At 61.9% G+C, this 57,671-nt stretch carries 52 protein-coding genes (2 of these 52 running past the window's edge); 21 read left to right on the forward strand and 31 right to left on the reverse strand.

Going from position 1 to position 57,671, the window contains the following annotated elements:
* The 9 genes from AB8A38_RS07610 to AB8A38_RS07650 all read right to left on the reverse strand — a co-directional run.
* Positions 1–1,869, reverse strand: the 5' portion of a protein-coding gene (locus tag AB8A38_RS07610) for a potassium transporter Kup (RefSeq protein ID WP_439085572.1). It extends 54 nt beyond the left edge of the window; the window shows 1,869 of its 1,923 coding nt (coding positions 1–1,869); the start codon lies at positions 1,867–1,869; its stop codon lies off the left edge, out of view.
* Positions 1,870–1,993: 124 nt separating this feature from the next.
* Complete coding sequence (locus AB8A38_RS07615; RefSeq protein ID WP_315841661.1) at positions 1,994–3,895, reverse strand: potassium transporter Kup; 1,902 nt, start codon at positions 3,893–3,895, stop codon at positions 1,994–1,996.
* Between the two features lie 171 nt (positions 3,896–4,066).
* Positions 4,067–4,891: an OmpA/MotB family protein gene (locus AB8A38_RS07620; protein WP_315841660.1), complete on the reverse strand. Its 825-nt coding sequence runs from the start codon at positions 4,889–4,891 to the stop codon at positions 4,067–4,069.
* A 30-nt stretch (positions 4,892–4,921) separates the two neighbouring features.
* Positions 4,922–5,695: a motility protein A gene (locus tag AB8A38_RS07625; protein ID WP_068730581.1), complete on the reverse strand. Its 774-nt coding sequence runs from the start codon at positions 5,693–5,695 to the stop codon at positions 4,922–4,924.
* Positions 5,696–5,908: 213 nt separating this feature from the next.
* Positions 5,909–6,655 (reverse strand): class I SAM-dependent methyltransferase, encoded by a 747-nt coding sequence (locus tag AB8A38_RS07630; protein WP_315841659.1) that lies wholly within the window; start codon positions 6,653–6,655, stop codon positions 5,909–5,911.
* Positions 6,656–6,787: 132 nt separating this feature from the next.
* Complete coding sequence (locus AB8A38_RS07635; protein WP_315841658.1) at positions 6,788–7,507, reverse strand: RraA family protein; 720 nt, start codon at positions 7,505–7,507, stop codon at positions 6,788–6,790.
* Positions 7,508–7,665: 158 nt separating this feature from the next.
* Positions 7,666–8,541 (reverse strand): CDP-diacylglycerol--serine O-phosphatidyltransferase, encoded by an 876-nt coding sequence (pssA, locus tag AB8A38_RS07640; RefSeq protein ID WP_093758909.1) that lies wholly within the window; start codon positions 8,539–8,541, stop codon positions 7,666–7,668.
* An 80-nt stretch (positions 8,542–8,621) separates the two neighbouring features.
* Positions 8,622–9,320 (reverse strand): phosphatidylserine decarboxylase, encoded by a 699-nt coding sequence (locus AB8A38_RS07645; RefSeq protein ID WP_068730577.1) that lies wholly within the window; start codon positions 9,318–9,320, stop codon positions 8,622–8,624.
* Between the two features lie 51 nt (positions 9,321–9,371).
* A complete protein-coding gene (locus AB8A38_RS07650) occupies positions 9,372–11,327 on the reverse strand; it encodes an ABCB family ABC transporter ATP-binding protein/permease (RefSeq protein ID WP_315841657.1) in 1,956 nt (651 codons plus the stop codon).
* 209 nt (positions 11,328–11,536) lie between these two features.
* On the opposite strand from AB8A38_RS07650, the gene AB8A38_RS07655 reads away from it, so the two are divergent.
* Complete coding sequence (locus tag AB8A38_RS07655; RefSeq protein WP_092151626.1) at positions 11,537–12,142, forward strand: TIGR00730 family Rossman fold protein; 606 nt, start codon at positions 11,537–11,539, stop codon at positions 12,140–12,142.
* 6 nt (positions 12,143–12,148) lie between these two features.
* Here the strand turns inward: AB8A38_RS07655 and AB8A38_RS07660 are convergent, their stop codons facing one another.
* From AB8A38_RS07660 to cysS, 3 genes are all read right to left on the reverse strand, one after another.
* A complete protein-coding gene (locus AB8A38_RS07660; RefSeq protein WP_315841656.1) occupies positions 12,149–12,541 on the reverse strand; it encodes a VOC family protein in 393 nt (130 codons plus the stop codon).
* A 31-nt stretch (positions 12,542–12,572) separates the two neighbouring features.
* Positions 12,573–13,067, reverse strand: coding sequence for a GNAT family N-acetyltransferase (locus AB8A38_RS07665; protein WP_439085573.1), 495 nt, complete (start codon positions 13,065–13,067; stop codon positions 12,573–12,575).
* 115 nt (positions 13,068–13,182) lie between these two features.
* Positions 13,183–14,577 carry a cysteine--tRNA ligase gene (cysS, locus tag AB8A38_RS07670; RefSeq protein ID WP_439085574.1) on the reverse strand — a complete coding sequence of 465 codons (1,395 nt, stop codon included), beginning with the start codon at positions 14,575–14,577 and terminating at the stop codon, positions 13,183–13,185.
* A 302-nt stretch (positions 14,578–14,879) separates the two neighbouring features.
* Between cysS and AB8A38_RS07675 the strand changes: the two genes are divergently transcribed.
* From AB8A38_RS07675 to AB8A38_RS07685, 3 genes are all read left to right on the forward strand, one after another.
* The gene (locus tag AB8A38_RS07675) at positions 14,880–15,185 is read left to right on the forward strand and encodes a hypothetical protein (RefSeq protein WP_439085575.1); all 306 of its coding nucleotides are present in this window, start codon (positions 14,880–14,882) and stop codon (positions 15,183–15,185) included.
* Positions 15,186–15,414: 229 nt separating this feature from the next.
* The gene (locus AB8A38_RS07680) at positions 15,415–16,602 is read left to right on the forward strand and encodes a DUF2865 domain-containing protein (RefSeq protein WP_439085576.1); all 1,188 of its coding nucleotides are present in this window, start codon (positions 15,415–15,417) and stop codon (positions 16,600–16,602) included.
* Positions 16,603–16,707: 105 nt separating this feature from the next.
* A complete protein-coding gene (locus AB8A38_RS07685) occupies positions 16,708–18,765 on the forward strand; it encodes a DUF1217 domain-containing protein (RefSeq protein ID WP_439085577.1) in 2,058 nt (685 codons plus the stop codon).
* Between the two features lie 55 nt (positions 18,766–18,820).
* On the opposite strand, the gene AB8A38_RS07690 is transcribed toward AB8A38_RS07685, so the two are convergent.
* The 3 genes from AB8A38_RS07690 to AB8A38_RS07700 all read right to left on the reverse strand — a co-directional run bounded on the left by AB8A38_RS07690 (position 18,821) and on the right by AB8A38_RS07700 (position 22,454).
* Positions 18,821–20,572: an NAD+ synthase gene (locus AB8A38_RS07690; protein WP_439085578.1), complete on the reverse strand. Its 1,752-nt coding sequence runs from the start codon at positions 20,570–20,572 to the stop codon at positions 18,821–18,823.
* Between the two features lie 43 nt (positions 20,573–20,615).
* Entirely contained in the window at positions 20,616–20,969 is a 354-nt protein-coding gene (locus AB8A38_RS07695) for a diacylglycerol kinase (protein WP_439085579.1), read from the reverse strand.
* A gap of 96 nt (positions 20,970–21,065) precedes the next feature.
* Positions 21,066–22,454: a class II 3-deoxy-7-phosphoheptulonate synthase gene (locus tag AB8A38_RS07700; RefSeq protein WP_315841650.1), complete on the reverse strand. Its 1,389-nt coding sequence runs from the start codon at positions 22,452–22,454 to the stop codon at positions 21,066–21,068.
* 160 nt (positions 22,455–22,614) lie between these two features.
* Between AB8A38_RS07700 and AB8A38_RS07705 the strand changes: the two genes are divergently transcribed.
* Complete coding sequence (locus tag AB8A38_RS07705) at positions 22,615–23,535, forward strand: alpha/beta hydrolase family protein (protein ID WP_439085580.1); 921 nt, start codon at positions 22,615–22,617, stop codon at positions 23,533–23,535.
* Positions 23,536–23,653: 118 nt separating this feature from the next.
* Here the strand turns inward: AB8A38_RS07705 and gor are convergent, their stop codons facing one another.
* The 3 genes from gor to rpiA are packed head-to-tail and all read right to left on the reverse strand — an operon-like array spanning position 23,654 to position 26,358.
* A complete protein-coding gene (gor, locus tag AB8A38_RS07710; protein ID WP_315841648.1) occupies positions 23,654–25,042 on the reverse strand; it encodes a glutathione-disulfide reductase in 1,389 nt (462 codons plus the stop codon).
* A gap of 54 nt (positions 25,043–25,096) precedes the next feature.
* The gene (locus AB8A38_RS07715; RefSeq protein WP_439085581.1) at positions 25,097–25,636 is read right to left on the reverse strand and encodes a DUF2059 domain-containing protein; all 540 of its coding nucleotides are present in this window, start codon (positions 25,634–25,636) and stop codon (positions 25,097–25,099) included.
* Positions 25,637–25,659: 23 nt separating this feature from the next.
* Positions 25,660–26,358 (reverse strand): ribose-5-phosphate isomerase RpiA, encoded by a 699-nt coding sequence (gene rpiA, locus AB8A38_RS07720; RefSeq protein ID WP_439085582.1) that lies wholly within the window; start codon positions 26,356–26,358, stop codon positions 25,660–25,662.
* Positions 26,359–26,550: 192 nt separating this feature from the next.
* Between rpiA and AB8A38_RS07725 the strand changes: the two genes are divergently transcribed.
* From AB8A38_RS07725 to AB8A38_RS07750, 6 genes are all read left to right on the forward strand, one after another.
* A complete protein-coding gene (locus tag AB8A38_RS07725; protein WP_439085583.1) occupies positions 26,551–27,234 on the forward strand; it encodes an HAD family hydrolase in 684 nt (227 codons plus the stop codon).
* Between the two features lie 149 nt (positions 27,235–27,383).
* Positions 27,384–27,827 (forward strand): hypothetical protein, encoded by a 444-nt coding sequence (locus tag AB8A38_RS07730; protein WP_089267143.1) that lies wholly within the window; start codon positions 27,384–27,386, stop codon positions 27,825–27,827.
* A 112-nt stretch (positions 27,828–27,939) separates the two neighbouring features.
* Positions 27,940–28,971 (forward strand): GTP 3',8-cyclase MoaA, encoded by a 1,032-nt coding sequence (moaA, locus tag AB8A38_RS07735; RefSeq protein WP_439085584.1) that lies wholly within the window; start codon positions 27,940–27,942, stop codon positions 28,969–28,971.
* Positions 28,972–29,157: 186 nt separating this feature from the next.
* Positions 29,158–29,694: a TRAP transporter small permease subunit gene (locus tag AB8A38_RS07740; RefSeq protein WP_315841644.1), complete on the forward strand. Its 537-nt coding sequence runs from the start codon at positions 29,158–29,160 to the stop codon at positions 29,692–29,694.
* 75 nt (positions 29,695–29,769) lie between these two features.
* Positions 29,770–31,179, forward strand: coding sequence for a TRAP transporter large permease (locus tag AB8A38_RS07745; RefSeq protein WP_120290994.1), 1,410 nt, complete (start codon positions 29,770–29,772; stop codon positions 31,177–31,179).
* A gap of 42 nt (positions 31,180–31,221) precedes the next feature.
* On the forward strand, positions 31,222–31,569 hold the full coding sequence (locus AB8A38_RS07750) for a GFA family protein (RefSeq protein ID WP_315841643.1): 348 nt from the start codon (positions 31,222–31,224) through the stop codon (positions 31,567–31,569).
* 5 nt (positions 31,570–31,574) lie between these two features.
* Here the strand turns inward: AB8A38_RS07750 and AB8A38_RS07755 are convergent, their stop codons facing one another.
* From AB8A38_RS07755 to apbC, 3 genes are all read right to left on the reverse strand, one after another.
* Positions 31,575–32,324: a 2-keto-4-pentenoate hydratase gene (locus tag AB8A38_RS07755; RefSeq protein ID WP_315841642.1), complete on the reverse strand. Its 750-nt coding sequence runs from the start codon at positions 32,322–32,324 to the stop codon at positions 31,575–31,577.
* Between the two features lie 152 nt (positions 32,325–32,476).
* Entirely contained in the window at positions 32,477–33,565 is a 1,089-nt protein-coding gene (locus tag AB8A38_RS07760) for a TRAP transporter substrate-binding protein (RefSeq protein WP_089267138.1), read from the reverse strand.
* A gap of 203 nt (positions 33,566–33,768) precedes the next feature.
* On the reverse strand, positions 33,769–34,950 hold the full coding sequence (apbC, locus tag AB8A38_RS07765; RefSeq protein ID WP_315841641.1) for an iron-sulfur cluster carrier protein ApbC: 1,182 nt from the start codon (positions 34,948–34,950) through the stop codon (positions 33,769–33,771).
* 313 nt (positions 34,951–35,263) lie between these two features.
* Here apbC and AB8A38_RS07770 point away from each other — a divergent pair, with 313 nt between their 5' ends.
* The 4 genes from AB8A38_RS07770 to AB8A38_RS07785 all read left to right on the forward strand — a co-directional run bounded on the left by AB8A38_RS07770 (position 35,264) and on the right by AB8A38_RS07785 (position 38,703).
* Positions 35,264–36,133 (forward strand): NAD(P)-dependent oxidoreductase, encoded by an 870-nt coding sequence (locus AB8A38_RS07770; protein ID WP_315841640.1) that lies wholly within the window; start codon positions 35,264–35,266, stop codon positions 36,131–36,133.
* A 184-nt stretch (positions 36,134–36,317) separates the two neighbouring features.
* Positions 36,318–37,919: a sensor histidine kinase gene (locus AB8A38_RS07775; RefSeq protein ID WP_439085585.1), complete on the forward strand. Its 1,602-nt coding sequence runs from the start codon at positions 36,318–36,320 to the stop codon at positions 37,917–37,919.
* Positions 37,920–37,964: 45 nt separating this feature from the next.
* Positions 37,965–38,180: a DUF1289 domain-containing protein gene (locus AB8A38_RS07780; protein ID WP_315844388.1), complete on the forward strand. Its 216-nt coding sequence runs from the start codon at positions 37,965–37,967 to the stop codon at positions 38,178–38,180.
* 10 nt (positions 38,181–38,190) lie between these two features.
* The gene (locus AB8A38_RS07785; RefSeq protein ID WP_315841638.1) at positions 38,191–38,703 is read left to right on the forward strand and encodes a TIGR02281 family clan AA aspartic protease; all 513 of its coding nucleotides are present in this window, start codon (positions 38,191–38,193) and stop codon (positions 38,701–38,703) included.
* A gap of 5 nt (positions 38,704–38,708) precedes the next feature.
* On the opposite strand, the gene dusA is transcribed toward AB8A38_RS07785, so the two are convergent.
* Both dusA and serA read right to left on the reverse strand, forming a co-directional pair.
* Positions 38,709–39,704, reverse strand: a complete 996-nt coding sequence (dusA, locus tag AB8A38_RS07790; RefSeq protein ID WP_439085586.1) for a tRNA dihydrouridine(20/20a) synthase DusA — start codon at positions 39,702–39,704, stop codon at positions 38,709–38,711.
* Positions 39,705–39,742: 38 nt separating this feature from the next.
* On the reverse strand, positions 39,743–41,005 hold the full coding sequence (gene serA / locus AB8A38_RS07795) for a phosphoglycerate dehydrogenase (protein WP_439088475.1): 1,263 nt from the start codon (positions 41,003–41,005) through the stop codon (positions 39,743–39,745).
* Between the two features lie 370 nt (positions 41,006–41,375).
* Between serA and AB8A38_RS07800 the strand changes: the two genes are divergently transcribed.
* From AB8A38_RS07800 to AB8A38_RS07820, 5 genes are all read left to right on the forward strand, one after another.
* Complete coding sequence (locus tag AB8A38_RS07800; protein ID WP_439085587.1) at positions 41,376–42,572, forward strand: NAD(P)/FAD-dependent oxidoreductase; 1,197 nt, start codon at positions 41,376–41,378, stop codon at positions 42,570–42,572.
* 156 nt (positions 42,573–42,728) lie between these two features.
* Positions 42,729–43,586, forward strand: a complete 858-nt coding sequence (locus AB8A38_RS07805) for an FAD binding domain-containing protein (RefSeq protein WP_439085588.1) — start codon at positions 42,729–42,731, stop codon at positions 43,584–43,586.
* Positions 43,583–45,919 carry a xanthine dehydrogenase family protein molybdopterin-binding subunit gene (locus AB8A38_RS07810; RefSeq protein WP_439085589.1) on the forward strand — a complete coding sequence of 779 codons (2,337 nt, stop codon included), beginning with the start codon at positions 43,583–43,585 and terminating at the stop codon, positions 45,917–45,919. The genes AB8A38_RS07805 and AB8A38_RS07810 overlap by 4 nt, the downstream gene beginning before the upstream one ends.
* Positions 45,916–46,395, forward strand: a complete 480-nt coding sequence (locus AB8A38_RS07815) for a (2Fe-2S)-binding protein (RefSeq protein ID WP_439085590.1) — start codon at positions 45,916–45,918, stop codon at positions 46,393–46,395. Before AB8A38_RS07810 ends, AB8A38_RS07815 begins: the two co-directional genes overlap by 4 nt.
* Entirely contained in the window at positions 46,392–48,704 is a 2,313-nt protein-coding gene (locus tag AB8A38_RS07820; RefSeq protein WP_439085591.1) for a xanthine dehydrogenase family protein molybdopterin-binding subunit, read from the forward strand. Before AB8A38_RS07815 ends, AB8A38_RS07820 begins: the two co-directional genes overlap by 4 nt.
* Here the strand turns inward: AB8A38_RS07820 and AB8A38_RS07825 are convergent, their stop codons facing one another.
* The 8 genes from AB8A38_RS07825 to AB8A38_RS07860 all read right to left on the reverse strand — a co-directional run bounded on the left by AB8A38_RS07825 (position 48,705) and on the right by AB8A38_RS07860 (position 56,715).
* Positions 48,705–49,166 carry a MarR family winged helix-turn-helix transcriptional regulator gene (locus AB8A38_RS07825; RefSeq protein WP_175367395.1) on the reverse strand — a complete coding sequence of 154 codons (462 nt, stop codon included), beginning with the start codon at positions 49,164–49,166 and terminating at the stop codon, positions 48,705–48,707.
* 69 nt (positions 49,167–49,235) lie between these two features.
* Entirely contained in the window at positions 49,236–49,964 is a 729-nt protein-coding gene (locus AB8A38_RS07830; RefSeq protein ID WP_439085592.1) for an ABC transporter ATP-binding protein, read from the reverse strand.
* Positions 49,964–50,731, reverse strand: a complete 768-nt coding sequence (locus AB8A38_RS07835; protein ID WP_439085593.1) for an ABC transporter ATP-binding protein — start codon at positions 50,729–50,731, stop codon at positions 49,964–49,966. Before AB8A38_RS07835 ends, AB8A38_RS07830 begins: the two co-directional genes overlap by 1 nt.
* Positions 50,728–52,614, reverse strand: coding sequence for an ABC transporter permease (locus tag AB8A38_RS07840; RefSeq protein WP_439085594.1), 1,887 nt, complete (start codon positions 52,612–52,614; stop codon positions 50,728–50,730). Before AB8A38_RS07840 ends, AB8A38_RS07835 begins: the two co-directional genes overlap by 4 nt.
* Before the next feature lie 70 nt (positions 52,615–52,684).
* Complete coding sequence (locus AB8A38_RS07845; protein WP_439088476.1) at positions 52,685–53,905, reverse strand: ABC transporter substrate-binding protein; 1,221 nt, start codon at positions 53,903–53,905, stop codon at positions 52,685–52,687.
* Positions 53,906–54,210: 305 nt separating this feature from the next.
* A complete protein-coding gene (locus AB8A38_RS07850) occupies positions 54,211–55,020 on the reverse strand; it encodes an SDR family NAD(P)-dependent oxidoreductase (RefSeq protein WP_089267123.1) in 810 nt (269 codons plus the stop codon).
* Positions 55,021–55,062: 42 nt separating this feature from the next.
* Positions 55,063–55,851 carry an enoyl-CoA hydratase-related protein gene (locus tag AB8A38_RS07855; RefSeq protein ID WP_439085595.1) on the reverse strand — a complete coding sequence of 263 codons (789 nt, stop codon included), beginning with the start codon at positions 55,849–55,851 and terminating at the stop codon, positions 55,063–55,065.
* 3 nt (positions 55,852–55,854) lie between these two features.
* Positions 55,855–56,715 carry an alpha/beta fold hydrolase gene (locus AB8A38_RS07860; protein ID WP_315841625.1) on the reverse strand — a complete coding sequence of 287 codons (861 nt, stop codon included), beginning with the start codon at positions 56,713–56,715 and terminating at the stop codon, positions 55,855–55,857.
* Between the two features lie 186 nt (positions 56,716–56,901).
* Between AB8A38_RS07860 and AB8A38_RS07865 the strand changes: the two genes are divergently transcribed.
* Positions 56,902–57,671 carry the 5' portion of an ABC transporter substrate-binding protein gene (locus AB8A38_RS07865; RefSeq protein WP_439085596.1) on the forward strand. It continues 211 nt past the right edge of the window, so 770 of the gene's 981 nt are visible here — the first part of the coding sequence; it begins with the start codon at positions 56,902–56,904; its stop codon lies off the right edge, out of view.

Here is a 57,671-nt window from a genome sequence, read left to right on the forward strand (position 1 = left end):
ATAGTCGGTCGCGTCATTGGCGGTGCGGCTGAGCGCGATGAACAGATGGTCCTGCCAGCGCGGCATGCCGGAATGCGCCGCAGGCTTCAGCGCCCTGCGCGACAGGAAGAACGACGTCGACATGATGTCGAACTGCCAGCCGGTCTTGCGCGCAATCGCCAGGGATTTCGGCACATTCGGCGATTCCATGAAGCCGAAGCGCAGCGTCACTTTCGAGAAGGTCGCGCTGATCTCTTCCATGCGCACGCGTTCGCTCGGATCGATGCGCGGCGTCGGTGCCGTTTCGATGGTGAGAATAACGTTCTTCTCGTGAAGCACTTTGTAGTGTTTCAAACTATGCATCAGCGCCGTCGGCGCGCTCTGCGGATCACTGGTGAGAAATACCGCCGTGCCGGCCACGCGCTGCGGCGGACGTTTCTCCAGCATGGCCACGAGATCGGCCAGCGGAAACTCCAGCTTGCGCGATTTCTCGAACAGCAGGCGGCTGCCGCGCCGCCACGTATACATCATGAGAATGATCACGCCGCCCATCACCAGCGGCACCCAGCCGCCGTCGAACACCTTCAAGAGGTTCGCGGTGAGGAACGTGACGTCGATCACCAGAAACGGCACGATCAACGCCGCAGCCGCGATCGGCGACCACTTCCAGCCGCGCCAGATCACCACAAAGCCCATCATCGCAGTGACGACCATGGTGCCGGTGACCGAGATGCCATAGGCCGAGGCCAGCGAGCTCGATGACTTGAACAGCACGACCAGCACGATCACTGCGATGAACAGCAGCATATTGACGCGCGGAATGTAGATCTGGCCGGAATGCGACTCCGATGTGTGCCGGATTTCGAAACGCGGCAGCAGGCCAAGCTGGATAGCCTGCTGCGTCAGCGAATAGGCGCCGGTGATCACGGCCTGACTGGCAATCACAGTGGCAGTCGCTGCGAGGACCACCATAGGGATCAGCGCCCAGTCGGGAAACATCAGATAGAACGGATTTTCCAACGCAGTGGGATCGTGCATCACCAGCGCGGCCTGCCCGAAATAGTTGATGGCCAGCGACGGCAGCACGAGAAATAGCCAGGCCAGCTGGATCGGCTTTTTGCCGAAATGGCCGAGATCGGCATAGAGCGCTTCGGCGCCGGTCACGGCGAGAAACACTGCGCCCAACGTCACGAAGGCGATGATGCCGTGATGGAACATGAAGTAGATCGCATGCACGGGATTGAGTGCCGCCAGCACTTCAGGATGCTTCACAATCTGCGGAATGGCCGCTACCGCGATCACGACGAACCATAGGCACATGATCGGTCCGAAGAACGTCGCGACCTTCGCAGTGCCGCGCGATTGCACGGCGAAAAGCGCCACAAGGATCACGATGGTGAGCGGTACGACATAGGGATCGAAGGCGGTGGTGACGAGCTTGACGCCCTCAATGGCTGACAGGACCGACAGTGCCGGCGTAATCACGGCGTCGCCGTAGAACAGCGCCGCGGCGATAATGCCGAGCATCACCACCACCGGCCCGCTCGATCCGATCGCGCGCTGGGCCAGCGCCATCAGGGCCAGCGGGCCACCCTCGCCGTTATTGTCAGCGCGCAGCAGCAGCACGACATATTTGAGCGTGACCACGATGATCAGTGCCCACAGGATCAGCGAGAGGACGCCCAGGATTGCTTCATTGTCGATGCCGGGCGCCTTGTGGCCCCCGGCCGCGACCAGCGCCTCACGGAGCGCGTAAAGCGGGCTGGTGCCGATGTCGCCATAGACGACGCCGATACTGCCCATGACGAGCGAGCCGAAGCTGGCCGTCGAGTGCCCATGGGTAGGGTCCGCCGGGGATGCCGCGGCGGGAGATGCGCTATCGATGGTCATGGAAACGGCCTCGAAGACTTCTGAATCGCAGGTCTCTGAACAGCGGGGCAGCGAGGCCGTTCCCGGCCCCGATGATCACACCCGTTATAGCGCAAATCGGGGAACCGGACATGACAAAAGATGCTTAGATCGTCACCTGAGTACCGACCTCCACCACGCGTCCGGTGGGGATCTGGAAATAGTCGGTGGCGTCGTTCGCCGAACGGCTGAGCGCAATGAACAGATGATCCTGCCATAGCGGCATGCCGGATTGCGCCGACGGCTTCAGCGAGCGCCGCGACACGAAGAACGACGTCGCCATGATGTCGAATTGCCAGCCGAGCTTACGCGCGACGACCAGCGCCTTGGGGACGTTTGGCGATTCCATGAAGCCGAAACGCAGCTTCACCATCGAGAACTTGTCGCTGATATTCTCCATACGAACGCGTTCGCCGAGATCGACCTTCGGCGTCTGCGCGGTCTCGATGGTCAGGATCACGTTGTGTTCGTGCAGAACCTTGTTGTGCTTCAGATTATGCAGCAGCGCCGTCGGCACGAATTCGGGATCGCTGGTGAGAAACACCGCGGTGCCCTTCACGATATGCGGGGGGCGCTTTTCCAGACTCTTGATGAGATCGCGCAACGGCACTTCGATACGGCGCGTCTTGGTGATCAGGATCGCCGCGCCGCGGCGCCAGGTCCAGATCATGCCGGCCATCAGCACGCCGAACAGCAACGGCACCCAAGCGCCTTCCAGCAGCTTCAGGAGATTGGCGCTGAGGAAGGCCAGATCAACGAACACCAGCGGCGCTATGATCGCAGCGGCAGTCGCGGCCTTCCAGTTCCACAGCTTCCAGATCACCACGAAGCCCATGATACCATCAGCCACCATGGTGGTGGAGACCGCGATGCCATAGGCCGAGGCCAGACCACTCGACGATTTGAACAGCAGCACCAGCAGCAGCACACCGATCAGCAGCAGACGATTGACCCGAGGCAAATAGATCTGGCCGGCATGGGTCTCGGAGGTGAAGCGCACTTCGAAGCGCGGCAGCAGGCCAAGCTGCACCGCCTGACGCACCAATGAATAGGCACCGGTGATCACCGCTTGGCTCGCGATCACGGTAGCGGCCGTCGCCAGCGCGATCAGCGGCAACAGCATCGATTCAGGTGCCATCCGATAGAACGGATTTTCGATCGCGGCCGGGTTCGATAGGACGAGCGCGCCCTGCCCGAAATAATTGATCATCAACGCCGGCAGCACGAAGAAGAACCAGCCGTATTGAATTGGTCTGCGACCGAAATGGCCAAGATCCGCGTAGAGTGCCTCACCGCCGGTCACGGCCAGAAAGACTGCGCCCAAGGTGACGAGACCAATGGTGCCGTGGCTCAACATGAACTGTACGGCGTAATATGGATTGATCGCTTTCAGCACGGTCGGATCATCCGAGATGTGCGAAGCACCCATCAATGCCAGCGTCGTGAACCAGATGATCATCACCGGCCCGAAGGCGGATGCGACCTTGGCGGTACCGATCCGCTGAACGGAAAACAGCACCACGAGAATCGCGACCGTAACCGGCACGACATAGGGTTCGAGCGCGGGCGCCTTGAGTTTCAGACCTTCCACCGCCGACAGCACCGAAATCGCGGGAGTGATCATGGAATCGCCGATGAACATCGAGGCGCCGATCACGCCCAGTACCATCAGCGGCAAACTCCGCCGACCCAAGGCACGCTGGCCAAGCGCCATCAGCGACAGCGTCCCGCCCTCGCCATTGTTGTCGGCGCGCAGCAGGAAGAGCACATATTTGGCTGTCACGACGATGAACAGCGCCCACAGGATCAATGAGAGCACGCCGAGCACGATGACGGGCGTCACCGGGGCGCCATGCGTCGCGCCGTGTACCGCCTCGCGGAAAGCGTAAAGTGGCGACGTTCCGATGTCGCCAAATACGACGCCGATACTGCCGACCGTGAGCGACCAGAAGCCGGTATGAACCGGAACTTCGATCGGTCCCTCGCCTGTTGTTTCCGTAACGGCCATTCTGCTCGTAACGCCTCTGGACAATCCGGACCCGGCTATGGCGCGCCGGGCAATGCCAGTCAACCGGGACACTAGCCTATACTGCCGCAGATCGCTTATCGGGAGCGCAGCAAAAATCGGCATTGCCCAGCAAAAAAAGAGGCTGGAGCAGTAAAAAAGGAATTGACTGTTTTACGGCTTGAGGTTTGGCGGCAGCGGGGGGTCTTCCCGCATCAGCGTAATGGTCACCCGCCGGTTGGCAGCCATGGTCGGATCGTCGGGGAATAGCGGCTGGCTGTCCGCCTTGCCCGACACCGAGAAGATATGGGACGACGGCAGCCCTTCCCGTTCCAGAATCTGTCGAACGACATTGGCGCGATCGGCCGACAGATCGAATGCATCGTATTCGCTGCGCGCCGGTACGAAGCCCGCGGCGGTGTGACCGACGATAGCCACGCGCAGCGGTGTTGCCTTTAGTGGCCCGGCGAGTTTCTGCAGCAACAGACGTGTGCGCTCATAGGGAACCTTGGATCCGTCAGCAAACATCGAGCGGCCGTTCTGGTCGATGATCTCCAGATTGAGGCCCTGCTTGGTTTCCTCGAACATGATGTTCTTGGAGATCTCGTTGATCTCCGGCATGTCCTGCAGCGCCTGCCGCAATGACGCCGAGGCGAGCGCGAATTCGCGGTCCATCTTCAGCTTGGCGCCCGCGGGACGGCCGCCCTTCTCGCTCGGACTGGTGACGTTGGACGCATCGTCCGGCGACACATGGTCCTTGTTCTTCGTCTGGCCGCGCGTCGGCAGACCGTCGGATTCGATCACGCCCGAATATCGCGCATCGGATTGCACGCCGAAGGCTTCGCGGACCGAGCCGGCAACGATCTTGAGCTTGGCGCCATCAGGGCTGGAGAATGCCACCAGCATGACGAAGTAACTGAGCAGCAGCGCCATCAGGTCGGCGAAGGTCACGAACCAGCCATGGCCGCCGTGTGCTTCTCCGCGTTTTTTCTTCGCCATCGGACGTGCTCCGAGCCTGCCTCCAGTGTGTTACGCTGGGACCGGCTCACTTTCGTCATGGCGGTGCTTCTCGGGCAGATAGGCCAGCAGCATTTCGCGGACCAGCGCCGGGCTCTTCGAGTCGCGGATCATCAGGATGCCGTCGATGATGAGCGTGCGGTTGGTCTCTTCATCGAGCACCTTGACGTGCAGTTTGTCGGCGATGGGCAGACAGATCAGGTTGCCGACGATCGCGCCATACAGCGTCGCCAGCAGCGCGACGGCCATGAACGGTCCGAGCTTGGACGGATCGGACATGTTCGAGAACATCTGCACCATGCCCAGCAGCGTACCGATCATGCCGAAGGCCGGCGCGCAATCGCCGATGGCGCGGTAGATCTTCGAGCCTTCGTCGAGATGCATGAGGAAATTGTCGCGGTCGCGCTCAAGATTGTCGCGGATGAATTCGAGGTCGTAGCCGTCGGCAACGAAGCGGATTCCCTTGGCGAGGAATGCATCATCAGTTTCGACTTTTTCGAGTCCGACCGGTCCCTGCTTCCTTGCGATTTCCGCGATGCGAGCGAGTTCGTCAACGAGATCACGAGCGTTCAGACGGCTCAGCGTGAACGCAAATTTGGCGCCGAGCGGAATGCCATGAAGGATGGACGAGAGCGGAAAGCGGATCAGCGTCGCGGCAAACGAACCGCCGAAAATGATGATAACGGCGTGGATGTCGTAGAACATCCCGAAGCTGCCGCCCATGAGGACCAGGGTACACAGCACAATGATGCCAGCGACAAAACCGACGAGTGTTGTGATATCCATGTCAACTCCGACGCTATACACGTATCGAACGACGCCCGTCCTGGACGGCGGCACGCCTCGAGATCAGGCCGCGCGAAGGTACCTTAGCGATACTGCGATTAAGGACGCGTTACCGCTTCACGGTTCATTAACGACAGATTAATGACGCGCGAGCGTGCGTGGAACGATACTGAAAGTTCGTTCAGCAGACAGATTGAGGGCGACTGTGCGGCGTCAGACAGCGCGCCGGACGACCACGAAGGTACGTGATCCCGGTGCGTGGGTCGGGTCATCGAGAAACTCGATGGGCTTGAGCCCAGCGGCCACGCAGAAGTCGGCGATCGTGCTCTTCGGCAGCGGCTTTGCACCACGCCACGACGTATCCGCCGTCAGCGGATCCTTGCCGAGCATCATCTTCAGGCGCTGGATGACAGGCGTCGGGACGAACTTGGCGATATGCCAGAGGATAGTCGGATACTCATGCGCCGTCCGGAAGTGAATGAGTCCAAGCGCGGATGGACGCAGGATGCGGGCGACCTCGACCAGATTGGCCTTCACGACGTCATGCGACGGCATGTGCTGAAAGACCTCATATGACCATACGAAATCCGCAGTTTCGGACGCCAAGGGAAACACGACGCCATTGCCGGCGACGAAGTCGAGATTGCTGAACGCCGCTGCCGCCGCCTTGGCCTTTTCCACCATGACGTCAGACACATCGATGCCGACAGCCCTGGTGAAACGCCGGCCAAGCGCCTGCGTGAAACGTCCGACGCCGCAGCCGATATCGACCGCCGTCTTGCCGACGGGATCAAGTGCATATTTTGCGAGAACAGGATCGATCAGCAGCGTTGCGCGTTCGCGACCGAGTGCGAAGAATTTTTCGGGATCGTGATCCCACAGCTCGGTCTCGACGTAAAAGAACGGGTCACGATTTGCTCGCTCATTCCAAGCTTTCTTCATATCCTTGGTCTGAGGCAATACCGTCTCCAATACCCGTCTCCACGGCGGAACGGGCAGTTAGCCCGAAGCCCTCCGGCCGCGCAAGCAACCGGAGCTGGTTCGGGTTGATCGGCATCTAACCTTTATCGTTAGTCTTAATAGCCCCGGATTTCAGTGTATTTCCGACGAGCGCGCCATCGCCTCTTTCAGCTTCTCGAGCGTGAATGACGGACTGCGCGCAATATCGAGAATGGGTGTCTCGCGCCGCCCGCACAGCTCCGCCGCTTCCGGCAGTTTCGCGGCGACATCGAGCGGGATCACAACCGCGCCGTGTTGATCGGCATGGATCAGATCGTCCGAACGAACACTCATGCCGGCCACGCGTATTTCATTGCCGAACTCGCTTACATGCACATGCGCATGCGACGGACCGATCGTGCCGGCGAGCGCTTGGAAGTCCGGGGCCCATTGCGGGATATCGCGGATCGAGCCATCGGTGACCACACCGAGGCAACCGAGCGCCTTGTGTACGGCGCTGTTCACCTCACCCCAGAACGCGCCATAGCCCGCGTCGGGCCCGTCGATATCCTGGATCACGCTGATGCGCGGACCGATGCCCGTACCGACATACTCGTAGTAAGCGAGCCGCCGCGCCTTCTGCTCCGCGGCAGGCAGACCAGACGCCATGGTCGCGCGAATGCTCGCGGTGCGCGCATAGCCGACGATGGGCGGCAGATTCGGAAACGGACAAACCAGCGGACGCGTGGTGTAGCCGATCAACCGGCGCTCGGGGGCGACGATCTCCATCGCATTGCAGATGGTCGGCGTGTCGTAGCGGCCCAGTGCTTCCAGAACGGATGCGGGCAGCGGACCGGTCGCGGAATTCGTCACGGCGTTTCTCCTGTGTGTGATTATCGCATCCCGTCTTCGCGGGACGTCGTCGTCGCTGAGTGACTTCGGATATAGCCGACTTCACTGCATGCCCAAAACGAAATGCAGCCGCTTTCGTCGTGGAAAGCGGCTGCATGAATTGTTCGCGAGATGGACAATCAGTTCAGGCGTGCGGGCCGATCATCCGGTGCGATCTCAGGTGCCCCCGGCGTATAGGGCGTCGACGCATGGGGCGCCGCCGGATCGACAGGGACCACCGACTGCGCGGCGAGCGCACGTTCCTGATCGCGATACGATTTCCAGCCCAGCGGAAGGCTCAGCAGATACATGATCGAGAGCGCCGACAGGATGTGCCAGGGGTAGCCGATCAGCAGCGCGATGAAGAGCACGACGCCGACGAACACCGGCAGCACCAGCTCACGCGGCACCCGCATGTTCACGGCCTTGCCGGAGAACACCGGCAGCCGCGACACCATCAGGAAGCCGACCAGCAGCGTGTAGAGGGTCGTCAGGATGGCGGGCGGCATCGGCATGCCCAGGAAGCCCAGATAGATCGGCAGCATCACGGTGAGCGCGCCCAGCGGCGCCGGCATGCCCGTGAAAAAGTTCGCGGCAAAGGCCGGCTTGTCCGGATCGTCCATGGTGGCGTTGAAACGCGCCAGCCGCAGACTGCCGGCGATGGCGAACACCATCGCGGCGATCCAGCCGGCATTGCTGAGATCATGGAGCTGCCAGAAATACAGGATCAGGCCAGGCGCAACGCCGAAATTGACGAAGTCAGCCAGGCTGTCGAGCTCGGCGCCGAATTTGGACTGGCCTTTGATCATGCGGGCGACACGGCCATCGACACCATCGAGCACGGCCGCGAAGACGATGGCCGCAACCGCGAGTTCCATCCGGCCCTCGGTGGACAGGCGGATCGCCGTCAGGCCGGCGCAGATCGCCAGCAGCGTGATCATGTTCGGCACCAGCATCCGGATCGGAATGGTCCGGAACCGGCGGCGGCGCGTCTCGGGAGACTGGTCAGGAGGCATTTGCATGGCGTGATCCTAGCAAATTCCACCCTGCTCCGCCATTGTGGCGTCCTGCCGCCCAAACCGGCAGGAAATCGGGGTTAATCGACGCGGTAGGTCCGGCCGCCGTCACCGATCCGGAAATCGGCCAGCACGGTCTCGCCGGCAATCGCGGTCTGCCCCACGGCCACCAGCGCCTTGCTGCCTTCCGGCAGGTAGATATCCAGCCGGGAGCCGAAGCGAATGAGGCCAAAGCGCTCGCCGGCGCTCAGGGTCTGGCCCTCGCGCACGAAGGACACGATCCGGCGCGCCACAAGCCCGGCGATCTGCACCACGCCGATCCGGCCGCCGGGGGTCGAAATCACCAGCGAATTGCGCTCATTGTCCTCGCTGGCCTTGTCCAGCTCAGCATTGATGAACTTGCCCGGCCGATAGGCAATGCGCTCGATCCGGCCAGCCACCGGGCTGCGGTTTACGTGGACGTTGAAGACGCTCATAAACACCGAGATACGCAGCAGCGGCTGGTCGCCAAGGCCGAGTTCGGCCGGCGGCAGCACCGGCTGCACCATCGACACTTTCCCGTCGGCGGGCGACACCACGACACCCTCGCGGGTCGGGGTTACGCGGACCGGATCGCGGAAGAACAGCGCACACCAGACCGTCAGGACCGTGCCGATCCATCCGAGCGGCGTCCAGATCCAGAACAGCACCAGGCTCGCCAGCGCAAAGGCGCCAATGAACGGATAGCCTTCCTTGTGGATCGGCGGGATCTGGCCACGGATGGAATTTGCGATGGACATGGGTGCTTAAAACCTGGGTTCGGGCAGAATCTGGCCCTGCTTTAGCAGAGATTATTCCGCCGCGTCAGGCGTCATCAGGCGATCGTCGTCGACCGGCGGCGGAGTGCGATTGGGGGCGATGGCATCGTCGCCTATCTGGGCGAGCCGTTCGCGGGCCTCCTGGGCCTCGCGCTGCCGGTTCCACATGCTGGCATAGAGACCGCCGGCGGCCAGCAACTGGCCATGGGTGCCGCGCTCGGCGATCCGGCCCTGGTCGAGCACGATGATCTCGTCGGCGCCGACAATGGTGGACAGTCGATGCGCAATCACCAGCGAGGTACGGCCCTGCGAGACCTTCTCCAGCGCGTCCTGGATCTCCTGCTCGGTATGGCTATCGAGCGCCGACGTCGCTTCGTCGAGCAGCAAGATCGGCGGGCCCTTCAGCACGGTCCGCGCAATGGCCACGCGCTGCTTCTCGCCGCCGGAGAGTTTCAGTCCGCGCTCGCCCACTTCGGTCTCGTAGCCCTTCGGCGACATCCGGATGAACGGGTCGATCTGCGCCATCCGGGCAGCTTCCTCGACCTCTTCGTCCGTCGCGTCCCAGCGGCCGTAGCGGATGTTGTAGCGAATGGTGTCGTTGAACAGCACGGTGTCCTGCGGGACCATGCCGATCGACTGGCGCAACGAGGCCTGCGTGACATTGCGAATGTTCTGGCCGTCGATGGAGATCGTGCCACCGGACACGTCATAGAGCCGGAACAGCAGCCGCGAGATCGTCGACTTGCCGGCGCCCGACGGGCCGACGATGGCGACGGTCTTGCCGGCCGGCACCTCGAAGGAGAGCCCCTTCAAGATTGGCCGCTCCGGATCGTAGGCGAAACGTACATCGTCGAAGCGCACAGCGCCGGATGTCACCAGCAGCGGCTTGGCTCCTGGAATATCCTTCACTTCCGGATTGCGGTTCAGGACACCGAACATCTTCTCGATGTCGATGATCGCCTGCTTGATCTCGCGATAGACCATGCCCATGAAATTCAGCGGCTGGTACAGCTGGATCATCATGGCGTTGATCATGACAAAATCGCCCACCGTGTGGGTGCCGTTGCGCACGCCGACCGCACACATCAGCATGGTCGATGTCAGACCGAGCGTGAAGATGATCGCCTGCCCGGTATTGAGGACAGCCAGCGAGGTATAGGTCTTGACGCTGGCGCGCTCGAAGCGCTCGACGGTCTTGTCATAGCGTTCGGCCTCACGCGTTTCGGCGCTGAAATATTTGACCGTCTCGTAGTTCAGCAGCGAGTCGATCGCCTTGGTATTCGCCTCGGTATCGGACTCGTTCATATTGCGGCGGATGGCGATGCGCCACTCGGTCGCCAGATACGTATAATACATGTAGACGACCACGGTGATCGCTACGACCAGCACATAGCGCCAGTCGAACTGCCAGAGCAGCACACCCATCACCAGCAACAGCTCGACGATGGTCGGCACCAGTTGCAGGATCACCATGCGCACGATGACTTCGATGCCTGCGCGGCCGCGTTCGAGCACGCGCGTCAAACCACCGGTCTTGCGCTCCAGATGAAAGCGCAGCGACAGTTCGTGCATATGGACGAAAGTGAGATAGGCCAGCTTGCGCACCGCATGCATCGCCACTTTGGCAAAGATGCCGTCGCGCCATTGCGTGAAGATCGCCATCAGCACGCGGATCGCGCCGTAGCTGACGGTCATGGCGACCGGCGATGCGATCAGCCACAGCGTCCAGTTCGAGGACTGGACCGGAGCCGTATCGGCGCCGGTCAGCGCATCGATCGCCCATTTGAAGGTGAACGGCACTGTCAGGGTGGCCGCCTTGGCGACCAGCAGCAGCAGCATGGACCAGACGACGCGCATCTTCAGGTCGTCGCGGTCGCCCGGCCAGATATAGGGCCACAAATGGGCGAGCGTTCCGAACAGCGTGCCGCGCTCGATATAGGCCGGGTTGGGAGCTGTCTCGTCGTTCAGCGCGGGATCGGAATCAGACATGCACGGCGCCTGGAGCGAACGGAGCTGCGGCCCGGGGCCGGCTCAAAATGGAGGTCGATTTCATTAGAATGCATATAGGCGCTTTGCCGGAACGTCGCACCCTCGCGGAGCATTCTTTTCCCTGCGGAGAGGTGTCCCGGGCAGGAATTTCCCGTATCGCGTTCATTCCGTGTCTTGACGCTGTTATCCCGCAGTGCCACATGGATTCCATGAGCACAATTAAAACGATTTGCGTCTATTGCGGCTCCGGCCCCGGTACCAATCCCAGTTTCGTCGAATCAGCCGTTACGCTCGGCAAGATCATGGCCGAGCAAGGTATCGGCCTAGTCTATGGCGGCGGCTCCATCGGCCTGATGGGCGCGGTAGCCAAGTCCGTGCTGGACAATGGCGGACGGGTCACCGGCATCATCCCGGAATTCCTGACCAAGCGCGAAAACGCGCTGACCGCCGCCCAGGAACTGATCGTCACCCACGACATGCATGAGCGCAAACGGCTGATGTTTGAGCGGTCGGACGCCTTCGTCGCCCTGCCCGGCGGCATCGGCACGTTGGAAGAGCTGGTCGAACAGCTCACCTGGCAACAGCTCGGCCGCCACAGCAAGCCGATCCTGATGGCCAATATCGATAACTTCTGGGAGCCGCTGCTCGAGCTGCTCAAACACATGCGCTCGACCGCCTTCATCCGGCCGACACTGCCGCTGGACGTGCTGACGGCCGACCGTGCCGAAGACATCCTGCCCCGGCTCCGCACCGCTGCGGCACTGGCCTCCGACGAAGCCAAGAAGCTGGCTCCGGACGTCGCGACGCGGCTCTGAGGCCTTCTACGACGTGGTGGCGTCGTCCTTCGGGAACGTCACCACCTCGATGCGATTGCCATCGGCATCGGCGATGAAAGTCGCATAGTAGCGCACGCGATCATGCGGCCGCAGCGAGGGCGCACTTTCCGAGACACCGCCGGCGGCCATGGCTGCCGCATAAAACGCATCAACCTCATCCGTCGTCTTCGCGCGCAGACAAAGATGCACACCGCTATCAAGCGGTAGCGGTGCCATGCCTGCACGCAGATTGAGCCAGATTTCGGGATAGGTCTTGCCGAACCCAACCATTGCCGGCCGTGTTACCAGCCGGGTCATGCCAAGCGGCGCGAAACTACGCTCGTAGAAGGGCACGGCACGTTCGAGATTGCTGACCGCGATGGAGATGTGATCGATCATCGGTCTTCCTCCCCTGCCTTCTTCATTCGATTTAGGACACCCCGGCTTCGCCCAGCGTCTTCTGCATCGTGGTGTTGGCAAGCCACTCATCATTCAGCGGCACGCTGTTGCGCTGTGTCGGGATATATCCGCGTTTCTTGAAGAAGGGCTCGGCGGTGTCGCTGGCATCCACGGTCAGCAGCTTGGCGCCGCGTGCACCTGCCAGCTTCTCGATCGCATCGATCAGCAGCGATGCCACACCCTGCAGGGCGGCATTGGGATGCACGTAAAGCAGATCGATGTGGTTGGCGCCTTTCAGCGATGCAAAGCCGACCGGCACGCCGTCCAGCGTCGCGATCAGCGTGAGTTGCGACGCCAGCCGCTTGCCGAACGCCACTTCATCGTCGACCGTTGCAGCCCAGGCTTCCTGCTGCGCTTCGCTGTAGTCTTCGCCCGTCAATTCCTCGATGCTGGCCACATAGATCGCAGCCGCAATCGCGGTGTCATCCGGCAGGAACGGCCGCAGTGCCGGTTTCGCCTCGCCCATCGCGCTCACCAGAAGTCCACCAGCTTCAAGGCCAGCGCGATAGCGCCGACGATCAATGCCCATTTCAGCGCGATGTAATATTTCCAGTGCTTTGGAAACGGTGTGTCGGGTCGGCTCATCGCGCGATCTCCCAAGTGGTGCCTTCCTTCGAGTCCTTGATGACGACGCCCATGGCGGCAAGTTCGTCGCGGATACGATCGGACTCCTTGAAATCCTTGCGAGCCCGCGCGGCTGTACGATCCGCAATCAAATCATCGACCTTTGCCGCATCGATTCCGCTGGCCTGTTGTTTGCGTCCATTCCATGCAGCAGCCGTTTCCGACAGGAAACCGAGCGCACGCAACGACGCTGCAAACTGGCTGCGATCGCCGTCATTGCCTGCTGCCGCACTGTTGCGAAGACCGTGTAACGCCGCAACGGCCAGCGACGTATTCAGATCGTCGAACATCGGCTCCATCACCTTGTCGGAGACCTCTCCGCCTTCGGCATCCGCCGCGACCCAGTACCAGTCATCGAGCGTCTTGGCGCTTTCTTCCAGACCTTTCACGGTCCAGTCGATCGGCGACCGATAGTGTGTCTTCAACATGTTCAGGCGCAGTACTTCGCCCGGCCAGTCGTTCAGCAGTTCGCGGATGGTGAAGAAGTTGCCGAGGCTCTTCGACATCTTCTCGCCTTCGACCTGCAGGAAGCCGTTATGCATCCAGTAATTCGCCATCGCATGCGTACCGTGCGCGCAGCGCGACTGGGCGATTTCGTTTTCATGATGCGGGAAGATTAGATCGAGGCCGCCGCCATGAATGTCGAAGATCGTGCCAAGATAGGCCTCCGCCATTGCCGAGCACTCGATGTGCCAGCCCGGACGGCCCCTGCCCCACGGGCCGTCCCAGCCGGGCTCCTCTGCCGATGATTGCTTCCACAACACGAAATCGGTCGGATGCTTCTTGTGCGCATCGACGGCGACGCGCGCGCCGGCCTGCTGGTCTTCCAGTTTGCGGCCGGAGAGTGCGCCGTAATCGGCCATCGACTGGGTGTCGAACAACACTTCGCCCGCAGCCTCATAGGCGTGGCCGCGCGCGATCAACTCTCTGATCAGCGTGACCATATCGGTCTTGCCGTCGGGTCGCGGCAGCACGAAATCCGTGGCCCGCGGCTGCACTGTCGGCGACAAGCAGCCCAGCGCTTCGACGTCGGCCTGAAACTGATTGGCCGTGGTTTCGGTGACCCGGCGAATCGCCTCGTTCAGGGGCAGCCCGGGGAAATCGCGCAACGCGCGGTCGTTGATCTTGTCGTCGACGTCGGTGATGTTGCGGACATAGGTAACTTTGTCGACTCCGTAGACGTGTCGCAGCAGCCGGAACAGCACGTCGAACACGATGACCGGGCGCGCATTGCCGATATGGGCGAAGTCGTAGACCGTCGGCCCGCAGACATACATCCGGACATTGTCGGCATCGATCGGCGTGAAGACGCGCTTCTCGCGGGTCAGAGTGTCGTAAAGGCGCAGTTCCATGGATGTCCGTCCCTTGCGGCCGGGCGTCTCCTCATCCCTCTTGAGATTGATCTCGTGTGAGAAAAGACGGCCTCAGCCAGCGAATCGCTAGCTCTTAATCTCGCGGCAAATGCCACAAATGGCGAGAGAACCGTTCATCGGGGCACCATGGGGCAACCCCAGGTGGCTCGTCAAGGGTGTGGAACTATGCCGTAAAGGGCTGATTTCGGCCTCAATCCATCGCTACGCCGCCCATGGTTAATGATTATTAATCTTTGGGGCGTATCGAATGAGGGCGAATTTCCTCATTCATTCGGTGAGTTATGAAATCCATTTCAGTCGTTCTGACGGCGGCATTTGTTCTGGCCGCTCCCTCGGCCTTTGCCGATTCCCGCGTCTTCATCATCGCCAACCAGTCTGACGGTTACGGTATCGACCAGTGCCTCGCCCGCGGCGAGAAATGCGGCGCGCATGCCGCCCTGTCCTATTGCAAATCGCGCGCCTTCGACCAGGCCGTCGCCTATCGCCGCGTCGATCCCGATGAAGTGACCGGCTCGGTCCCGACGTCAGGCAGCGCCTGCCATCACGGCAAATGCGACGAATTCGTTGCGATTACCTGCCAGCGCTGACATCCCCGGCTTGCGACTTTCTTGCGTCACGCTTGCGGCCACAGTGAGGCCCCGGAAACGACGTGACCCTGCCGCGAGAAGCAGCTATGGAAAGCCGCGTTCGCCGCCGCATTTTCATCGCGCGCGTCTGGCAACGTCGGCGAGAGGTTGGCGGCGGTATCGAAGCGCGATGCCGCACCACCCCGCTTGTTTCTGTCTCGCTCGCTTCTGACTCGCGCATTGGCCGGATATGTCTGACACTGTGACTGCTTCCCTTTCTCGCTGGGCTTTCGTTGGTGCCGCACTGGTTGGTGCGCTGTCGCTGGGCACTCCTGCATCGGCGCAGAACGGACCGCCCCCGGCCTATCCCGCGCAGCAGGTCTATCCGCCGAGCCAGGCGCAGCAGCAGGGCTCTGGCAATCCGATGTGCGGGCGCCTCGAGGCGCAGCTTGCGACCATCGATCGCGGTAACGGCCTCGATCCCGCGCGCGCCGAACAGCTTCGCCGCTATGAGGACGCCGCGTCCAAGCAGCAAAGCGAGCTCGACCGCGTTTCGGCGCAGGCCAAGCGGATGGGCTGCGACAGTTCCGGCTTCTTCTCGCTGTTCAATGGACAGTCGCAGCAATGCGGCCCGGTCAACAATCAGATCCAGCAGATGCGCGGCAATCTGGATCAGATCACCAGCAATCTCGAGCGCCTGCGCGTCGGCACGCCTGGCAGTTCGGACCGTGATACCCAGCGCCGCTCGGTGCTGCTGGCCCTCGCGCAGAACAATTGCGGCCCGCAATACGCCGCTGCTGCGCAGCGCGCGGCCCCGCAGAACTCAGGCCCCGGCGGTTTCCTGAGCAACCTGTTCGGCAACAACGAGCCAAGCCCCGGCGCGCCGCCGCTGGACGGCAATATGTCGCCCGTTCCGTCCGGCACCTACCGCACCGTCTGCGTGCGCACCTGCGACGGCTTCTATTTCCCGATCTCGTTCGCGACGATCCCGGCGCGTTTCGGCGATGATGAGCGAACCTGCAAGAATCTCTGCCCGGCCTCCGATGCCAACCTGTTCACCTATCGCAATCCCGGCGAGGACATGAACTCGGCTGTCTCGGTGTCGGGACAGCCCTATTCGTCGTCGCCGAACGCGTTCAAGTATCGCACCGAATTCAATCCGTCGTGCTCCTGCAAGGCGCAAGGTCAGACCTGGTCCGAGGCGTTGAAGAATGTCGACGACAAATCGGCAGCGGAGAACGGCGACATCATCGTCACCGAGGAACGCGCCAAGCGGATGTCGCAGCCACAGGCCAAGGGCACACCCGCCGCATTGAAGAAGGGCGCGGCGACCGATGCGCCTGCAACGGCAGCTCCTGCGCAACCAGCGGCGCCGTCCACGCCAGGCCAGATCCGCACGGTCGGCCCGCAATTCCTGCCGAACAACGCGCCGCGCTAAGCCTCGCCTCCTCGCCCGGCCAGGCGACGACGGCACACGGCCATTGCGTCCAGCTTCGGACAACCTCCGAACGGTAGGCTCACGCCAAACCGCGAGGGTGTTCGGATGGTCTCGACTTATCTCAACTATAATATCGTCTCCCGCAATCTCACCCAATCGCTGACGCGGGTCTCGCAACAGGCCACCGTCTCGCGGGATACGGCCTATTACAAAGAGAACATCGGCAAGGTGAAAACCGTCGATGATCTCCTGAACGACTATCGGCTCTATACCTATGCAACGACGGCCTATGGCCTGGAGGACATGGCCTATGCCAAGGCCTTCCTGCGCAAGGTGCTGGAAAGCGATCTCTCCGACGCCAACAGTTTCGCCAACAAGCTGAGCGACAAACGCTACCGGGATTTCGCAGCGGCCTTCGCCTTCGGGACCACCAGCAGCAGCACCAACACCGCCCAGTCCGGGAACCAGGCCGACGACATGATCGGTCTGTACACGGCCGTAGCGCAGCGCGGGGTCGATGCCATCGACGCGAACAAGAACTACTACAATCTCACGATCGGAAAAATCACCAACGTCAATGGCCTGCTCGCCGACGACAAGCTGCGGGATTATGTTTTCTCGGCCTTCGGCATCGACAAGAATCGCTGGTCCCACGACACGATCAGCAAGGTGCTGAGCAGCGATCCGTCCGATCCGAACAGCTATGTCAATTCCGTTTGGGTGTCGCAGAAAGCCGACATCAATGCGAATATCACCAAGGCCCAGGCAGCGATGCTCGATGCCGCCAGCAAGATCGACACATACATGGCGGCATTGAAACAGCCGGGCGCCGATATGGCCGATCTGCGCCAGAAGATCGAGCTGGAGCGCGCGCGCGGATCGATGAATGAGGTCAGCATCCTCAGCTATAAGGATGCACTCGAGACGATCGACAGCTATGTGGCGCTTGCCGGCGCTTTCGAGTTCTCGCCCGACGGCACATTGCCCACCGGAACGTCTGCCCAGACAGCCACGCAGCTGAGCAACACCCATGCCAAATATGTCAACAGCCAGGGCGCGACCTATCTCGCAGCGGACGAAAAGTACGCGGCATCGCTGATCAAGCAGTATCGCACCGGTCTCGCCAAGGTGACCACGGTCGATGCCTTTCTCAAGACGCCAAACGTCTATAATTTTGCTCTGAAATCATTTGGTCTCGATCCCGAAGAGGTTTCGCCGACGATCATCAAAAACGTGCTCAAAAGCGATCCGGACGATCCGAAGAGCTACGTGAACAAGCTGCACGACGACCGATACGTTCAGCTCGCTCGGGCATTCAATTTCGACAGCAGCGGAAATATCACGACGCCTGTGGTGGCGCAGGACGCGGCGGAAGTCACCCAGGTGATGAAGGACTACATCATCGCCAAGACACGCTTCACGAAGGACAAGGAACAGGCCGAGCTGCGCAAGGCGGCCGACAAGGACGCGGTCTATTATCAGAAGAACATCGCCAATATCGAGAGCGTGAAGGATCTGCTTGCCGACAGGAAGCTCATCGACATCGCGCTCGTCGCCAAGGGCCTCGACCCCGCCAAGGTGACCACCGCCGATCTGAGCAAGATGTTCGATTCCGACCTGAACGACCCCAAGAGCTTCGTCAACACGCAGAAGGATCCGCGTTTCGCGGAGCTGGTGGCCTCGTTCAATTTCGACGACGACGGCGAGATCGCGCGGCTACCGAAATTCGGGCCGCAGACCCGCGACCAGTTCATGGAAACCCAGCACAAATATCTGCAACAGACGCTGGAGACGCAGCAGGGCGAAAGCAATCCCGGCGTGCGGCTCGCGCTCTACTTCGAGCGCAAGGCGCCGAGCATCACCTCGGCCTATGACCTGCTTGCGGACAAGGCGCTGGCGGAAGTGTTCCGCACCATCTTCAGCCTGCCGAACGAGGTGGGCGCGATGGATATCGATCAGCAGGCCAAGGTGGTGGAGAAACACCTCAATCTGAAGGACCTCGCCGATCCCGCCAAGCTGGCCAAACTGCTGAACCGTTTCTCGGCGCTGTATGACATCAAGAACAGCACCAGCGCCGCATCCTCACCCGTCGTCACCTTGTTTCAGGGCGGTGGCGTCCTGAGCGATTCAACCTTTGCGGCGGTGGCCAAAACGGCGCGGTGACGGGATCACGCGCCGATACACGACGGGTTTGTAGGGCGTCATTCGCCCTACAAATTCATTCAAACGCTTCGCTGGTGCCCTTGCCGGGCCGCGTCACCAAGTCCTCATCGGGCTTCGGCAATGGATTGGCCAGATCGCGAAACTTGTTTGTGATCGGATAGCGGCGGTCCCTGCCAAAGTTCTTCCGCGTCACTTTCACGCCCGGTGCCGCCTGCCGGCGCTTGTATTCGGCGATGTTGAGCAGCCGGTCGATGCGCGTCACAACGTCTTTCTCGTAACCGGCCGCGACGATCACCGACAACGGCTCCTCGCGTTCGACCAGGCGTTCGAGAATGCCATCGAGGATATCGTAGGGCGGCAACGAGTCTTGGTCGGTCTGGTTTTCGCGCAGTTCGGCCGTGGGCGGACGGATAATGATGTTGTTGGGGATCACTTCGCCATCGGGACCGAGCGCGCCTTCGGGCTTCCATGAATTGCGCAAGGTCGAAATACGGAACACCTGGGTCTTGTAGAGATCCTTGATCGGATTGAATCCGCCATTCATGTCGCCATAGAGCGTGGCATAGCCGACCGACATTTCCGACTTGTTGCCTGTCGTGACGACCATCGCGCCGGTCTTGTTGGAGACGGCCATCAACAGCGTACCACGGGCGCGCGCCTGCAGGTTCTCTTCGGTGATGTCGCGTGCGAGACCCTTGAAGGTATCGGCAAGGATCTTCTCGAAGCCGTTGACCGCATCGGCGATGGGCAGGATCTCGTAACGGAAACCCAGCGCCTTCGCGAGCTTGTCGGCATCGTCGAGCGACACCTGCGCGGTGTAGCGGAATGGCAGCATGATGCCGCGCACGCGGTCGGCGCCGAGCGCATCCACGGCGATCGCGGCGCAAAGCGCTGAGTCGATACCGCCGGAGATGCCCATCAGCACGCCGGGGAAGCCGTTCTTGTTGACGTAATCGCGCAAGCCAAGCACACAGGCGGCGTAGTCGCCCTCGTCGCCTTCCGGTACCGGTGCGATCGGTCCGTCGCAGCGCCAGTGGCCGTCGATCTTCTCGAATGTCAGCGTCGTGATGCTCTCGGTGAAGGACGGCAATTGCGCGCCCAGCGAGCGGTCGGCATTGAGCACAAAGCTCGCGCCGTCGAACACCAGTTCGTCCTGACCGCCGACCTGATTAAGGTAGACCATCGGTAGATGGCTCTCGGTGACGCGGGCGACCTGCACCGACAAGCGCAGATCCGTCTTGCCGCGGGCATATGGCGAACCGTTCGGCACGATCAGGATTTCGGCGCCGGTCTCGGTCAGCGTCTCGACCACGTCTTCGTAATCGGCGGACTCTTCCATCCAGGTGTCTTCGCAGATCGGCACGCCGACGCGCAGGCCGCGGATGGTGACGGGTCCCGAGACCGAGCCGCGCGCGAAGACGCGCTTTTCGTCGAACACACCGTAATTCGGCAGATTGACCTTGAAGCGGATCGCGGCGATGCGGCCTTCGTCAAGCAACGCGCAGGCATTGTAGAGCTTGCCGCCGTCGACCCAGGGCGAACCGATCAGCACGGCCGGACCACCGTCCGCGGTCTCGCGTGCCAGATCCTCAATGGCCGCCCGGCAGGCCGCCTGAAAGGCCGGTTTCAGCACCAGGTCTTCCGGTGGGTAGCCGGCGATAAACAATTCAGGAAACACGATCAGCGTCGCGCCGTCGGCTTGGGCCTGCGCCCGCGCAGCGCGCGCCTTGGCGGCATTGCCGGTGATATCACCGACGATGGGATTGAGCTGGGCGAGCGTGACGGTGAAGCGCGTCAATTCTGTCATGGAAACATCCAAGCCTACCGGCTCACCCTTCGCAACTGCGGGATTAGAAGATGCCTATGCGCTCACCGAGCGCATACAGCCAGGTCATGCCGGCAATCACCAGTGCGACGCCGACGGCCGCCGATCCCATGTCCTTCACACGCCCGATCTGCGGATCGTGTTCGATGGTGAGCCGGTCGGCCAGTTTCTCGATGGCGGTGTTGAGGAGTTCGACGGTGAGCAGCAGCAAAACCACCGCCACCAGCTCGAGCCGGCGCGCTGCGGTGGTGCCGATGAGGAATGACAGCGGCACCGCGAGGAGCAGCGCAAACAACTCCTCGCGAATGGCCTGCTCCGATCGCGTCGCGAAGGTCAGGCCATTCCAGGTGTTGATGGTGGCCCGCCAGAGGCGCGACATCTAGAGATTGATCCATCTTCGCTGGATCAATCTCTCGCTTTCTTGTTTGAGCATGATCTGATCCGAAAACCGGCTCCCACTTTTCGGGATCATGCCTCAGAGACCCGATGCCACCGGCAGCGGCTCCGCCCTGTCGACGCGGGACGTCTTCAGCAGTTCGGCGATCAGAAACGCCATGTCGATGGACTGCTCGGCATTCAGGCGCGGATCGCAGACCGTGTGATAGCGGTCGTTGAGGTCCTCGTCCGAAATGGCGCGCGCGCCACCGGTGCATTCCGTCACGTTCTGGCCGGTCATTTCCAGATGCACGCCGCCGGCATGGGTGCCTTCGGCGGCATGAATCTGGAAGAACGACTTTACCTCGGACAGGATGCGGTCGAACGGCCGGGTCTTGTAGCCGGAATTCGACGTGATCGTGTTGCCGTGCATCGGATCGCACGACCATACCACCGAGCGCCCTTCCTTCTGCACCGCGCGGATGAAGCCCGGCAGATGCTCCCCCACCTTCTCGTGACCGAAGCGGTTGATCAGCGTGAGGCGGCCGGGCTCATTGTCCGGATTGAGGACGTCGATCAGCTTCAGCAGTTCATCAGGCTTCAGCGACGGGCCGCACTTCAGGCCGATCGGATTCTTGATGCCGCGGAAGTATTCGACATGGGCATGATCGAGCTGCCGCGTACGGTCGCCGATCCAGATCATATGGCCCGAGGTCGCGTACCAGTCGCCCGTCGTGGAATCGACGCGCGTGAAGGCCTGCTCGTAACCGAGCAGCAGCGCTTCGTGGCTGGTGTAGAAATCCGTCGAACGCAGTTCCGGATGGCTTTCCAGATTGAGGCCGCAGGCGCGCATGAAGTTCAGCGCGTCCGAGATGCGGTCGGCCAGTTCCTTGTAACGGCGCGACTGCTGCGAATCCTTCAGGAAGCCGAGCATCCACTGATGCACGCTGCCGAGATTGGCGAAGCCGCCGGTCGCGAAAGCGCGCAGCAGATTCAGCGTCGCCGCCGACTGGCGATAGGCCATCAGCTGGCGCTGCGGATCGGGCACGCGGGATTCTGGCGTGAAGGCGATGTCATTGATGATGTCGCCGCGATAGCTCGGCAGTTCGACGCCGTTGAGCTTCTCCATCGGCGAGGACCGCGGCTTGGCGAACTGACCGGCGATACGGCCGATCTTCACCACGGGCAGCGCGCCGGCATAGGTCAGCACCACCGACATCTGCAGGAAGGCGCGGAAGAAATCGCGGATATTGTTGGCACCATGCTCGGCAAAGCTCTCGGCGCAATCGCCGCCCTGCAGCAGGAAAGCTTCGCCGGCAGCCACGCGGGCGAGCGACTTCTTCAGATTGCGCGCTTCACCTGCAAAAACCAGCGGCGGAAACGTGGCAAGCTGCGCCTCGACATCGCCAAGGGCCTTGAGATCCGGGTATTCCGGCATTTGCAGCACGGGCTTGCCGCGCCAGCTGTCGGGCGTCCACCGCTCGGACATGAAAATTACTCCTGAAAACCGCGCTTTATGGCTGCGGAGGCCGCGTTATACACAGCACAGATGGGGATCGCCAGTTCGAAATCCACATTGCGCCCCAAGCCCTTGCAGCCAAAGCCGAATTCGCATTTGCTAGGCTCGGGTAAGGAACATATGGGACACCATGGGAGAAACTGCGGTGTCGGAGGCTGCACTGGACGACGCTTTTGCCGATGACATTACCTTCCAGGCGACCGACGGCTATTCGTTGGGCGCGACGCTGTACCTGCCCCGCGGCGCCCGCACTCACGCGGTTCTGATCAATTCCGCAACCGCCGTTCCCCGCAAAATCTACAGAGGCTTCGCCAGCTACCTCGCGAGCCGTGGCTGTGCCGTGCTGACCTATGACTACCGCGGCACCGGGGATTCGCGGCCCAAGGCCGATCCCCTGTCCGGCCGGTCGAACGCTCTGGTGGGTTTCAAGGCGTCCATGACCGACTGGGCTGCGCTCGATGTCACCGCCGCGGTGACCTGGATGCGCGAGCGCTACAAGGCAATGCCACTTGCCTTTGTCGGCCATTCCTTCGGCGGTCAGGCGCTCGGCCTGATCCCCAACAATTCCGAGGTGTCACGCGCCCTGCTCATCGCGGCACAGGCCGGCACCTGGCGACTGATGACGCCGCCTGAGGGCTACCGCATCTACGCGCTGATGAAATTCGTCGGCGCACCGCTGGCGCGCGTCATCGGCTATGCACCCGGCAGGATCGGCCTCGGCTACGACCTGCCACGCGACGTGTTTCTGGAATGGGCGGGCTGGGTCACCAGCGATCGCTACTTCTTCGACGACCGCAAGCTCAGGGCGCTGGTGAATTTCCCGCGCTATCGCGGCGAGATGCGGGCCCTGAGCTTCTCGGACGATCCATGGGCCACACGCGCCGCCGTGGAAATGCTCTGTGCCGGCTTCACGTCGATCAAGCCGGAGATCGACAGTATCCGCCCCATCGAAGCCGGCTCGAAAAAGGTCGGCCATTTCGGATTCTTCCGGCCGGAACACCGCGACACACTGTGGCGCGGCGCTGCCGAATGGATCCAGATGGAGAAATAGCGGAGATCGTAGGATGAGTAGAGCGCAGCGAAACCCATCAATCTCTTCGGTGAAAGCGATGGGTTTCGCGAAGACGCTCTACCCATCCTACGATCGCAACGACGACGCCCTGGTCAAACTATTCCGCGGCAGCTTCACGCACGTAGCGCGCGGTCGGCGTGCGCATCGTCACCAGCTCCTCGGCCGCACTCGGATGCACGGCCACCGTGGCGTCGAAGTCAGCCTTGGTCGCCTTCAGCTTCACGCAGATGCCCAGCACCTGGATGAGTTCGGCCGCTTCCGGTCCGACGATATGGGCGCCGACCACGATATCCGTCGCGCCGTCGACCACCAGCTTCATCAGCACCCGGCTTTCGCTGCCGGAGATGGTCGACTTGATCGACCGGAAATTGGTCTTGTAGATATCGACGTGGCTGAAGGTGGCGCGCGCCTCTTCTTCGCTCATGCCGACGGTGCCGACCTCCGGCTGGGTGAACACGGCGGTCGGGATATTGCTGTGATCGACCTTCACGGTCTTCTTGCCGAATACCGTATCGGCAAAGGCGTGGCCTTCGCGAATCGCCACCGGCGTCAGGTTGATGCGGTTGGTGACGTCACCGACCGCGTAGATATGCGGCACATTGGTCTGCGAGAACTCGTTGACGATGATGCCGCCATGGGCGGGCTTGAGTGCAACGCCAGCCTTCTCGAGACCGAGATTGGCGGTGTTCGGATTGCGGCCGATCGCGAACAACACCTGATCGGATGCGATGCTTGCGCCACTGGACAGATGCGTCGTGAATTCGTGCCGGTGTTTCTCGACCTTGGTCACCGTGCAGCCGGTCAGGATGGTGATGCCATCCTTTTCCATCTCGCTGCGGACATGGGCGCGCACGTCTTCATCGAAGCCGCGCAGGATGTTGTCGCCGCGATAGATCACCGTCACGTCGGAGCCCAATCCTGCAAAGATGCAGGCGAATTCGAGCGCGATATAGCCGCCGCCTTGGATCACGATGCGCCTCGGCAGTTCGGGCAGATGAAACACCTCGTTGGAGGAGATCACATGCTCAATGCCGGGAATCACAGGCCCATGATTGGGCGCGCCACCGGTCGCAATCAGGATATGCTTGGCGTTTACCGTCTCGCCGGTGCCGAGGCGCAGCGTGTGCGGATCCTCGAATACTGCTCGGGTCTTGACGGTCGTCGCGCCGGTCTTCTCCACATTGGACTGATAGATGCCCTCGAGCCGGGCGATCTCCTTGTCCTTGTTTGCGATGAAGGTCGACCAGTCGAACGTCGCCGTCGGGATCGTCCATCCGAAGCCCGCGGCATCGTCGATCTCGCGCTGGACGTGCGAGGCATAGACCATCAGCTTCTTCGGCACGCAGCCGCGTATCACGCAGGTGCCGCCGAAGCGATATTCCTCGGCCACCATGACCTTCGCGCCGTAGCCGGCAGCGATACGGGCGGCGCGCACGCCGCCTGAACCGCCACCAATGACAAACAGATCGACGTCGATGTCAGCCATGATCGCTCCGAACTGCGGACTGAGGCCCGGGATGACGGGCCTCAGCTTACGCCCTTAGATTTCCTTGCCGCGCTTGCGCATTTCAGCGCGGAACAGGCCGTTGACCTGCTCCGAAAACTGCTGCGCCCACTGCTGCATATAGGTCATGCTGGCGGAAATCGACTGGGGCTCCTGCACCAGAAGTTTCTGGCCGAGCGGCGATTTGTAGAAGGTCGCAAGGTCCTTCAACTCCGCCTCGGTGAAGTCGCTGGCATAGATCTTCGCCATCTGCTCGGTGATCTCCTTGTCGCGCCCGGCCATCGTCTGCGCGATGGTGATGGCGACCTCATTGAGATCCTTCTGATAGTTCAGATTGCTCTGCAGCAGCGAATCCTTGACGCGCTGAACCATGTTCGGCACGGCATTGGCATACATCGCGCTGGCGTTCTTCATCGCCAGAATTTCCTTGGCGTAAGCGATCGCAGCTGGCGATGCCGGCTTGATCGGCCGGGCCTGTCCTTCAGGAGACGCCTGCTGCGCGGAGACCGGCAGCGCGATCACTGCAACGCCGAGCGCGAGACCGGCGGACAGCAGCATGTGCGAGAGCTTCTTCATTCCAATTCTCCTTGATTGCGCCGTTACGGACGCTCGAAAACGCGAATTCCCTGCGATCCTGCCAGCATGGCGGTGCTTGCCAGACTGATAAACAAACCGTGCTCGACCACTCCCGGAATGGCGCCGAGCAGCCCAGCCAGTCGGGGCGCATCGGTGATGGCCCCGAGCCGGGCGTCGATGATCCAGTGGCCGCCATCGGTGACGAAAGCATGGCCGTCCTTGCCGCTGCGAATGGCCATTTCGCCGTGCAACCCGCACTTCGCGAACACATCGGTAATCGCACGGCGCGTGGCCGACAGGCCGAACGGGATCACTTCCACGGGCAGCGGGAAGCGGCCAAGGGTCGGCACCCATTTGGAATCGTCCGCGATGACAATCATGCGGTCGGACGCCGCCGCCACGATCTTCTCGCGCAGCAATGCGCCGCCGCCGCCCTTGATGAGATTCAGCGCCGGATCGACTTCGTCGGCACCGTCGACCGTGAGATCGAGCCGATCGACCTCGTCGAGTGTGGTCAACGGCACGCCGCAACGTTCGGCATCGGCCCGCGTGGCCTCGGACGTCGGAACGCCAATGACCTTGAGACCACTCGCCACGCGTTCACCGAGCAATTCGACGAAATGCTTCGCGGTCGATCCCGTGCCGAGTCCGAGCTTCATGCCGTCGCGTACATGCTCAAGTGCCTTTGCGGCAGCCTGTCGTTTCAGCTCGTCCATATTCATCGGCGCAGCGGTCCTTGCGGTTCACAATCGGTCCCGCGGACGGGATGCGCCGCATATCTAGCGACGTTTGGGGGCAAGGAACAGGGCGAAGGACGCGCTTTCCCGGGGAATGCAGGCCTGCATTCCAAGGAGGATGCTGGGCTACGTCCGCCCCCCTTGCGGGATCGGCCGCGGACCGGTAGCGATCCGCTCATGACCCAAGCACCCCTCGTCGTTTTCGACCTCGACGGCACCCTCGTGGATACCGCCCCCGATCTCATCAGCGCGCTGAATCATGTGCTCCATCAGGAGGGGTTGGCCCCCGTCCCGCTGGAATCCGCGCGGAAAATGATCGGCCAGGGCGCCCGGCGCCTGATCGAACGCGGGCTCGAGCTGGAAGGGCGGGAAATGACCCCGGACGAGGTCACACGCCTGACCGAGGATTTCATCGCTTATTACGCGGAGCATATCGCTGACGAGTCGCGCCCCTTCGAGGGGCTGATTGCTGCGCTCGACGAGATGGCGGGGCGTGGCTACCGCTTCGCGGTTTGCACCAACAAGCTGGAATGGCTGTCGAAGCTGCTGCTCGACAAGCTGGAGCTGACGGACCGATTCGCGGCGATCTGCGGAGCCGACACCTTCGGCGTCGCGAAGCCCGATCCCGTCATCCTGCAGCAGACGGTAGCGCGTGCCGGTGGCGTGATGTCGTCCGTTGTCATGGTCGGAGATGCCGGCCCCGATGTCGGTGTGGCGCGGCGGGCCAATGTCCCGGTGATCGGCGTTACATTCGGCTATACCGATGTCCCGATTATCGAGCTCAAGCCCGACATCGTGATCGACCATTTCCGCGATCTACCGACGACTGTCGACCGCCTGTTGCCCCGCCGCCTCGCCTAGCCTGTTCATATAATTGAGTTTCTCAGGTTGTTCGGCGATTTCGTTAACCATCAATTAACTATAAGCGGCCTGCGTGTTGCGTCATATGTACGACGCTCCTATGGTTGCCCGGGGATGGCGGCTAGCCGCAAAACGTGACGGATATACCCATGCGTAGAGTAATAGTTTTGGCAGCGGCAGGCCTGAGCCTGGCCGGTTGCACGTCGTTCTCCATGGACGCATTCAAGTCGGCACCGGAACCGGTTACCGTGCAGTTCGACTCGGTTCCGCCCGGCGCAGAGGTGGTCACGTCGATTGGCCCGAGCTGCAAGACCCCGTGCTCGCTGCCTCTGGCAACGGAAACCGGGTTCAGCGCAACCTTTACCCTCGCAAAATTCCAGCCGATGACAGTTCCGGTGACCGTCACCCGCGTTCCCGGGGATTTCACCTCGCCGGCACGGACCACGGTCGATCCGAGCCCGGTCGTCGCCGAACTGCAGCCCGCAACGCCGCCACGCCGCGCCCGCAAGGCTGCCAAGCGTGCAGCAGCGCCTGCCGCGGCCCCGGCCGCCGCCGCATCTGCGGCGGGCTCGCCGTTCCCCGCCCCTCGCTGATCCACCAAACATATACGTTGGCGTGATTGTGCCAGCTGCAACCCGTGACTAGATTGAACGTGCGGCGTTTTTCGCCGCGCGAGCAATTCATGTTTTGCAGTCAGGCATCTGAATGACCGTCTCCGAGTTGAGCCCCGCCCTGGCCTCCTCTGCCATGACCGACCCCTTCGGTCGGCAGATCAGCTATTTGCGTGTCTCGGTGACGGATCGCTGCGATCTGCGCTGCTTCTACTGCATGTCGGAAGATATGACCTTCCTGCCCAAGGCCGACCTGCTGACGCTGGAAGAACTCGACCGGCTCTGTTCCGCATTCATCGCCAAGGGCGTCACCAAGCTGCGGCTCACTGGCGGCGAACCGCTCGTCCGACGCAACGTCATGGGCCTCGTGCGTTCGCTGTCGCGCCACCTCAAGACCGGCGCACTGAAAGAGCTGACGCTGACCACCAACGGCTCGCTGCTGTCCAAATATGCCGCCGAGCTGGCCGATTGCGGCGTAAAGCGCATCAATGTCTCCCTGGACACGCTCGATCCCGCGAAATTCCGCACCATCACGCGCTGGGGCGATCTCTCCAAGGTGCTGACCGGCATCGACGCCGCGCAGGCAGCGGGCCTTGCCGTGAAGATCAATACCGTCGCCTTAAAGAACATGAATGAGGACGAGATCCCCTCATTGGTCGAATGGGCGCACGGCCGCGACATGGCACTGACCCTGATCGAAGTGATGCCCATGGGCGATATCGGCGAAGGTCGCATCGACCAGTATGTACCGCTGTCGCTGCTGCGCACGCGGCTCGCGGGTCAGTTCACGATGACGGATCTCCCGGACGACACCGGCGGTCCCGCCCGCTATGTCCGCGTTGCCGAAACTGGCGGCAAGATCGGCTTCATCACACCGATGACCCATAATTTCTGCGAATCCTGCAACCGCGTCCGCATCACCTGCACCGGCACGATTCACACCTGCCTGGGCCACGAGGATGCATCCGACCTGCGCAAGCCGCTGCGGGCTTCCGCCGACAACGACCTCCTGAACGCCACGATCGACCGCGCCATCGGCCTGAAGCCGAAGGGGCACGATTTCATCATCGATCGCCGCCACAACCGGCCGAGCGTCAGCCGGCATATGAGCGTGACCGGGGGGTAACCCCACCGGCGGTGCTCCGTCCTCCCCCTCGACCAATGGCCTGCGACAAACCGTCAATTTCCGATTGACGATTGCATGACGCGCTGAAATGGTGCCGCCGAATTCTTTCGCCCAGCGGAAAAAGCTACGCTTTCTCAGTGAGAAAGACGTGATGAGCGGACAGCGGGGCGACTTTCGGGGGAAACTGTGGACGTACTCAAATTCACACGTGCGATCGATGCACTGAGCGATGTGTTCGGCTTCATCGCCAAGTGGCTCGTGCTGCTCGCCTGCCTCGTCAGCGCCGGCAACGCCACGATCCGTTATCTCTTCAACTATTCGTCGAACGGCTGGCTCGAAATCCAGTGGTACATGTTCGCCGGCATCGTGTTTTTCGGCGCGGCGCAGACACTGCGCCTCAATGAGCATGTGCGCGTCGATCTGCTCTATTCGGCGGTCTCCGATCGCGCGCGGCTGTGGATCGACATCATCGGCCTCTGCATCTTCCTGCTGCCAGCGATGACATACCTCACTTACATGACGTTCCCGTTTTTCCTGAATTCCTGGAATTCGCAGGAGGTCTCCAGTAATGCGGGCGGCCTGATCCTGTGGCCAGTGAAGCTTGTGCTGCCGCTCGGCTTCGGTCTGCTGCTACTGCAGGGTCTGGCCGAACTCGCCAAGCGCATCGCCGCGCTCGCCGGCGTCGTCCAGATCGACACCCATTACGAAGCGCCGCTGCAATAGCGGCGTTCGCTTTTTCAGCCTCTCGCATTTCGACCAATCCGTTCGATAGAACCAGTTCGATAGTCAGGACCACCGATGTTTTCCTACGGCGTGTTCCCCCCGCTGATGTTCGGCACCATGATCTGCTTCATGGTGTTCGGCTTCCCGGTCGCCTTCTCGCTGGCCGCGGTCGGCCTGTTCTTCGGCATTCTCGGCATCTTCACCGGTCACTTCGATCCGTCCTTCCTGCAGGCGCTGCCGTTTCGCTTCTACGGCACGATCTCCAACGACCTGCTGCTGTCGATCCCGTTCTTCACCTTCATGGGCGCGATCCTCGAGCGCTGCGGCCTTGCTGAAGACCTGCTCGAAGGCACCGGCCAGTTGTTCGGCAAGATCCCCGGCGGTCTCGCTTATGCGGTGATTCTCGTCGGCGCCGTGCTCGGCGCCATCACCGGCACCGTTGCTGCTTCGGTCATCGCCATGGGCGTGATCTCGCTGCCGATCATGATGCGCTACGGCTACGACATGAAGCTCGCCACCGGCGTCATCGCCGCATCGGGCACCATCACGCAGCTCATCCCCCCGTCGCTGGTGCTGATCGTGCTCGCCGACCAGCTCGGCCGTTCGGTCGGCGACATGTATCTCGGCGCCATCGGCCCCTCGATCATCCAGGTCGTGATCTTCATTCTCTACATCGTCGTATTGTCGATCCTGAAGCCGAGCGCGATGCCGCCGATCCCGGAACATGCGCGCGAGCCCATGAACTGGAAGCTCATCAGCCGTGTGCTGTGGGGCATGATCCCCTCAATCGTGCTGATCTTCCTGGTGCTCGGCACCATCGGCCTCGGCCTCGCGACGCCAACCGAAGCCGGCGCCATGGGTGCGGTTGGCGCCATGGTGCTCGCCGCGCTGCATCGCCGCCTGACCTGGCCGCTGATCGACCAGGCGATGACATCGACCATGCGCCTGACCTCGATGGTGGTGTTCATCCTGATCGGCTCGACCTGCTTCAGCCTCGTCTTCCAGGGCATGGATGGCGCACGCTGGATTGAACATCTGCTCACCGGCCTGCCCGGCGGTGCGATCGGCTTCCTGATCTTCGTGAACATCTTCGTGTTCTTCCTGGCGTTCTTCCTCGACTTCTTCGAGATCGCCTTCATCATCATCCCGTTGCTGGCGCCGGTCGCGGCCAAGCTCGGCATCGATCTCGTATGGTTCGGCGTGCTGCTCTGCGTGAACATGCAGACGTCATTCATGCATCCGCCGTTCGGCTTCGCGCTGTTCTATCTGCGCGGCATTGCACCGCCCGAAGTGAAGAGCCGCGATATCTATCTCGGCGCGCTGCCATGGGTTGGGATGCAGATCATCCTGGTGATCATCGTGATCTACTGGCCCGGTCTCGTGACCTACTGGATCGACAACACGGCTGTGGATACGTCCAACGTGAAGATCGAGATTCCGCAAATCGAAATGCCTGCGATGCCCGACTTCGGGCCGGCAAAGTAGCGGATGACGTCGCTATCGCGCATGACGATCAGGGGATAGCCGATGCTGCATGAAGGAAGCTGCCATTGCGGCAACATTGCCTTTGAAGTCGAGGGCGACTTCAATTCGGCCATCGACTGCAACTGTTCGATGTGTCGGCGACGCGGCGGCCTGCTCGCTTTCGTTCCACGCGACAAACTGGTGCTGAAGACCGCGAAAGAAAGCCTGTCGACCTATACGTTCAATCACCACGCCATTCAGCATCACTTCTGCAGCACCTGCGGCATTGCCCCGTTCGGCGAAGGAAAAGCACCCAACGGAATGATGATGGCATCGGTCAATGTGCGCTGCCTGCCTGCGGTCGATCTGAGCGCTCTGGAAATCCAGCAGTTCGACGGCAAGGATCGCTAACGCGATCAGCCGACAAACATTATCTCGGCCTCGCCGAGCTTTTCAAATCGCACCACACAGCGATCGCCAGGCTTCAGGAACGGCAGCCCGGTCCAGCTGCCTGTGGTCACGATCTGACCGACCTTCACGCCGCCACCTGCGCGCATCATGTTCGCCAGCGCGACAGCGCCCGCGATGGGATCGTCGGTGGGATGGCCACCCTTGCGTTCGATCCGGATTTCACCATTCACGATGAACGTCATCTGCAGGTTCGGCAAATCGAGATGTGACCAGTCGGCCATCTCAGGCCCGAGCACCAGCCCGCCATTGATGCCGCAATCGGCAAGCTGCTCGAGCTTTGGCCGGCTCAGCGGCTCGCGAAAACGACTGGAGACCACCTCGATCACCGGAAGCACCGCGACGGCCTCTGCGATCTCGTCGCGGGTGTAAGCCTCGCTGCGCGCCGGCAGATTGCGGGTAAAGCGGAAGGCGACCTCGCCCTCGACGCCGAGATGCGGGACTTCAGCCACCGACATACGCGCCGGGCTCGAACGGATCATTCGGGCTTCGATCAGACCGCGCGTCGGTTCACCCTCGGGCGGCGCACCGGCCTTGAAGGCACCGATGGGCTGTCCAACGAGAAAGGACACGCGATCCTGAATCTCGTGCGCCTCTCCAACCGAAGATGGCGTGACCGGGAGTCCCTCGATCTGCGTCCCACTGCGGCGCGCCTCGGCAAGGATTTCTGCAGCGGCGGCGATCTCTGATTCGGTCATGGCGGCATCTCTCAAGGACACAGGCTTCGCGGTGTGTGCGAGACTTAGCGGATTTCTACGCCCGGCAATACCGCGCGGCACGCGCGCGTGCTCCAACAAAAAGCCCGACCTTCTCGCGAAGGCCGGGCTTCATGTTTGATCAAGGCTTAAGATCAGCCGCGGGTACGCGAGCGGATCATGAAGCTGTCGAAGGTGTATTCGGCAACCTGCCACCACAGATATTCGTCCGAACGATAGGCCTGCATCGCGTCGATCGACTTCTTGAAGTCGGCGTTCTTCGCGGAAATTTCAGCCCAGAGTTCGTTGGTGGCCTTGAGGCAGGCGTCCAGAACTTCATTGGTGAACGGACGCAGCTGCGTGCCACCGGCGACGAGCTGCTTCAACGCCGCCGGGTTCTGCATGTCGTAACGAGCGGCCATCCAGCTGTTGGCATTGGCGCAGGCATTGGTGAGGATCGCCTGATAGCTCTTCGGCAGCGCGTTGTACTTCTCGAGGTTAGTGAAGGCATGGACCGTTGGGCCGCCTTCCCAGAAACCTGGATAGTAGTAGTACTTCGCGACCTTCTGGAAGCCGAGCTTCTGATCGTCATATGGACCGACCCACTCGGCAGCATCGATGGTGCCTTTTTCCAGCGACGGATAGATGTCGCCGCCGGCGAGCTGCTGCGGCACGACGCCGACCTTCTGCAACACCTGACCGGCAATGCCGCCGATGCGCATCTTGAGGCCGGAGAGATCGGCAACAGTCTTGATCTCCTTGCGGAACCAACCGCCCATCTGCGTGCCGGTATTGCCGCAGGGATGACCGATGACGCCAAATTTCTTGAAGAACTCGTTGCCGAGCTGTTCGCCGCCGCCCTGATACCACCAGGAATTCTGCTGGCGCGCGTTCAGGCCGAACGGCACCGACGCGTAGATGGCGAAGGTCGGGTCCTTGCCGACATAGTAGTAAGACACAGTGTGGCACATTTCGACGGTGCCGTTCGAGGTCGCATCGAGCGCCTGCAGACCGGGGACCAGTTCACCGGCCGCGAAGACCTGGATCTGGAATTTGTTGTCGGTCATTTCGGCGACCTGCTTCGCCATCATCTCGGCGCCGCCATAGATGGTGTCGAGCGACTTCGGGAAGCTCGATGCGAGGCGCCATTTGACCTCGGGCGCGGACTGCGCGATCGCCGGCGAGGCAACGGCGGCCACCGCGGCGCCGGCCGTCGAAACCTTCAAAAACTCACGACGCTTCATTCAAGCTCTCCTTTTGCGGGCGTTTTCCCTAGAATTCCTTTGAGCATATTCAGCGGCAAATCGTTACGCGATTCAACCGAAGACGCTCTGGTGCAGAGGCTGTCTAACACGGTTATTCAGCCGCGGAAAACACGACGAACGTCGTTGCCAGCCCAATTGAACGAAAGTTCTATGCGACATCTCGGCCGCGGCCACCGGCCGGCTTACGCAGCCGCAATAACGCCCTGCAACCGGTCGCGGATCTGCGTGCCGATGGCCCGATAGATCGCGGCGTGGGGGCCGTTGGGCTCGCTCACGACCACCGGCGTGCCGGCATCCGACATGGCGCGGATGGACATGTGCAGCGGCACTTCGCCGAGGAACGGCACCTTGAGCCGCTCGGCCTCATGACGGGCGCCGCCATGGCCGAAAATGTCCGATCGGGTGCCGCATTCCGGGCACTGGAAATAACTCATGTTCTCGATGATGCCGAGCACGGGCACGTTGACTTTGGTGAACATCGCAAGGCCGCGCCGCGCGTCGATCAGCGCCAGATCCTGCGGCGTCGAGACGATCACAGCGCCCTTCAGGGGGACGTTCTGCGCCAGCGTGAGCTGTGCATCTCCAGTGCCAGGGGGCATGTCGACGATAAGGACGTCGAGCGTGCCCCAGGCGACATCGCGCAGCATCTGGGTGATCGCCGACATCACCATCGGCCCGCGCCAGATCATCGCGGTTTCCTCCTCGACGAGGAAGCCGATCGACATGATCGACAGACCGAAGCGTTCGATCGGGATCATCTTCCTGTTGTCGTCCAGGGTCGGCTTTTCATTGATGCCGGTCAGCCGCGGCACCGAAGGACCATAGATATCGGCGTCGAGCAAACCGACCTTCAGGCCGAGATCGCGCAGCCCCAGCGCCAGATTGAGTGCCGTCGTGGACTTGCCGACACCGCCCTTCCCCGAGGCCACCGCGATGATCGCGGCGACGCCAGGAATCTCAGCCTGTTTTGACATTGGCGAGTTGGCCGGGTTGGCGTGCGGGCGATGCGCCGAGACCGGCTGTACGCCGCCGGACTGCGGACCGTGCGAATGCCCGCCGGGGCCATGAGAATGCCCTGCATGGTCGTGGCGCTGCGGCGCAGGCGGTGCGCTGCCCGGCTTGCGCTCGGCGGTCAGCGCGACCATTGCGCCGGAGACACCAGGGATCGCTCGCACTGCGGCTTCCGCCTGCGCGCGCACGCTTTCCCAGGCCCGCGCTTCAGCGGCGTCCACATTGATCGAAAACAGCACCTTGCCGTCCGTCACGACGATCTCGGACAAAACATCCGCATGGATCAGCGGCACGCCGCGCGGCGATGTCACCTTGGCCAGACCATCCAGAACCTGCTGCTTCGAAACGCTCAATGCGTGTCTCCCGATCGACGGACAAACTAGACCGCACAGATAGAGAACTTCCGCCCTAAGTCCATGCCGTTTCTAGGCTATGTTGAGAATTCCGAGATTGCTCTGGCACAAGACCGGCATGAGATTTTCTTTCGCAGCGCACCATAAGCGACTGCAGCCATGAGTGGTAACGGGGGCTTTGCCGCGTCCTGTGCAGCGACTATGCTGGCGCTCCTCATCACCCGCGATCTCGCCGCCACGAACCAGGGCGGCGCCTCACTTCCCAACAGTCGACGTTCGGCAGCAAAGCCGACAGCATCCAAAGGGTACGGACATGGCTAAAGTTGCATTTATCGGTCTCGGCGTCATGGGTTTCCCTATGGCCGGTCACCTTGCCGCCAAGGGCGGCCACGAGGTCACCGTCTACAACCGCAACGCAGCCAAGGCCAAGGCATGGGTGGAGAAGTTCGGCGGCAAGTCCGCACCAACCCCGAAAGCGGCTGCCGAAGGCCAGGACTTCGTGATGTGCTGCGTCGGCAATGACGACGACCTGCGCTCGGTCACCACAAGCGCCGATGGCGCATTCTCCGGCATGGCCAAGGGCGCGATCTTCGTCGACCACACCACCGCCTCCGCCGAAGTGGCGCGCGAACTCGATGCGGCTGCGACCAAGGCCGGCTTCCACTTCATCGACGCGCCGGTGTCCGGCGGCCAGGCCGGCGCCGAAAACGGCGCCCTCACTGTGATGTGCGGCGGCGACGCCAAGGTCTATGCCAAGGTCGAGCCGATCATCACGGCCTACGCCAAGATGCAGAAGCTGCTCGGTCCCGCAGGCTCCGGCCAGCTCACCAAGATGGTCAACCAGATCTGCATCGCCGGCCTCGTCGAGGCACTGTCCGAAGGCATTCACTTCGCCAAGAAGGCCGGTCTCGACGTCAATGCGGTGGTCGAGGTGATCTCCAAGGGCGCCGCGCAGTCGTGGCAGATGGAGAACCGTCACAAGACCATGAATGACGGAAAATTCGACTTCGGCTTCGCCGTCGAATGGATGCGCAAGGACCTCTCGATTTGTCTCGCGGAGGCCCGCCGCAACGGTGCCAGCCTGCCGGTCACGGCAACTGTCGATCAGTTCTACGGCGAGGTCGAAGCACTCGGCGGCAAGCGATGGGACACTTCAAGTCTCTTGGCAAGATTGCCCCGGTAACCATCTAGGTTTCCTGAACAAATCACGGTGGAGCGGCGCCCTACAGGCGCCCTCCGTCGATACCATTTTTATTGAATATTAACCGGATTACTTCGTTCTTTAAGGCACCTCTTAATGATTGTGCGGCACAGATAGGGTCTGTGAAAAACCGCACGCGTTTGCGTGCAGGATTTGTGTACGAGTGATGAGTGAGCCCGCCGCCAGGCCCGAGGTCGTCCAGCTTCCGGCTGAAACGCCCGTCGCTGTTCCGCCGCGCAATCGCCGGGCGGCACAACAGCGGGTGCGCGAAGCGCGCGACCGGCTGACCTCGACTTCAGGAACACGCCCCGCATTCGATCGCGAACTGCTCCGCCAATACGCCCAGACCCGCCTCTCCGCCTCGCTTGTCATCACGCTGCTGGTCGTCGGCACAGGCATCCTGTTCGGGTTCTGGATGCAGCCGCTGCCGGCCGCCGCATGGTCATGCGGCATGCTGTGCATTCACGCGGTGATCCTGCGCGCCTGCAATCGCTATCTGGCGGAAACACCGACACCCAGCAGCACGCATAAATGGCGGCTGCGCTTTATCTTTCTGGACCTGCTCTACGGCCTGTCGTGGACAGTGATCCTGGTGCATCCGACCGGCGTCGACGTCGTCTCCAATTCACTGATGATGTTCCTGATGCTGCTGGTGGTCGCGGTCTCCAGCATGCTCGCCGCGAGCCTCCCGATTGCCGCCTTTGCCGCCACCGCGCCGGTGACCCTCGGCGTGGCGCTGAGCTTCATCCTGCGCGGCACCTTCGACAACTACGTGCTGGCCGTTCTGGCTATCGCCGCCGAAGGCTATTTCGCCCTGCTCGCACAACGTCTGCACTCGACGACGCTTGCGACGCTGGAAGCCCGCGCCGAGAAAGACGCGCTGATCGGCGAACTCGAACAAGCCAAGGCAATCTCCGACGAAGCACGCCACCGCGCTGAAGCCGCCAATGTCGCCAAATCGCGCTTTCTTGCGCAGATGAGCCATGAATTGCGCACGCCACTGAACGCCATTCTCGGCTTCTCCGAAGTGATGAAGAGCGAAATCTTCGGCGGCCATGCCGTGCCAGTCTACAAGGACTATTCCGCCGACATCCATAATTCCGGCGTGCACCTTCTGAATCTCATCAACGAGATCCTCGATCTGTCACGCATCGAAGCCGGCCGCTACGAACTCAACGAAGAAGCCGTCTCGCTCGTGCATGTCGTCGCGGACTGCCATCATCTCCTGAAGCTGCGCGCATTGAGCCGCGGCATCACCATCCACGAAGTGTTCGAACACGGCATGCCGCGGGTCTGGGGCGACGAGCGCGCCTGCCGGCAGATCGTGCTGAACCTGCTGTCCAATTCGATCAAGTTCACGCCGCAGGGCGGCGAGATCTGGCTCAAGGTCGGCTGGACCGCCTCCGGCGGGCAGTATTTGAGCTGCAAGGACACTGGCTCGGGCATCGCCGAAGAAGAGATTCCGATCGTGCTGGCGTCGTTCGGTCAGGGATCGAACTCGATCAAATCTGCCGAACAGGGCGCGGGTCTCGGTCTGCCGATCGCCAAGAGCTTGGTCGACATGCATGGCGGCACCTTCACGCTGAAATCGAAGCTGCGGGTCGGCACCGAAGTGATCATCACCTTCCCACCGGAGCGCGTGATGTCGGCACTTGCGCCGATGACGCCCGATGCACCGCCGTTACAGCCGGAATACGAGACGAACATCGCCGATGAAAAGCGTCGGGTCCGCAACAAACCCATCATGAATGCAGGAACCGGGCTGTGATTTCGACGCTTGCGCAAGCAAGCCGATCCGCTTCAATATTACGGAATGAGCAAAGAAACACCGTGCATCGCAGTCTGCTTCATCGATCCCAAGACCAAGCTCTGCCTCGGCTGCGGACGCACGCTGCCGGAGATCGCGCGCTGGGGAAAAATGGACAGCGCGGAGCGTCTGGATACGATGGCGCTGCTGCCGGCCCGCATGGCCGAGGCCGGGCTGGAGCCTTCGTCGACATACGCAAGGAAGACATCCGCGGCCACCTGAGAGGCTCGCCATGAGCCGGGTCTTTCTTCTCGTCGCCGTCATCGTCGCGACCGCGGGCGCCGCCCTCGCTTATGGCGATCCCAAACAAATTTCCAAGGCCGGCAATCTCGTCACAGAAATTTTGCGCAAGCAGAGCCCGCCGCCACTGCGGCTGGTCGACGTCCCGCGCGGCAACACTGGCGAGTTCGGACTTCAGGTCAAGATCAACGGCGTCAAGACGGCGATGGTGATCGATACCGGCGCAACCTCGGTGGTGCTGACTTATGAGACCGCAAAGGCCGCGGGCCTGCCGCTCGAATTGCTCGACTACAATGTCGACGTCGAGACTGCCGGCGGTCGCACCAAGGCGGCACGATTGACGCTGGATCGTCTGGCCGTCGGCAAACTGGTGGAGCGTTCGGTGCCGGCACTGGTGGTGCCGCGTGGGCAGATGAAGACCAATCTGCTCGGCATGAGTTTTCTCGATCGCCTGGAAAGCTGGGAAGTCCGCGCCGACAGGCTGATGCTGCGCGGCTATCCGTAACCGGATTAGGCCGCTTCTGACACCGCCGGTTCATCCTCGACCAGCGCTATCGCATCGCGCAGTACATTGATGCCAGCGCCATGCTTGACGCCGTTCTCCGCAAGATGGCGCCGGAACGCGCGCGCACCGCGCACCGCGTGAAACGCGCCGACAAAATGCCTAGTGATCGAGTGCAGCCGCGTGCCTTGCGCGAGCTGATCCTCGATATAGGGCATCATCGCCTCGAACGCGTCTTTCATCGTCGCATGCGGCGCCGGCTCGCCGAACAATTCGGGATCCACCGACAGCAAGCGCCAAGGCTCCTGATAGGCGGCACGGCCGAGCATCGCGCCATCCACATGCACGAGATGAGCAACGGCTTCAGTGACACCGACGATGCCGCCATTGATCACGATCGGCACGCCGGGCATCGCCGCCTTCAGCCGATAGACACGGTCGTAATTCAGCGGCGGAATGTTGCGGTTCTCTTTCGGCGACAGGCCATTGAGCCACGCCTTGCGCGCATGCACGATCAGGCCGTCGGCGCCGGCGGCGACCACCGCTCGTGCCAGCGTATCGAGCGCCACTTCGGGATCCTGATCGTCGATGCCGATGCGGCACTTCACGGTGACCGGCACGTCCGCGGCCTGCTTCATCGCGGCCACACCGCGCGCCACCAGATCGGGCTCCGCCATCAGACACGCCCCGAAGCGCCCGTCCTTCACGCGATCCGAAGGACAGCCGACATTGATGTTGATTTCGTCATAGCCGAAATCCGCACCGATCTTTGCAGCCTCTGCGAGGTGCGCCGGCTCCGAACCACCAAGCTGCAGCGCCACCGGATGTTCGCTGGCGTCAAAGCCAAGCAACCGCCTACGATCGCCATGGATCACGGCGCCCGTCGTCAGCATCTCCGTATAGAGCCGCGCCCGCTTTGACAGTATCCGGTGAAATACCCTGCAATGGGTATCCGACCAGTCCATCATGGGCGCGACGGAGAAACGGATGTCCTCGTACTTCAAGCGTTTAATCCATGTCGTTCGTGCAGCAGAACTACCGCTCAGTCCTTGTATTCATACAACAAGCGGGCGCGGATCGTACCTTCCAGCGCCCGAATATCCGCCAGCACCCGCTCGCTATCCGCCGCCGATGCATCGGCATCGAGCACGACATAGCCGATGTCGTTGTTGGTCTCGTAATATTGCGCGGCGATGTTGACCGCATGACGCGCCAGTACCTCGTTCAGCCGCCCCAGCATGCCCGGAACGTTGCGCTGGACCTGGATGAATCGTGTACCTGACGGGCGCGCCGGCAGTTGTACCTGCGGGAAGTTCACCGTGCCCATAGTCGACCCGCTGTCGCTGTAGTCGATCAGTTTGCGTGCGACTTCCGCGCCTATGCGCTCCTGAGCCTCTTCGGTGGAGCCGCCGACATGCGGCGTCAGGATGACGTTCTCCAGACCCTGCAGCGGGGTAACGAAGCGCTCCTGATTGGAGCTTGGCTCGATAGGGAATACGTCGACGGCTGCACCACGCAGTTTGCCCTGGCGAAGTGCATCGGCCAGCGCATCGAGATCGACCACGGTTCCGCGGCTGTTGTTGATGAAATAGGCGCCGTCCTTCATGGCGGCGAACTCGTCGCGACCGATCATCCCCTGCGTGGCCGGTGTCTCCGGCACATGCATGCTGACCACATCGCTCTGCGCCAGCAGTTCCTGCAGGCTTCCGACAGGTTCGGTGTTGCCGTGACGCAATCGATCGGTGTGATCGTAGAAGATCACGCGCATGCCCAGCGCTTCCGCCAGGTTCGAGAGCTGCGAGCCGATGCTGCCGTAACCGACGATGCCGAGCGTCTTGCCGCGCACCTCATAGCTGTTATTGGCCGATTTCTCCCAACCGCCTTCATGCGCCAGATTGGAGCGCGAGATGATCCGGCGGAACAGCATGACGATCTCGCCGATTACAAGCTCGGCGACCGAGCGTGTATTCGAGAACGGCGCATTGAACACGGGAATGCCGCTGCGGCGCGCCGCGTCGATGTCCACCTGATTGGTGCCCACGCTGAAGCAGCCGATCGCGATCAGCCGGTCCGCGGCATCGAGCACGTCCTGGGTGATCTGCGTGCGCGACCGGATACCGAGAATGTGTACGCCCTTGAGCGCTTCCTTCAGCTCATTGCCACCGAGCGCCTTGGAGAGCCGCGTCACGCTCGAATAGCCCGCCGCCTCGATCAGCTCGACCGCGCTGTCGTTCACGCCTTCGAGCAGAAGGATTTTGATCTTGTCTTTCGGGAGGGAAAGCTGCGGCAAAGGCAGGCTATTCATGGTCACGGTCGCGGCGTCCTTTGAGCAATGAATGAGATAGAAACCACGCTGGAGCGGTAAAGCCCCGGTTGGTCCGGCTCACATCGTCTGGTTTGGTTTGGCGCCTGTTTAACGTCACCGCGCCGATCTTGCTACGGGTATCTAACCCGTTGAAATCACTTATCTCTGATCCAAAGTCGGAAGACCCCGCCTGGCTACCTGCCCCGGGTCGGCAAGAATCTGGCCCCAGCCAGCACGCACAACGAAGTCCCGCAAGGAACGGAACAGGGCCCGGGAAATTGTCAGTGCGCGGCGCGGACAGCGCCTTCCTTCCCCAGCCTCATGGTGCCCCATTTCCGATCTCGATCCCGATACCACCGAGCACGCTGATTTGCGCGGCGGACATTCGCCGTGGTTTGCCGGCCCGCAGCATGCCCCCCGTCCGTCCGTCACCGAAGACATCACATGCGATGCGCTGATCGTCGGCGGCGGCATCACCGGCGCCCTGATGGCCGAGCAACTGACGCGGCAAGGACTGGATGTGGTCATTGTCGACCGCGAATTGCCGGGGCGCGGCAGTACAGTAGCGAGCACGTCGATGCTGCTGTGGGAGATCGATCGTTCGCTTCAGGAGCTGACACATCTCTATGGCTATGAGCGCGCCGCGCGTGCTTATCGCGCCAGCTATGACGCCGTCTATGGATTGAAGGCGCTGGTCCGGACGCTCGACCTGCGATGCGACATGCGCGCGAAGGAATCGCTCTATCTTGCCGCAGGCGAGAGTGCCAAAGGGCTGATCGAAGAACACGCGCTTCGCGCGCGCGCTGGCCTGCCCGGCACACTTCTCGATCACAAGGCCCTCCTGTCCGAATACGACATTGCCCGGGCGGGTGCCATCGTCTCGCCGGACTCGGCGGATTCCGATCCGTTACGACTAGCGCTGGCGCTGCTGAATGTTGCGACGTCGCGCGGTGCGCGATTGTTCGAAGCGGAGACGGCCACGTTCGACTCCGCAGGCCACGCCGTCGGCGTTCAATTGACGGACGGCCGTACCGTCGAGGCGCGCCACGTCGTGCTGGCGACGGGCTATGTGATGCCCGACATCGTGCAAACCACCGTGCAAAAGCCGTCATCGAGTTGGGCTATCGCGACAAAACCGCAGCCGGATAGACTCTGGCGTGATGGCGTGCTGATCTGGGAAGACAGCAAGGATTATCTCTACGCCCGAACCACCGCATCCGGCCGCATCATCATCGGCGGCGAAGACAGCGACGAGATCATCGATCCCGATGCACGCGACGCCCTCATCCCGGCCAAGGCGCGCGCGCTGACGGACAAGCTTGCTGCCCTTTGGCCACGCGCCGAGCTTGCCATCGACTATCGCTGGGCCGGCACCTTCGACACCACGCGCGACGGCCTGCCGCTGATCGGCCCGGTGCCGGGTCATCCGCATCTCTATGCCGCCTATGGCTATGGCGGGAACGGCATCACCTTCAGCTATCTCGCAGCGCAACTGATCGGCGGGATGATCGCGGGCAAACGCTCGCCATTGCTGGATGACTTCGCGCTGCAGCGCGATATCGCCTGAAACTTAGCGCGCTCGACTCGGCAAATTCAGCTATCCCCGTGTGATCAAAACGCAGGCGGCGAACGCTCCGTTTTGCGTCAGCGACCCTGATTGACTTCCAAAAGGCGATTGTTAGCATACAAGTGAATTTTGGCCCTCCTGCTCGGGGTTTTCCGCATGAAGCCGGCGCCGTTCACCAGGCATGTTCCACGCACCGTGGATGAGGTTGTGAGTGCATTGGCCGAGTTTGCGCCGCTCGACGGCCGCATTCTGGCGGGCGGCCAGAGCCTGGTGCCGATCATGGCGTTCCGCATGGCGCGGCCAGCACACTTGATCGATATCAACGAGGTCGAAGGGCTCGACCGCCTTGCGGTCGACGGCGACTATCTCTCGATTGGCGCGCGGGTGCGCCACGGCGCATTCCATAAGCCTGTCATCGACGGTCCGCTCGGTAAGCTCCTCGCTTTCGTCGTCAGCCACATCGCGCATTATCCGATCCGGATGCGCGGGACTTTTTGTGGCAGCCTCGCCCATGCCGACCCTGCCTCGGAATGGTGCCTGGTCGCGGCAACGCTGGACGCCAATCTGGTGGTGAAGAGCGTGCGTGGCGAACGCATCGTTGATGTCACGGATTTCCTCGAAGGCATCATGTCGACATCGCTCGCCGAGGACGAATTTCTCGCCGAAGCCCGTCTGCCGCTGCTGCCCGACGACACCAAATTCGGCTTCTACGAATTCAGCCGCCGAGCGGGCGATTTTGCGATGTCTGCCGCGCTCGTGACCTATCGTCTCGTCGATGGCGTGATCGCCGATGCCCATGTCGGCATCGGTGGTGCCGAGGATCGTGCGCGACGGATCACTGAGGCCGAAGACGTGTTGAACGGTCAGGTTCCCTCGCCGGACCTGTTCGTCGCCGTCGGCGAAGCCGCAGCCAATGCGATCGAGCCGCTGGAGGATATCCAGACCACTGCGGAATATCGCTGCGATCTGGTCCGCGCCGTGACGCGGCGCGCACTGGAGCGGTCGGCACAATGACGGTCCACACCAAGGGCTCCGGTACGACCTGGGTCGGGCGTTCGATCCGCCGGCTTGAGGACCCCGCCCTCGTCACCGGCCGCGGCCGCTTCACCGCGGATATGCCGGCCACGCACTGGGTACGCTTCGTCCGCAGCAGCGTGGCTGCCGGAACGATCGAGAACATCACGGCGCCGGAGGGCGCAGGCATCGTCACGGCCAAGGATCTCACAAAGCTGAAGCCGATCCGGCCGATGCTGAGCAAGTTCAACTATGTCGCCGTGGGTCAGCCGATCCTTGCCGATGGCGTGGTGCGGTTCACAGGTGAGTCCATCGCGGCCGTCTACGCGCCGAGCAAGGATCAGGCGGAGGACACTGCCGATCAGGTCGAGGTCGAGATATCCGAAGGCGCGCCGCTGATCGACGCGATGGATGCGCTCGCCGAAGACGCCCCGCTGGTTCACGCCGACACCAAGCACAACGTCATCGTCGAAGGTCGCATCGCGACACCCGGCTTCGAGGATGTTTGGAAGACCGCACACAAGATGCTGCATGTTGAAGCGCGCTCGCACCGTCAGAATGCGACACCTATGGAGGCCCGCGCAGGTCATGCCTCCTATGACGGTTCGACCGGCCGCGTGACGCTGACCTGCACCACGCAAATGCCGCATCTGACGCGCACGGCGGTTTGCGACATCCTCGGCATTCCGGAATCCGATCTGCGCGTCGTCGCGCCCGACGTCGGCGGCGGCTTCGGCCAGAAGATGTCGCTGGCGCCGGAATATGTGCTGCTGGTCTGGCTGGCGCGCAAATTGCGCAGCTCCGTAGCCTGGACCGAGGATCGCCGCGAGAACCTGATCGCAAGCTTCCACAGCCGCGACCAGCACGTCCAGCTCGAAGGCGCATTCGACAAGAGCGGAAAATTGCTCGCTTTGCGCGGCGACATTGTCGCCAATATCGGCGCTTACTCCTGCTTTCCGACAACCTGCGGCGTAGAACCACTGATGGCGCTGGCCGAACTCCCCGGCCCCTATGACGTGCGCGCCTATGACTGTCGCTCGCGCGGCGTGCTGACCAATACCTGTCCGATGGCGCCCTATCGCGGCGTCTCGCGGCCGGTCATCACCTTCGTGCTCGAACGCTTGATGGACAAGGCGGCCACAGCCTTCGGCATTGAACCGACTGAATTGCGTCGCCGAAACCTCATCGACAAATTTCCCTATACATCGGCGACCGGTCTCGTCTTCGACGACGGCAGCTACAAGGAAACCATGGAGATGGCCATCAATGCCATCGACCTCGACGCATTCCGCAAGCGCCAGAAGATCACGCGCGATGCCGGCCGCTATCTCGGTATCGGCTTTGCCACCTTCTCCGAGCGTACTGGCTATGGCAGCCCCGCTTTCGCGGCGCGCGGCATGGAGATCACGCCGGGCTTCGAGACCGTGTATCTGACCATCGATCCTTCTGGCTTCGTCGAAGCACGGATCGGCTCGTCGCCGCATGGCCAGGGGCTGCGCACGTCACTGGCGCAGATCATCGCCGACGAGATCGGCATCGATCCGGAATTCATCAAGGTAGTTCACGGCGACACCGATCGCTCGCCCTATGGCTGGGGCACGTTTGCCAGCCGTTCGCTGGTGCTGTCGGGCGGCGCCAGCCTGCTGGCCGCGCAAAAGATCCGCGCCAAGCTCTTGAAGATGGCGAGCCATCTGCTGGAAGCCGCGCCCGAAGACATCACGCTGCAGTCCGGCTCGGCGCATGTGATCGGCACCGATCGCTCTGTCACCATCGCGTCGATGGCCCGTGCGGCCTATCACCAGACCCACATCTTCAAGGGCGAGATCGAACCGGGTCTCACCGAAACCGGTACCTACGATCCATCCGGAACCTTCTCCAATGCCTGCCATGTCGCCATTGTCGAGGTCGATATCGAGACCGGCCGCGTCGAGATAGAGAAGTTTCTGGTCGCGGAGGATGCCGGGCTGATCATCAATCCGATGATCGCCGATGGGCAGGTTCATGGCGGGGTCGCTCAGGGCATCGGCAACGCGCTGCTGGAAGAAATCATCTATGACGAGACCGGCAACATCCTGACCAGCACACTGGCGGATTTCCTGCCACCGACAACCCACGAAATTCCCGAGATCGAGCTGCATCACATCGAGACGCTGACCGGAAATTCCATCACCAAGGCCAAGGGCCTCGGCGAAGGCGGTGCCATCGGTGCGCCGGCAGCGGTGATCTCGGCGATCAACGATGCGCTTTCGTCGTTCGGAATCTCCATCGATGAAATGCCGGCAACGCCGCAGCGCATTCGTGCGGCCCTGCGCAGCAGCGGGAAACTCTCATGAGCGATAAGACCGACATCACCCTCACCATCAACGGCCAGTCCCACGCCATTCGCGTGGAGTCGCGCCGGACCCTTGCCGACGCGATCCGCGAGGATTGCGGCCAGACCGGCACGCATATCGGTTGCGAGCACGGCGTCTGCGGTGCCTGCACAGTGCTGGTGAATGGCGAGCCGGTGCGCTCGTGCCTGATGTTCGCACAACAGGCAGACGGCAAGCAGATCCGCACTGTCGAAGGTCTCGCCGATGGCGACGAGATGCACCCGATGCAGCGCGCCTTCATGGAGAACCACGGCCTGCAATGCGGCTTCTGCACGCCCGGCTTCCTGATGCTCGCCGTCGGCGTGCTGGAGCGCGAGCCGGATATTTCCGACCACGATCTGGTCGACGTGCTGTCGTCAAACCTGTGCCGCTGTACGGGGTATCAGAACATCATCAAGGCGGTGCGCGCCGCCGCGGTGGAGATGCGTCAGCCGTGAACGCTGCCGCCAAACCGGGACTGATTGGCCAATCCGTCACCCGCAAGGAAGACGGCCCGCTACTCCGCGGCCAAGGCAAGTTTGCAGCCGACATCAACTTTCCGAACCAGCTCTATATGCGCGTGGTGCGCTCGACCTACGCCCACGGCAATATCGTCTCGGTCGATCTCGCGCCGGCTCTGGCGATTCCGGGCGTGGTCGCCGCCTGGAGTTTTGCCGATGTCTCCGAGATCCCTCCAATCGACTTTCGCCTGACCCGGCTGGAGCAGCTCGCCGCTTATCGCCAGACCATTCTGGCCAAGGACAAGGTGCGCTATGTCGGCGATCCCGTCGCCGTCGTGTTCGCCGAAGACCCCTATCTTGCCGAAGATGCCGCCGAGCATGTCGACGTCGAGATAGAGGAACTGCCGGTGATCCTGCGGGCCGATGGCGAGGTCGGCGAGTTCCGCGACGGACTACCGACCGAGACCGCGCTGATCGAGAAAGGTTATGGCGACGTCGATGGAGCGTTCGCCAATGCGCATGCCGTAGTCAGCCTTTCGCTCTCCATCGGCCGTCATTCCGGCGTTCCCCTGGAGACACGCGGCGCCATCGGCCGCTATATCGCCCAGACCGACATGCTGGAAATGTACGGTGCTGCGAAAGTCCCGCACTGGAATCGCGACCAGCTTGCGAAGATGTTCGGCCGCACCGCTGCCAACACCAATCTGTTCGAAGGCCATGTTGGTGGCGGCTTCGGCGTTCGCGGCGAGATGTATCCCGAGGACGTATTGGTATGTCTGGCGGCGCTGCGCCTCGGCCGTCCCGTGAAATGGATCGAGGACCGCCGCGAGCATCTGATCGCGGCCAATCACTCCCGGCAGCAGACCCATCACATTCGGGCTGCCATCGACAAAGACGGAAACATCCTGGCCATCGACAACGAGTTCTTCCACGATCAGGGCGGCTATATGCGCACGCATGCCGCGACCGTGCCTGACCTCGCCGCCGCGATGCTGCCCGGTCCCTATCGCATTCCCGCCTATCGCGTGCTCGGCCATATCCGCCTGACGAATAAGACGCCCGGCGGGACCTATCGCGCGCCCGGCCGCTATGAGAGCACTTTTGTGCGCGAACGCTTGCTGGATGCGGTTGCGGCCAAGGTGGGCATCGACGGCGTCGAGGTCCGACGCCGCAACCTCATCGCGCTAAGCGCGATGCCGGTGACGCGTGCGCTGGAAACGCTTGGCACCGACATCGTGCTGGATTCCGGCGATTATCCGAAACTGCTGGACAAGGCGCTGGATGGCATTGGCTGGGACGCGTTGCAGACGCAGATTGCGCAGCGCCGGAAAGCCGGCGAACTGGTCGGCTCCGGTGTCGCCATGTTCGTCGAGAAAAGCGGTCTTGGCCCGTTCGACGATGTGCGGATCAATGTCGGGACCGACGGGCTCGTGGAAGTCGTCACCGGCGCCGCGTCGGTCGGCCAGGGCGTCGAGACTGTCATTGCGCAGATCTGTGCGGAGAAGCTTGGTGCCAGCTACGATAGTGTCAGCGTGATCCACGGACAGACCAACCGTATCGCCAGAGGCCTCGGCGCCTTCGCCTCGCGCGTCTCCGTGATGACGGGCGAAGCGACGCGGCAGGCCGCGCTGAAACTGCGCGATAAGGCTCTGGCTGCGGCAGCCGAATTGATGCAATTGTCCGCCGATCAACTCGACATTGTCGACGGTCACATCATCCGTCTCGATGGCAGCACCGGCCCGTCCATGACACTTGCCGAGATCGCAAAAGCGCTCGAACCGGGAAGCAATCTGCTCGGCGACGACGAACCTGGCCTGTTCGCCGAAGCATCGTTCGAATCCAAGCATATGACCTACCCATACGGCGTCCATGTCGCCGTCGTCTCACTGGCGCGCGATACCGGCGGCGTCAGCGTCGAGCGCTATCTCGTCGCCTATGACATCGGCAAAGCGATCAACCCGATGCTGGTCGATGGCCAAATCGTTGGCGGCGTGGCCCAAGGCATTGGTGGTGCGCTTTATGAAGAGTTCACCTACGACGACCGCGGCGAGCCGCTGGCGGTGACATTTGCCGACTATTTGATGCCGACGGCCCGCGAAGTACCTGATGTCGAAGTGATCATTTCCGAGGATGCGCCGAGCCCGCTCAACCCGATGGGGCTCAAGGGCGCCGGCGAAGGCGGCACCAATGCCGTGGGCGCGGCGATTGCAGCGGCGATCGACGACGCGCTCGGCCAGCCCGGGGCTATCACGCAGCTGCCGGTCTCGCCGCAGAGGATCAAAGCCCTGCTCAATAGCAAGATGTGATCAGGTGATCTTCTTCAGCAACCGCGTCAGTGTGCGTTGCTCTTCGGCGGTCAAGGGGCGCAGCGTTTTGGCGCTGACGTCCGCTGCAACGCGGATTGCGGCATCGACCACACGAGCGCCCTTCTCGGTCAGCGACACTGCACGGCGACGGCGATCCGTAGGGTCGCTACCGGTGGTGATGAATCCGCGCAGGCCCAGCCGGTCCACAACCCCCTTGATGGTCGCGGCATCGAGATAGACCAGCCGCCCGAGATGGTTCTGTGAACTCGGGCCGACCTCATGCAGCTTCGCCAGCACCGCGAATTGCGTCTGGGTCAGATCCTCGATCATGTTGGACATGAAGATGGAGGTGTGGCGCTGCATCGCCACGCGCATCAGGAAGCCGACCTGGGAGTCGAGGACATAGTCCGGCGATGGCTCCGCGGTCGGAAGGGCCTTCAGCTTGGTCGGTTTCTGCGCCATGTCGTCCCCGATGATCTCTTGCTAGTTATGAACGATCTTCGGTTGCCGCGACAGTTGAAGTTTTGGTCGTTACACCGTCAAATAAGCGCGTTGAATGTCAATATTCTCCGCCAGCTCGGCCATGGTGCCATCCCATTGGATCTGGCCCTTTTCGAGGACATAGGCCCTGTCCGAGACCAGTTCGGCAAAATGCACATTCTGCTCCGACAGCAGAATCGACACCCCGGCCTTTTTCAATTCGAGAATGGTGTTGGCCATCAGTTCGACGATCAGGGGGGCAACGCCCTCGGACGGCTCGTCCAGCAGGATCAGCAGCGGATTGCCCATCAGCGTCCGCGCCACGGTGAGCATCTGCTGCTCGCCGCCGCTCATCCGCCCACCCGGCCGGTTCGGCATTTCGCCAAGATTGGGAAACAGTGCCAGCAACTTCTCCTCGGTCCAGACCGGCGCCGCCACGCCGTCGCTGAACTTGCGCGGCGGCTGGCGACCGATGTCGAGATTTTCCAGCACCGTCAGATCGGAGAAGATGCGGCGGTCTTCCGGCGTGAAGCCGAGGCCGAGCCGCGCGATCTCGTAAGGCTGCCGGCCGGAGATATCGTGGCCATCGAACCGGATCTTGCCGGTAGACTGCGCCATCAGGCCCATGATGGCCTTCATGGTCGTGGTCTTGCCGGCGCCGTTGCGGCCCATCAGTGCGACGACTTCGCCGCGCCCGACCTGCAGGCTGAGGTCATAAAGGATCTGCGCGGCTCCGTAGGACGCACCGAGATTTTCGACCGAGAGCATCGGGGCACTCATCAGCGGGCCTCCGATTTCTGGAAGGTCTTGCCGGTGCCGAAATACACTTCCCTCACCTGCGGATTGTCGCGGATCGACTTCGCATCGCCGTCGGCGATCAGCCGGCCCCGCGCCAACACGATGATGCGATCGGCGAAGGCGAACACCACGTCCATCGAATGTTCGGTGAACAGCACGGAGATGCCCTTCTCGATCACCAGGCGTTTCACCAGCGCGATCAGATCATTGCGCTCCTTGGGAGCCATGCCGGCTGTCGGCTCGTCCATCAGCAGCAGGCGGGGATCGTTGGCGAGCGCAATCGCCAGTTCGACGCGCTTGACGTCGCCATAAGCCAGCTCGCGGCTCGGCCGATCAGCGACATCCTGCATGCCGACCTGGGCGAGTAGTTCCAGCGCGCGTTCGCGATGCAGCGAGGATGCCGGCTTCCACAGCCGGTAGACCTGATTGGCGTGGGAGATCAGTGCCATCTGCACATTCTCGATAACGGTCATCGAGTTGAAGGTGGCGGCGACCTGAAAGGTACGACCGATACCAAGGCGCCAGATATCGCGTGGCTTCTTGCCGTTGAGCTTCGCACCTTCGAACCAGATCTCGCCGGAATCCGGCGGCAGCTGGCCGTTGATCATGTTGAAACACGTCGACTTGCCCGCACCGTTTGGACCGATCAGCGCAAGAAATTCACCGCGCTTGATGTCGAACGAGACCTCGTTGACGGCACGGACGCCGCCGAAGGATTTCGAGAGCGAACGAATGGCGAGGTCGCTCATGATGCGGCCTTCCGACGTGAGATCAGCTTGACGAAGCCGCCGACGATGCCACTCGGGAAGGCCAGTACTAGTAGCAGGATGATGCCGCCAAGCAATGCACGCCAGTACTCTGTCGAACGCATCATGAAATCCTGTAGCACCGCATAGACCGACGCACCGACAATCGGGCCGGTCAGCGTTTGGATGCCACCGAGAAGAACCATGACGAGACCATCAATGGAGCGGCTGACGCCGATGGTCTCCGGCGAGATCGAGCCCTTGGCGAAGGCGAACAATCCACCAGCGATGCCGCAGATGCCGCCAGCAATGGCGAAGGCCAGCCAGTGCACGCGCTTGACGTCGAGACCGATCGCTTCAGCGCGCAAGGGGGAGTCACGCCCTGCCCGCATCGCGTAACCGAATGGCGCGAACAGGAATTTGCGGAGCAACAACACGCCGAGCGCGGCCAGCGCGAGTGTCAGGAAATAGAATGCCCCACGGCTGTCGAATGGCGCCGACGGCCACACCCCGAGCACGCCGTTGGAGCCGCCGGTGAGTGTTTCCCACTGGAACACGGCCGCCCATACGATCTGGGCGAAGGCGAGCGTGAGCATCGCCAGATAGACACCGGACAGTCGCACAGCGAACCAGCCGAACAGCAGCGCGCCGACCAGCGCCAGCACCGGCGCAGCCGCCAGTGCCAGCCCCATCGGCGCAGCAAACCATTTCACAAGTAGCGCTGCGCCGTAAGCACCGAGGCCGAAATAGGCCGCGTGGCCGAAGGAATGCATGCCGCCCGGCCCCATGATGAAATGAAGGCTGGTTGCGAACAGCACGGCGATCAACACGTCGATGCCGAGCACCAGCGTATAGGGCGAGCTCTTGGCGATCAGCGGCAGGCACACGAGGACGACGAGAAGAATGAGGCCGGCAATCTTCGTGGCCATTGTCGCCGGACGCAGCGGCTCTTCGGGCTCCGCGACACTGCGCACAGCCACCTGCTCCCGACCGAGCAAGCCATACGGCCGTGCGATCAGCACTGCAGCCATCACGAGAAATTCAGCCACCAGCGTCAGTTTGGAGAAATTGACCGTGAAGCCGCCAAAATTCACGACGCCGAGGCCGATGCACAGCGCCTTGACCTCGGCGATGATGACCGCCGCGAGATAGGCACCTGAAATGGACCCCATGCCGCCGACCACGACGACGACGAAGGCGTCGCCGATCACGATCAGGTCGGTCGCCAGCGTCGCCGGCTCGCGCGCGATCTGCAGTGCGCCGCCAAGACCTGCGAGCAAAGCGCCGAGCGCGAACACGCCCGTGAATAGCATGGCCTGGTTGACGCCGAGAGCGCCGACCATTTCGCGGTCCTGCGTGGCCGCACGCATCAACCGGCCGAAGCGGGTCTTGGCCAGAGCCAGATGCAACATCCACAGCACGAAGGGGCCAACGAAGATCAGGAAGATATCATAGGTGGGCAACCGGCGGCCGAGCACCTCAATGGAGCCGGTCAGGCCTGGCGCGCGCGGGCCAAGCAAATCCTCAGGGCCCCAGATCCACAGCGTCGCGTCGTTGATAACGAGCACCAGCGCGAAAGTGGCGAGCAATTGAAACAGCTCAGGCGCGCGATAGATCCGCCGCAGCAGAAGGATCTCGATCGCAGCGCCGATCAGGGCCACCAGCAATGCGGTCAGAACAATGCCGCCCCAGAAGCCGACGGCACCGCCGACCTTGGTGGCGATGCTGTAAGCGATATAGGTCCCGATCATATAGAGGGACCCGTGAGCGATATTGACGATCCGGGTGACGCCGAAAATCAGCGACAACCCGGCAGCCACGAAGAACAGGCCGGAGGCGGCCGACAGGCCGTTTAGTGCCTGAAACAGAAACGCGTTGAAACTCATCGGAGGAATCCCCCTCCCCGCGTTGAACGTGCGAGGAGAGTATCAACGGCGATCATCGTCGTACTTCCTGTTACTCGGTCGCGGGACGGAGCTTCTTCACTTCGGCGTCGCTGGGCAGCACCGATGCACCATCGACATATTTAAAGTCGTCCATGGTACCCTTGCCGCCTTCAAGCGCGATCTTGCCCACGTAAGCGCCCATCGTCGCCTGATGATCGCTGGCGCGATACATAAACGGACCGAACGGGCTGTCGAGCTTCAGCCCTTCGAAGGCCGTAATCAGCTTGTCGGTGTCCGTTGATCCCGCCTTGGCGATACCGGCAGCCAGCGAAGTCATCGTGACATAGCCGACGATCGAACCGAGACGCGGATAGTCGTTGTACTTCTTCTGATAGGCCGTTAGGAACGCCAGGTATTCCGGGGTCTTGATCTTGTCCCAGGGATAGCCGGTGACGATCCAGCCGACCGGCGCTTCTTCCTTCACCGGATCGAGATATTCCGGTTCGCCCGACAGCAGGCTCACGACGGTGCGATCCTTGAATACGCCACGTGTGGTACCTTCACGGACCAGCTTGGAGAAGTCCGCGCCGAACAGCACGTTGAAGATCGCGTCCGGCTTGGCATCGTCGATGGCCTGCACCACGGCGCCGGCATCGACCTTGCCGAGCGGCGGTGCCTGCTCGGTGACGAATTCGATGTCAGGCTGCTTGGCCTTCATCATTTCCTTGAAGGTCGCGACCGCGGCCTGGCCATACTCGAAATTCGGATAGACCAGCGCCCATCGCTTCTTCTTGGCGGCCAGCGCATCCGGCAGCAGCATGGCAACCTGCATATAGGTCGTGGCACGCAGGCGGAACGTATACTTGTTGCCGTTCTGCCAGGTGATCTTGTCGGTCAGCGGCTCTGCGGCGAGGAAGAACACTTTCTTTTTGCCGGCGAATTCTGTCACCGCAAGACCGATATGCGACAGGAACGTGCCGGCGATAATGTTGACACCTTCGCGCGTCACCAGCTCATCGGCCACGCGCACGGCATCGCCCGGCGTCGAGCCATCATCGCGCGAGATCACTTCAAGCTTCTTACCGAGCACGCCGCCCTTGGCATTGATCTGTTCGATCGCCAGCTCCCAGCCCTTCTTGTAGGGATCGAGGAACGCGGTCTGTGTCTTGTAGCTGTTGAGCTCACCGATCTTGATCGTGTCCTGCGCGAGAACCGCGTGGCCGAACGACAATGTCAGTGCGCCGGCCATTGTGCCGGCAATCGCGAGTGAGTGAAGGGAACGAGCCGTCATCATGATCGAACTCCGTTGTGATCGACGTTTGCGATAGAAGTGATTCTCGCCGAAGCCTTCGCAAGAAACGGATCAACCGTTCGCCCTTGCGTCGCTTGCAGCCCCATGTTTGCAACGCGAATTAGTTTGTACGCAAATAGTCCGGCGCACCCTCTTCGTTGTCAAGACCGGTCTTGGTGCAACATGCCTAGCACATCGCCGAAGTTTTGATCATCTGATGTCGGCCGATGCGCGCGCATCTGCGACCGAATTTCGCAGAGCTGCGCGGCAGCGATATTCCGCCGCCGCGCGCCTGATTTTGACGACTATCGATCGCGGAAACGATCCATCAGCGCCTTGTCCTGACCGCCATCGATTTCGATCATGGTGCCGTTCGCCATCTGCACGAGTGGCGACGCGAGCATGACGACGAGATTTGCAACTTCCTCGACTTCGGCGATGCGGCCGAGCGGGATCGAGGCCGGCGCAAGCTTGTCGGCTTCCTCGTAGGAGATCTTCATGTCGCGCGACATCGCGTTGACAAGGCCGGCCCAGCGCTCGGTACGAACCGGGCCCGGATTGACGGCGCAGAACGAGATATTGTGACGGCCATACTGACCTGCGAGCGACAGGGTCATGTTCTGACCGGCAGCGTTCGCCGCACCTGGCGCGATTTCCCAATATGACGGCTTGACGCCGTCATTGCCGATCAGGTTGACGACACGACCGCCGCCCTGCTTGACCATGATCGGCAGCGCGTAGCGCAGGCAGCGCACATAGCCCATGAATTTGAGCTGCAGCGCCTGCTCCCAGTCGGCTTCGGTGAGCGTCTCGATCACGCCGCCCGGTGCCGAACCGGCATTGTTGATCATCAGATCGATGCTGCCGAGTTCCTTGGCGGCCTTCTCGACGAAAGCCTTGGCGTCGGCGTCCTTGGTGAGGTCGGCGGTGATTGCGACAACCGTCACGCCGTAGGCGTTGCGGATTTCTTCAGCAGTCTTTTCCAGTGGCTCCATGCGGCGGGCGCAGATGGCAACATTGACGCCCTCCTTGGCCAGCGTCATCGCAATCGCCTTGCCGATACCTTCGCTGCCGCCGGTGACGAGAGCGCATTTGCCTTTGAGTTGGAGATCCATGTGCGTGTCCTTCTTGGGTTGGCAGAAATGGAAATGATAAATTCAGCTTCCCGTAAAACGCGGGGGTCGTTTCTCGGCAAAGGCCTTGCGGCCTTCGGCGTAGTCGGCGCTAGCATCGGCCGCAGCATAGAACAGCTCGGCTTCCGCCAGGAGTTCGGCGTTGCTGGTGCTCAGTGCACGGATCGCAGCCTTGGCGGCTTTGATGGTCAGCGGCGCGTTGCCGGCGATCTTCTTTGCAAGCTCGCCAGCCAGCGATTCAATGTCAGCCTTCGGTGCGATAACATGCACCGCGCCCAGCGCATGAGCGCGCATGGCGGGCAGACGATCCGCCGTGAACAAGACTTGCCGCGTCGCACCGGCGCCGAACACGCGGATGAAGCGGGCGATACCGCGCGGATCGTAGCCCAGACCTAGCTTGGCGGCGGGCACTGCGAAGAAGGCATCATCAGCAGCAACGCGCATGTCACAACTCGCGGCGACCGACGAGCCGGCGCCCATACAGCCGCCATAGATTAACCCGATGGTCGGTTGCGGGATCGCCTCGATCGCCAGGCAGGTATTCTCGACCAGATCGTCATAGGCCCGGGCATTGCCCTCGCCTGATCGAGCCGTAGCAAAGTCGGAAATGTCTGCGCCCGCGGAAAACATCAGGTCGCCTTCCCCGCGGATAACCACGACGCGGATGTCCTTGCGCGTGGCGACGTCGCCGGCAAAGGCGGCGATCTTGTTCCACATCGCCGTGGAGATCGCGTTACGTCGGGCCGGATTGGCCAGACGCAGCGTCGCGATGCCGTCCGCAATATCAATGACGATATCGCCGGGCGTGCTCATCGTTCAGACCGCCGGCTTGTGCGACATCCAGCGGCCGGACTCGGCCGCCGGGAAAAGCTCAGCCAGCGCTGCATTGAATGCCGCCGGCTCTTCGCTGGTGATGGTATGGCCGGCACGCGGCAATACCAGAAGACCTGCCGTCGGCACCGTGCGCTTGAGGAAGATGCTGGGATCGAGGCACCAATCGTCCTCGTCGCCAACGATGATCAGCAGTGGCGGCGTGAATTTCTCGAGTTGCGGCTTCATCTCCCACAGCATCGGGCGCTTGGCCTGCAGCTCGCGCATGGTCAACGCGTGCCCGACCGGGGAGTGATCGGCCAACATACGTGCGAATTCGGCAAAGCCGCGCGGGTCCTTGTTCTTATGGGTTTGACGCGTCGCACCATCAGCGTAACGCGCTGCAGCGGTCGGAAAATCGACCGTCTCGAACATCTTGGCGGTTTCGCGCGAGGCTGCACGGCCCTGCTCCACGAAAGCGGGATCGGGGCTGGAGCCGTAACCGCAGCTCGCGGCCGTCACCGACAAACAGCGGTCCGGATAGTGGATGCCGACATGCAGCGCCGTCGATGCGCCCATGGAATGACCGACGATATGCGCCTTGTCGATCTTCAGTGCATCCATCAGTGCGATGACGTCATCGCGCGCAATATCCTGGCCGTAACGTGCTGGATCGGTCGGCACATCCGATGGCGGATAACCGCGCTGGCTGTAGGTGACGCAACGATAGGAGCGCGAGAAGTAACGAAGCTGCGGCTCCCAGGTGCGGTAATCTCCCGCATACTCATGGACGAAAACCACAGGACTCCCGGTACCGACTTCCTCATAATAGAGTTGCGTCCCGTCGGGCGTCGTCACGTGCGGCATCGTCGCCTCCTGCAGTCAGAGCAGATTTCATTTGCACACAAACGAAATGCTAGTAGCGTTATTTCACGACTGCAAGAGGATTTAGTGGATTCAATTTTGGCATATCATTTGCTTACAAACAAATATCGCAACGCCGCATAAACCCATCGAAAAGCCACGCGCCACAACGTTTCTTGAGGAGATGTCATGACCGGACTTTCGCGACGCGCCTTCACAATGGGCACGGCTGCTACGCTGATGAGCACCGCGCTCGCAACAAATTCGCAGGCGCAGGCGCCGACAAAAATCCGCGTGGGTAGTCTGACACTTCCCGTCTTCGCGCCGATCATCATCAACATCATGAAGGCGCAGAAGTTCGATACCAAGAACGGTTTCGAGGCCGAAGTTCAGGTCTACCCTTCTTTCTCCTCTTATTATGCGGGCCTCGCCACCGGCGAAATCGACACGCTGATCGGCGGCCCCACCTACTTCCAGAAGCTGCGCCTCGAAGGCGTGCCGCTGCAAATCGTCGCAACAGGTGCCACGCTCGCCGATCTCGTCATCATCACCAAGGACCCGGCCATCCAGTCGCTCGCCGACCTGAAAGGCAAGCAACTCGCCGCCGACATGGGCAGCGGGCAATTCCAGATCCTGTCGATCTACGCGAAGTCCAAAAAGATGGACCTGGCCAAGGACATGACATTGGTCAACGCCAACTTCGCGGTAGCGCGCGCCCAGCTTGCCGCCGGCCGCGTCGATGCCGCGATGATCATCGAGCCGATCGCCACTATGATGATGAAGGACGATCCGTCGCTGAAGATCATCTTCAACGCCAACGACGGCTGGAAAGAGATCGCGGGCACCACCGGCTGGGAGCTGGTCTATGCCATGCGCGAGGACACCATCAAGAAAGCCCCGGATGCGCCGAAGAAGTTCGTCGCGGCGCTGGCGGACGTCACCAAATATCTGCGCAGCGA

Source organism: Tardiphaga sp. 839_C3_N1_4, from assembly GCF_051811045.1.
In the GTDB taxonomy this organism is placed as follows: Bacteria; Pseudomonadota; Alphaproteobacteria; order Rhizobiales; family Xanthobacteraceae; genus Tardiphaga.

Bases quoted from the DNA above. Each gene is read 5' to 3' on its own strand.
- AB8A38_RS07615 (WP_315841661.1), bottom strand. From the start codon at position 3,895: ATGGCCGTTACGGAAACAACAGGCGAGGGACCGATCGAAGTTCCGGTT.
- AB8A38_RS07620 (WP_315841660.1), bottom strand. From the start codon at position 4,891: ATGGCGAAGAAAAAACGCGGAGAAGCACACGGCGGCCATGGCTGGTTC.
- AB8A38_RS07625 (WP_068730581.1), bottom strand. From the start codon at position 5,695: ATGGATATCACAACACTCGTCGGTTTTGTCGCTGGCATCATTGTGCTG.
- pssA (WP_093758909.1), bottom strand. From the start codon at position 8,541: ATGCCTCCTGACCAGTCTCCCGAGACGCGCCGCCGCCGGTTCCGGACC.
- AB8A38_RS07645 (WP_068730577.1), bottom strand. From the start codon at position 9,320: ATGTCCATCGCAAATTCCATCCGTGGCCAGATCCCGCCGATCCACAAG.
- AB8A38_RS07650 (WP_315841657.1), bottom strand. From the start codon at position 11,327: ATGTCTGATTCCGATCCCGCGCTGAACGACGAGACAGCTCCCAACCCG.
- AB8A38_RS07655 (WP_092151626.1), top strand. From the start codon at position 11,537: ATGAGCACAATTAAAACGATTTGCGTCTATTGCGGCTCCGGCCCCGGT.
- AB8A38_RS07660 (WP_315841656.1), bottom strand. From the start codon at position 12,541: ATGATCGATCACATCTCCATCGCGGTCAGCAATCTCGAACGTGCCGTG.
- AB8A38_RS07665 (WP_439085573.1), bottom strand. From the start codon at position 13,067: ATGGGCGAGGCGAAACCGGCACTGCGGCCGTTCCTGCCGGATGACACC.
- cysS (WP_439085574.1), bottom strand. From the start codon at position 14,577: ATGGAACTGCGCCTTTACGACACTCTGACCCGCGAGAAGCGCGTCTTC.
- AB8A38_RS07675 (WP_439085575.1), top strand. From the start codon at position 14,880: ATGAAATCCATTTCAGTCGTTCTGACGGCGGCATTTGTTCTGGCCGCT.
- AB8A38_RS07680 (WP_439085576.1), top strand. From the start codon at position 15,415: ATGTCTGACACTGTGACTGCTTCCCTTTCTCGCTGGGCTTTCGTTGGT.
- AB8A38_RS07685 (WP_439085577.1), top strand. From the start codon at position 16,708: ATGGTCTCGACTTATCTCAACTATAATATCGTCTCCCGCAATCTCACC.
- AB8A38_RS07690 (WP_439085578.1), bottom strand. From the start codon at position 20,572: ATGACAGAATTGACGCGCTTCACCGTCACGCTCGCCCAGCTCAATCCC.
- AB8A38_RS07695 (WP_439085579.1), bottom strand. From the start codon at position 20,969: ATGTCGCGCCTCTGGCGGGCCACCATCAACACCTGGAATGGCCTGACC.
- AB8A38_RS07700 (WP_315841650.1), bottom strand. From the start codon at position 22,454: ATGTCCGAGCGGTGGACGCCCGACAGCTGGCGCGGCAAGCCCGTGCTG.
- AB8A38_RS07705 (WP_439085580.1), top strand. From the start codon at position 22,615: ATGGGAGAAACTGCGGTGTCGGAGGCTGCACTGGACGACGCTTTTGCC.
- gor (WP_315841648.1), bottom strand. From the start codon at position 25,042: ATGGCTGACATCGACGTCGATCTGTTTGTCATTGGTGGCGGTTCAGGC.
- AB8A38_RS07715 (WP_439085581.1), bottom strand. From the start codon at position 25,636: ATGAAGAAGCTCTCGCACATGCTGCTGTCCGCCGGTCTCGCGCTCGGC.
- rpiA (WP_439085582.1), bottom strand. From the start codon at position 26,358: ATGAATATGGACGAGCTGAAACGACAGGCTGCCGCAAAGGCACTTGAG.
- AB8A38_RS07725 (WP_439085583.1), top strand. From the start codon at position 26,551: ATGACCCAAGCACCCCTCGTCGTTTTCGACCTCGACGGCACCCTCGTG.
- AB8A38_RS07730 (WP_089267143.1), top strand. From the start codon at position 27,384: ATGCGTAGAGTAATAGTTTTGGCAGCGGCAGGCCTGAGCCTGGCCGGT.
- moaA (WP_439085584.1), top strand. From the start codon at position 27,940: ATGACCGTCTCCGAGTTGAGCCCCGCCCTGGCCTCCTCTGCCATGACC.
- AB8A38_RS07745 (WP_120290994.1), top strand. From the start codon at position 29,770: ATGTTTTCCTACGGCGTGTTCCCCCCGCTGATGTTCGGCACCATGATC.
- AB8A38_RS07750 (WP_315841643.1), top strand. From the start codon at position 31,222: ATGCTGCATGAAGGAAGCTGCCATTGCGGCAACATTGCCTTTGAAGTC.
- AB8A38_RS07755 (WP_315841642.1), bottom strand. From the start codon at position 32,324: ATGACCGAATCAGAGATCGCCGCCGCTGCAGAAATCCTTGCCGAGGCG.
- AB8A38_RS07760 (WP_089267138.1), bottom strand. From the start codon at position 33,565: ATGAAGCGTCGTGAGTTTTTGAAGGTTTCGACGGCCGGCGCCGCGGTG.
- AB8A38_RS07770 (WP_315841640.1), top strand. From the start codon at position 35,264: ATGGCTAAAGTTGCATTTATCGGTCTCGGCGTCATGGGTTTCCCTATG.
- AB8A38_RS07775 (WP_439085585.1), top strand. From the start codon at position 36,318: ATGAGTGAGCCCGCCGCCAGGCCCGAGGTCGTCCAGCTTCCGGCTGAA.
- AB8A38_RS07780 (WP_315844388.1), top strand. From the start codon at position 37,965: ATGAGCAAAGAAACACCGTGCATCGCAGTCTGCTTCATCGATCCCAAG.
- AB8A38_RS07785 (WP_315841638.1), top strand. From the start codon at position 38,191: ATGAGCCGGGTCTTTCTTCTCGTCGCCGTCATCGTCGCGACCGCGGGC.
- serA (WP_439088475.1), bottom strand. From the start codon at position 41,005: ATGAATAGCCTGCCTTTGCCGCAGCTTTCCCTCCCGAAAGACAAGATC.
- AB8A38_RS07805 (WP_439085588.1), top strand. From the start codon at position 42,729: ATGAAGCCGGCGCCGTTCACCAGGCATGTTCCACGCACCGTGGATGAG.
- AB8A38_RS07810 (WP_439085589.1), top strand. From the start codon at position 43,583: ATGACGGTCCACACCAAGGGCTCCGGTACGACCTGGGTCGGGCGTTCG.
- AB8A38_RS07815 (WP_439085590.1), top strand. From the start codon at position 45,916: ATGAGCGATAAGACCGACATCACCCTCACCATCAACGGCCAGTCCCAC.
- AB8A38_RS07825 (WP_175367395.1), bottom strand. From the start codon at position 49,166: ATGGCGCAGAAACCGACCAAGCTGAAGGCCCTTCCGACCGCGGAGCCA.
- AB8A38_RS07830 (WP_439085592.1), bottom strand. From the start codon at position 49,964: ATGAGTGCCCCGATGCTCTCGGTCGAAAATCTCGGTGCGTCCTACGGA.
- AB8A38_RS07835 (WP_439085593.1), bottom strand. From the start codon at position 50,731: ATGAGCGACCTCGCCATTCGTTCGCTCTCGAAATCCTTCGGCGGCGTC.
- AB8A38_RS07840 (WP_439085594.1), bottom strand. From the start codon at position 52,614: ATGAGTTTCAACGCGTTTCTGTTTCAGGCACTAAACGGCCTGTCGGCC.
- AB8A38_RS07845 (WP_439088476.1), bottom strand. From the start codon at position 53,905: ATGACGGCTCGTTCCCTTCACTCACTCGCGATTGCCGGCACAATGGCC.
- AB8A38_RS07850 (WP_089267123.1), bottom strand. From the start codon at position 55,020: ATGGATCTCCAACTCAAAGGCAAATGCGCTCTCGTCACCGGCGGCAGC.
- AB8A38_RS07855 (WP_439085595.1), bottom strand. From the start codon at position 55,851: ATGAGCACGCCCGGCGATATCGTCATTGATATTGCGGACGGCATCGCG.
- AB8A38_RS07860 (WP_315841625.1), bottom strand. From the start codon at position 56,715: ATGCCGCACGTGACGACGCCCGACGGGACGCAACTCTATTATGAGGAA.